The organism is Rheinheimera tilapiae (assembly GCF_042432165.1).
GTDB lineage: Bacteria > Pseudomonadota > Gammaproteobacteria > Enterobacterales > Alteromonadaceae > Pararheinheimera > Pararheinheimera tilapiae.
The window spans coordinates 1,195,557-1,253,227 of sequence record NZ_JBHLXP010000001.1; the positions used below are offsets into that span (position 1 = coordinate 1,195,557).

The 57,671-nt window shown below is 52.6% G+C and carries 45 protein-coding genes, 3 tRNA genes, 1 other RNA gene and 1 pseudogene (2 of these 50 cut by a window edge); 31 read left to right on the forward strand and 19 right to left on the reverse strand.

The annotated features are described in order from the left end of the window. Positions 1–87, reverse strand: partial view of a DUF3299 domain-containing protein gene (locus ACFFJP_RS04970; RefSeq protein ID WP_377241079.1) — the start only. Its footprint begins 525 nt before the window's first position; 87 of the gene's 612 nt are visible here — the first part of the coding sequence; its start codon is at positions 85–87; its stop codon lies off the left edge, out of view. 72 nt (positions 88–159) lie between these two features. Between ACFFJP_RS04970 and ACFFJP_RS04975 the strand changes: the two genes are divergently transcribed. The 3 genes from ACFFJP_RS04975 to ACFFJP_RS04985 all read left to right on the forward strand — a co-directional run bounded on the left by ACFFJP_RS04975 (position 160) and on the right by ACFFJP_RS04985 (position 3,852). Beyond that, complete coding sequence (locus tag ACFFJP_RS04975; protein WP_377241081.1) at positions 160–867, forward strand: ABC transporter ATP-binding protein; 708 nt, start codon at positions 160–162, stop codon at positions 865–867. Beyond that, positions 858–2,117, forward strand: coding sequence for an ABC transporter permease (locus ACFFJP_RS04980; protein ID WP_377241083.1), 1,260 nt, complete (start codon positions 858–860; stop codon positions 2,115–2,117). Before ACFFJP_RS04975 ends, ACFFJP_RS04980 begins: the two co-directional genes overlap by 10 nt. A gap of 70 nt (positions 2,118–2,187) precedes the next feature. After that, on the forward strand, positions 2,188–3,852 hold the full coding sequence (locus ACFFJP_RS04985) for a GGDEF domain-containing response regulator (protein ID WP_377241085.1): 1,665 nt from the start codon (positions 2,188–2,190) through the stop codon (positions 3,850–3,852). Between the two features lie 48 nt (positions 3,853–3,900). Here the strand turns inward: ACFFJP_RS04985 and ACFFJP_RS04990 are convergent, their stop codons facing one another. From ACFFJP_RS04990 to ACFFJP_RS05010, 5 genes are all read right to left on the reverse strand, one after another. Continuing rightward, positions 3,901–6,708, reverse strand: a complete 2,808-nt coding sequence (locus tag ACFFJP_RS04990) for a PAS domain S-box protein (RefSeq protein WP_377241087.1) — start codon at positions 6,706–6,708, stop codon at positions 3,901–3,903. Between the two features lie 89 nt (positions 6,709–6,797). Beyond that, on the reverse strand, positions 6,798–7,268 hold the full coding sequence (locus ACFFJP_RS04995; protein ID WP_377241089.1) for a hypothetical protein: 471 nt from the start codon (positions 7,266–7,268) through the stop codon (positions 6,798–6,800). Positions 7,269–7,426: 158 nt separating this feature from the next. After that, positions 7,427–7,921, reverse strand: coding sequence for a Dps family protein (locus ACFFJP_RS05000; RefSeq protein WP_377241091.1), 495 nt, complete (start codon positions 7,919–7,921; stop codon positions 7,427–7,429). A gap of 226 nt (positions 7,922–8,147) precedes the next feature. After that, positions 8,148–9,590, reverse strand: a complete 1,443-nt coding sequence (locus tag ACFFJP_RS05005) for an APC family permease (RefSeq protein ID WP_377241093.1) — start codon at positions 9,588–9,590, stop codon at positions 8,148–8,150. Between the two features lie 170 nt (positions 9,591–9,760). Continuing rightward, on the reverse strand, positions 9,761–9,982 hold the full coding sequence (locus ACFFJP_RS05010) for a hypothetical protein (RefSeq protein ID WP_208930583.1): 222 nt from the start codon (positions 9,980–9,982) through the stop codon (positions 9,761–9,763). A 360-nt stretch (positions 9,983–10,342) separates the two neighbouring features. Here ACFFJP_RS05010 and ACFFJP_RS05015 point away from each other — a divergent pair, with 360 nt between their 5' ends. Next, the gene (locus tag ACFFJP_RS05015; protein WP_377241095.1) at positions 10,343–12,118 is read left to right on the forward strand and encodes an AIPR family protein; all 1,776 of its coding nucleotides are present in this window, start codon (positions 10,343–10,345) and stop codon (positions 12,116–12,118) included. Between the two features lie 174 nt (positions 12,119–12,292). Here ACFFJP_RS05015 and ACFFJP_RS05020 read toward each other — a convergent pair. From ACFFJP_RS05020 to smpB, 6 genes and pseudogenes are all read right to left on the reverse strand, one after another. Continuing rightward, positions 12,293–12,448 (reverse strand): annotated as a pseudogene (locus ACFFJP_RS05020) (transposase); the annotation flags it as partial. Positions 12,449–12,546: 98 nt separating this feature from the next. After that, positions 12,547–13,158: a DUF1294 domain-containing protein gene (locus ACFFJP_RS05025; RefSeq protein ID WP_377241097.1), complete on the reverse strand. Its 612-nt coding sequence runs from the start codon at positions 13,156–13,158 to the stop codon at positions 12,547–12,549. An 80-nt stretch (positions 13,159–13,238) separates the two neighbouring features. Continuing rightward, a complete protein-coding gene (gene hepT / locus ACFFJP_RS05030; protein ID WP_377241099.1) occupies positions 13,239–13,676 on the reverse strand; it encodes a type VII toxin-antitoxin system HepT family RNase toxin in 438 nt (145 codons plus the stop codon). Further along, complete coding sequence (mntA, locus tag ACFFJP_RS05035; RefSeq protein WP_377241101.1) at positions 13,666–14,073, reverse strand: type VII toxin-antitoxin system MntA family adenylyltransferase antitoxin; 408 nt, start codon at positions 14,071–14,073, stop codon at positions 13,666–13,668. The genes hepT and mntA overlap by 11 nt, the downstream gene beginning before the upstream one ends. 401 nt (positions 14,074–14,474) lie before the next feature. Beyond that, positions 14,475–14,832: a transfer-messenger RNA gene (ssrA, locus tag ACFFJP_RS05040) on the reverse strand. Positions 14,833–14,986: 154 nt separating this feature from the next. Beyond that, the gene (gene smpB / locus ACFFJP_RS05045; RefSeq protein WP_208930585.1) at positions 14,987–15,469 is read right to left on the reverse strand and encodes an SsrA-binding protein SmpB; all 483 of its coding nucleotides are present in this window, start codon (positions 15,467–15,469) and stop codon (positions 14,987–14,989) included. Positions 15,470–15,583: 114 nt separating this feature from the next. Here smpB and ACFFJP_RS05050 point away from each other — a divergent pair, with 114 nt between their 5' ends. Continuing rightward, positions 15,584–16,027: an SRPBCC family protein gene (locus tag ACFFJP_RS05050; protein WP_208930586.1), complete on the forward strand. Its 444-nt coding sequence runs from the start codon at positions 15,584–15,586 to the stop codon at positions 16,025–16,027. Further along, positions 16,020–16,388 (forward strand): RnfH family protein, encoded by a 369-nt coding sequence (locus tag ACFFJP_RS05055; protein WP_377241104.1) that lies wholly within the window; start codon positions 16,020–16,022, stop codon positions 16,386–16,388. Before ACFFJP_RS05050 ends, ACFFJP_RS05055 begins: the two co-directional genes overlap by 8 nt. 182 nt (positions 16,389–16,570) lie before the next feature. Here ACFFJP_RS05055 and ACFFJP_RS05060 read toward each other — a convergent pair whose 3' ends face one another. The 3 genes from ACFFJP_RS05060 to nadK form a co-directional block, all read right to left on the reverse strand. Next, on the reverse strand, positions 16,571–16,948 hold the full coding sequence (locus tag ACFFJP_RS05060; RefSeq protein ID WP_377241106.1) for an outer membrane protein assembly factor BamE: 378 nt from the start codon (positions 16,946–16,948) through the stop codon (positions 16,571–16,573). 74 nt (positions 16,949–17,022) lie between these two features. Beyond that, a complete protein-coding gene (recN, locus tag ACFFJP_RS05065) occupies positions 17,023–18,690 on the reverse strand; it encodes a DNA repair protein RecN (protein ID WP_377241108.1) in 1,668 nt (555 codons plus the stop codon). A gap of 103 nt (positions 18,691–18,793) precedes the next feature. After that, complete coding sequence (gene nadK / locus ACFFJP_RS05070) at positions 18,794–19,675, reverse strand: NAD(+) kinase (protein ID WP_208930590.1); 882 nt, start codon at positions 19,673–19,675, stop codon at positions 18,794–18,796. 244 nt (positions 19,676–19,919) lie between these two features. On the opposite strand from nadK, the gene hrcA reads away from it, so the two are divergent. The 5 genes from hrcA (at position 19,920) to ACFFJP_RS05095 (ending at position 27,273) form a co-directional block, all read left to right on the forward strand. Further along, positions 19,920–20,927 carry a heat-inducible transcriptional repressor HrcA gene (gene hrcA / locus ACFFJP_RS05075; RefSeq protein ID WP_377241110.1) on the forward strand — a complete coding sequence of 336 codons (1,008 nt, stop codon included), beginning with the start codon at positions 19,920–19,922 and terminating at the stop codon, positions 20,925–20,927. A gap of 42 nt (positions 20,928–20,969) precedes the next feature. Then, on the forward strand, positions 20,970–21,530 hold the full coding sequence (grpE, locus tag ACFFJP_RS05080) for a nucleotide exchange factor GrpE (protein WP_377241112.1): 561 nt from the start codon (positions 20,970–20,972) through the stop codon (positions 21,528–21,530). 480 nt (positions 21,531–22,010) lie between these two features. Then, entirely contained in the window at positions 22,011–23,498 is a 1,488-nt protein-coding gene (locus ACFFJP_RS05085) for an NAD-dependent succinate-semialdehyde dehydrogenase (RefSeq protein ID WP_377241114.1), read from the forward strand. A gap of 40 nt (positions 23,499–23,538) precedes the next feature. Next, positions 23,539–26,490 carry a diguanylate cyclase gene (locus tag ACFFJP_RS05090; protein WP_377241116.1) on the forward strand — a complete coding sequence of 984 codons (2,952 nt, stop codon included), beginning with the start codon at positions 23,539–23,541 and terminating at the stop codon, positions 26,488–26,490. Positions 26,491–26,544: 54 nt separating this feature from the next. Continuing rightward, positions 26,545–27,273, forward strand: coding sequence for a substrate-binding periplasmic protein (locus ACFFJP_RS05095; RefSeq protein WP_377241118.1), 729 nt, complete (start codon positions 26,545–26,547; stop codon positions 27,271–27,273). Positions 27,274–27,305: 32 nt separating this feature from the next. Here ACFFJP_RS05095 and ACFFJP_RS05100 read toward each other — a convergent pair whose 3' ends face one another. Both ACFFJP_RS05100 and ACFFJP_RS05105 read right to left on the reverse strand, forming a co-directional pair. Then, positions 27,306–30,896 (reverse strand): hybrid sensor histidine kinase/response regulator, encoded by a 3,591-nt coding sequence (locus ACFFJP_RS05100; RefSeq protein ID WP_377241120.1) that lies wholly within the window; start codon positions 30,894–30,896, stop codon positions 27,306–27,308. Between the two features lie 79 nt (positions 30,897–30,975). After that, positions 30,976–31,470 (reverse strand): TIGR00645 family protein, encoded by a 495-nt coding sequence (locus ACFFJP_RS05105; protein WP_377241122.1) that lies wholly within the window; start codon positions 31,468–31,470, stop codon positions 30,976–30,978. Positions 31,471–31,677: 207 nt separating this feature from the next. Between ACFFJP_RS05105 and ACFFJP_RS05110 the strand changes: the two genes are divergently transcribed. From ACFFJP_RS05110 to ACFFJP_RS05155, 10 genes are all read left to right on the forward strand, one after another. Next, the gene (locus ACFFJP_RS05110) at positions 31,678–33,849 is read left to right on the forward strand and encodes a S46 family peptidase (RefSeq protein WP_377241124.1); all 2,172 of its coding nucleotides are present in this window, start codon (positions 31,678–31,680) and stop codon (positions 33,847–33,849) included. A 159-nt stretch (positions 33,850–34,008) separates the two neighbouring features. Further along, on the forward strand, positions 34,009–34,509 hold the full coding sequence (locus tag ACFFJP_RS05115; RefSeq protein ID WP_377241126.1) for a WbuC family cupin fold metalloprotein: 501 nt from the start codon (positions 34,009–34,011) through the stop codon (positions 34,507–34,509). Beyond that, positions 34,506–35,216 carry a hypothetical protein gene (locus ACFFJP_RS05120; RefSeq protein ID WP_377241128.1) on the forward strand — a complete coding sequence of 237 codons (711 nt, stop codon included), beginning with the start codon at positions 34,506–34,508 and terminating at the stop codon, positions 35,214–35,216. Before ACFFJP_RS05115 ends, ACFFJP_RS05120 begins: the two co-directional genes overlap by 4 nt. Further along, positions 35,206–35,673 (forward strand): regulatory protein RecX, encoded by a 468-nt coding sequence (locus ACFFJP_RS05125; protein ID WP_377241130.1) that lies wholly within the window; start codon positions 35,206–35,208, stop codon positions 35,671–35,673. The genes ACFFJP_RS05120 and ACFFJP_RS05125 overlap by 11 nt, the downstream gene beginning before the upstream one ends. Before the next feature lie 14 nt (positions 35,674–35,687). Further along, positions 35,688–38,306, forward strand: a complete 2,619-nt coding sequence (gene alaS / locus ACFFJP_RS05130; RefSeq protein WP_377243370.1) for an alanine--tRNA ligase — start codon at positions 35,688–35,690, stop codon at positions 38,304–38,306. Positions 38,307–38,309: 3 nt separating this feature from the next. After that, entirely contained in the window at positions 38,310–39,521 is a 1,212-nt protein-coding gene (locus tag ACFFJP_RS05135; protein WP_377241132.1) for an aspartate kinase, read from the forward strand. Positions 39,522–39,632: 111 nt separating this feature from the next. Then, positions 39,633–39,836, forward strand: coding sequence for a carbon storage regulator CsrA (csrA, locus tag ACFFJP_RS05140; protein ID WP_377241134.1), 204 nt, complete (start codon positions 39,633–39,635; stop codon positions 39,834–39,836). 167 nt (positions 39,837–40,003) lie between these two features. Further along, positions 40,004–40,093 (forward strand) — tRNA-Ser (locus ACFFJP_RS05145). 18 nt (positions 40,094–40,111) lie between these two features. Continuing rightward, positions 40,112–40,188 (forward strand) — tRNA-Arg (locus ACFFJP_RS05150). Positions 40,189–40,252: 64 nt separating this feature from the next. Next, positions 40,253–40,329 (forward strand) — tRNA-Arg (locus tag ACFFJP_RS05155). Positions 40,330–40,621: 292 nt separating this feature from the next. Here the strand turns inward: ACFFJP_RS05155 and ACFFJP_RS05160 are convergent. After that, positions 40,622–40,876, reverse strand: coding sequence for a hypothetical protein (locus ACFFJP_RS05160; RefSeq protein WP_377241136.1), 255 nt, complete (start codon positions 40,874–40,876; stop codon positions 40,622–40,624). Between the two features lie 428 nt (positions 40,877–41,304). Between ACFFJP_RS05160 and ACFFJP_RS05165 the strand changes: the two genes are divergently transcribed. The 4 genes from ACFFJP_RS05165 to ACFFJP_RS05180 all read left to right on the forward strand — a co-directional run bounded on the left by ACFFJP_RS05165 (position 41,305) and on the right by ACFFJP_RS05180 (position 47,409). Next, positions 41,305–43,356, forward strand: a complete 2,052-nt coding sequence (locus ACFFJP_RS05165; RefSeq protein WP_377241138.1) for a methyl-accepting chemotaxis protein — start codon at positions 41,305–41,307, stop codon at positions 43,354–43,356. 263 nt (positions 43,357–43,619) lie between these two features. Next, entirely contained in the window at positions 43,620–44,762 is a 1,143-nt protein-coding gene (locus ACFFJP_RS05170) for a hypothetical protein (RefSeq protein WP_377241140.1), read from the forward strand. After that, positions 44,756–45,289, forward strand: a complete 534-nt coding sequence (locus ACFFJP_RS05175; RefSeq protein WP_377241142.1) for a polysaccharide biosynthesis/export family protein — start codon at positions 44,756–44,758, stop codon at positions 45,287–45,289. The genes ACFFJP_RS05170 and ACFFJP_RS05175 overlap by 7 nt, the downstream gene beginning before the upstream one ends. After that, positions 45,289–47,409, forward strand: a complete 2,121-nt coding sequence (locus tag ACFFJP_RS05180; protein ID WP_377241144.1) for a GumC family protein — start codon at positions 45,289–45,291, stop codon at positions 47,407–47,409. Before ACFFJP_RS05175 ends, ACFFJP_RS05180 begins: the two co-directional genes overlap by 1 nt. 6 nt (positions 47,410–47,415) lie before the next feature. Here the strand turns inward: ACFFJP_RS05180 and ACFFJP_RS05185 are convergent, their stop codons facing one another. After that, on the reverse strand, positions 47,416–48,648 hold the full coding sequence (locus ACFFJP_RS05185; RefSeq protein ID WP_377241146.1) for an ROK family transcriptional regulator: 1,233 nt from the start codon (positions 48,646–48,648) through the stop codon (positions 47,416–47,418). Between the two features lie 183 nt (positions 48,649–48,831). On the opposite strand from ACFFJP_RS05185, the gene ACFFJP_RS05190 reads away from it, so the two are divergent. The 6 genes from ACFFJP_RS05190 to ACFFJP_RS05215 all read left to right on the forward strand — a co-directional run. Next, positions 48,832–49,911: a substrate-binding domain-containing protein gene (locus tag ACFFJP_RS05190; RefSeq protein ID WP_377241148.1), complete on the forward strand. Its 1,080-nt coding sequence runs from the start codon at positions 48,832–48,834 to the stop codon at positions 49,909–49,911. After that, positions 49,908–50,873 carry an ABC transporter permease gene (locus ACFFJP_RS05195; protein ID WP_377241150.1) on the forward strand — a complete coding sequence of 322 codons (966 nt, stop codon included), beginning with the start codon at positions 49,908–49,910 and terminating at the stop codon, positions 50,871–50,873. Before ACFFJP_RS05190 ends, ACFFJP_RS05195 begins: the two co-directional genes overlap by 4 nt. Continuing rightward, positions 50,866–51,639 (forward strand): ATP-binding cassette domain-containing protein, encoded by a 774-nt coding sequence (locus ACFFJP_RS05200; RefSeq protein ID WP_377241152.1) that lies wholly within the window; start codon positions 50,866–50,868, stop codon positions 51,637–51,639. Before ACFFJP_RS05195 ends, ACFFJP_RS05200 begins: the two co-directional genes overlap by 8 nt. Positions 51,640–51,648: 9 nt before the next feature. Next, complete coding sequence (locus ACFFJP_RS05205) at positions 51,649–53,280, forward strand: glycoside hydrolase family 3 protein (RefSeq protein ID WP_377241154.1); 1,632 nt, start codon at positions 51,649–51,651, stop codon at positions 53,278–53,280. A gap of 207 nt (positions 53,281–53,487) precedes the next feature. Next, positions 53,488–56,007: a TonB-dependent receptor gene (locus ACFFJP_RS05210; protein WP_377241156.1), complete on the forward strand. Its 2,520-nt coding sequence runs from the start codon at positions 53,488–53,490 to the stop codon at positions 56,005–56,007. A gap of 139 nt (positions 56,008–56,146) precedes the next feature. Next, positions 56,147–57,671, forward strand: the 5' portion of a protein-coding gene (locus tag ACFFJP_RS05215; RefSeq protein ID WP_377241158.1) for a carbohydrate-binding protein. Its footprint extends 677 nt past the window's final position; the window shows 1,525 of its 2,202 coding nt (coding positions 1–1,525); it begins with the start codon at positions 56,147–56,149; the stop codon falls past the right edge of the window.

Genomic DNA, 57,671 nt, shown 5'->3' on the forward strand with positions numbered 1-57,671 from the left:
TTCTGCAGCTTTTGCTGTTTCAGCGGCCTGTAATGGCGCCGATGCGACCAATACCAGCCAGGATCCCACTAACAACGGTTTGAACATAAGCGCTTTTTCCCGACAATATGTTATAAAATCACGATTCTTAGCATCATATCATTTTTCACAGGACAGCTTGTGGCCGCGGATCTGAATATTCCAGCAGTTGAACTCAAAAATCTGCGACATCAATGGCCGGGGCAGGCCTTCACGCTGGAGATCCCGGCGTTGCAATTAGCCACCGGACAACATTTGTTTGTGCGGGGGGCTTCCGGCTCCGGTAAAACCACGTTACTAAATCTTTTGTGCGGAGTGCTGACGCTGCAGCAAGGCGAGATCTGGTTACAGCAACAACGCTTGCAGCCCAACAAAGCTGCGGTGCGTGACCGTATCCGCGCCCGCGAGATCGGCGTGGTGTTTCAACAACTGAATCTGATCCCTTATTTATCCGTGCTGGATAACGTAGTGCTGGGGCAGGCCTTTTCCGGCAAAGCCGCTGATGAGGCGCGAGCCCGAGATTTATTAACCGCCTTGCAGTTGCCGGCCAGCCTCTGGCAGGCGCCGGCGGCACAGCTCAGCGTCGGACAGCAACAACGGGTAGCGATTGCGCGGGCCTTGCTCGGTAAACCGACCTTGTTGATCGCCGACGAACCGACATCCGCACTTGACGCTGACAACCGCGATGCCTTTATGCGGGTGCTGCTGAAAGAAGCCAATGATGCCGGCAGTACGGTGATTTTTGTCAGTCATGATCAGGCGCTGGCGCGGTATTTTGGCTTCCAGCTTGATATGAATCGTTTGCAGGATGGCGTAACGCCAGTGATCGCGGAGGCGTTATGCTGCTAAAACTGGCCCGACAGAGTTTATGGAGCCGGCGCGGCACGGCCTGGCTGACGTTGCTTTCACTGATTATATCGCTGAGTTTATTGCTCGGGATTGACCATCTGCGCCTCGAAGCCAAACGCAGTTTTACCAGCACGGTGGCCGGCACAGATCTGATTGTCGGTGCGCGCTCTGGTCAGCTCAATCTGTTGCTGTACACCGTGTTTCGTATTGGTAACGCGACGAACAACATCAGTTACGCCCACTATGAACAAATCAGCCGCCATCCGCAGGTGCGCTGGGCGATCCCGCTGGCGCTTGGCGATTCACACCGTGGCTTTCGGGTCTTGGGCACCAACACCGACTATTTCCGCTATTTCCGTTATGGCGAGCAGCAGCCGTTGCGCCTCAGTAGCGGCCGTGAGTTTGCGTCTGTTTATGAAACCGTACTCGGCGCTGATGTGGCGAAGAAACTTGGTTATCAGCTGGGTCAGGACATCGTGTTGTCACACGGCGTTGGCAAGGTGAGTTTCAGTCAGCATAAGGACCAGCCTTTTACCGTCGTTGGCATTCTGGCACCAACAGGTACGCCGGTTGATCAATCCGTGCATGTCAGTCTGACCGGCATTGAAGCCATTCATCAAGGTTGGCAAAACGGTGCACCTGCGATGCGTAAAGCCAAACAAACTCTGAGCGAGGCAGAGCTGGCGGCGCTGCAACCCAGCGTGCTGACCGGCGCTTTGCTCGGCTTAAAATCAAAAGTGGCCACTTTTGCTGTGCAGCGTCAAATCAACGAATTTAAAGCCGAACCGCTGACCGCGATCCTGCCTGGCGCTGCGCTGGCGGAGCTGTGGCAGATGCTGGTGGTGGTCGAAAATCTGCTGCTGGTGATCACCGCGCTGGTATTGCTGGCGGCGCTGATCGGCCTGACGACCACTTTGTTAGCAGCCCAGCGCGAGCGGGCGCGGGAACTGGCGATCTTGCGGGCGATTGGCGCAAGGCCCTGGCAATTGTTTCTGCTGATTGAACTGGAAGTGTTGATCCTGACTTTGTGTAGCATCGTCGGAGCCTTCTTGCTGCTGACAGGTAGTCTGGCTGCGCTGCAACCCTGGCTCAGCAGTGAATATGGTCTGGTGATCAGTCTGTTCGCCTGGCACCCGCATACTGCGGCAGGCCTCGGAATTGTCGTTGGTCTGGCGTTGCTGCTCGGTGCAGTGCCTGCGATACAGGCGTACCGGCAAAGTCTGAATCAGGGTTTACAAGTGCGATTGTGACGGTGCTGGAGTCGCGCAGCGGCCCTTGCTATAGTAGGCAGTAATTGCTTGATACTGATGTGGGAAGTGCATGCACGGAACTCCGGCAAACCTGGAACAACAACTGGCTGAACTAAACCAGCAATATCTGCGGCGTCTGCAACAGGAGATCCCGCAGCTGCAGTGGTTGCTGTTACAGTTTATTCAGGCAGGACCGCTCGAATGGCGTGAGCAGGCTGCTGTGCTGGTGTTACGTTTTCATACCTTAGCCGGTTCCGCCGGTACTTTTGGTCTGGCGGGCGTTGGCACCGTGGCCAAAAGTATCGAAAAACACGTCAAGGCATTGCTCAGTCAGCAACAAGTGCCGGCTCGGGAAGAACATGCGCTGTTGCAGCAGTATTTTGTCGAAATGCAGCAAGCCGCCGGTCAGCCAACCGCACAGAGTTTCAGCAAAGCCAAGCCGCAACGTCAGGATAAAACCGACGCCCGCATCCTGTTGTTATGCCACGATCCGCTAATTTCACAACCGATGGGCCAGACGTTAAAAACCTTTGGCCATCAGGTGGAACGTTTTGTCGATTTAACTCAGTTAGTCGCTTCTGCCAGGCTCGATCCGCCCGACGTGATCATTGTTGATTTGGATGCACTGGATGATTCCACTGCGGCCTTTGCGTTGCTGAGTAATCTGCAATGTCCGCAAGCCCAGCCTATCCCGTTGTTTGTGCTGTCGTCACAGGATGAATTCAGTCATTACCTGCAGGCCGTGCGGGCCGGAGTAATTGGTTATTTTGTCAAACCGCTGAATCCGGCCACGCTAGAAGCACGGTTACAACGCTTGTTGTCGGTTCGCGAGCGCGATGCCTTTCGGGTGTTAATCGTCGATGATGACATGCTGTTAGCGCAGCATTATGCGCTGGTGCTGCAAAATGCCGGGCTGCGGGCTGAGATCCTGACCGATCCGGCTGAAATTTTTCAAGGGCTGCGGCGCTTTCATCCGGATGTGATCCTACTGGACGTCAATATGCCGGAATGTTCCGGGCCGGAACTGGCGCAGACGGTGCGGTTGCAGGATGAATGGCTGGGCGTGCCGATCATTTATTTATCCTCCGAAACTGACAGTGAACGCCAGATGGCGTCCCTGATTAAAGCCGGGGATGATTTCCTGACCAAGCCAATCAGCGACAATGCGCTGGTGGTAGCGATCTTTGCCCGCGCCCAGCGTGCCCGCCAGTTGGCCGAGGTCATGACCAAAGACAGCCTGACTGGCCTGCTACAGCATGCGCATATCAAAGAGCGGCTCGGCGCTGAACTGGAACGCGCCGCGCGGCTGCAACAAAATGTCAGTGTGGCGATGCTGGATATCGACCATTTTAAAAAGGTTAATGATGTCTATGGCCATTTGACCGGTGATCAGGTGATCAGCAGTCTGGCCAACCTGTTGCGCCAGCAACTGCGCAAAACGGATTTGATTGGCCGTTATGGCGGCGAAGAATTTTTACTGGTATTGCCGGAGTGTCAGCTGGATAAAGCCTGTCAGGTGGTCAATCAGCTGCGTGAAGCTTTTGCCCGCATTCCGTTTGTCAGTAATGGCCAGACGTTCCACTGTACACTCAGTGCCGGTGTCACCAGCGGCAGCGACAGCCAGCAGGTTGATGTCGTGGTGGAGCATGCCGATCAGGCGTTATATCAGGCCAAAGGCGCTGGCCGTAATCAGGTGATTTTGTACCAGCCGCCGGTTCCGGTGCTAAACGAGTAAAATCCACAGGCTGGCCCGAACTAAGGGCCGGCAACTCCTTTTGAAGTTTTAATGTAAAGCGCCGGCATTGTTCTCTTCACCTGGCTGATCCAGGGCAAATTCCAGATAAAAACAACTGCCATGGCCGGTGACACTATCAAACCCAATTTCACCGCCAAGCCGGTTGGTCAGTTCTTTTACAATCGCGAGGCCAAGGCCGGTACCGCCGCGCTGGCGAGCGTCCACGGCATCGGCCTGGGAGAATTTTTCAAAGATGCGCGCGCGGAAATTGTCGGGAATGCCGGGCCCTTGATCCTGCACGCTGATCCGCAGCATTTGCGCGATTTTTTCAGTCCGCACCGCCACGACTGAGCCCGGCGGCGAAAACTTCGCCGCGTTGGACAATAAATTCGCCATGATCTGGTGGAAGCGCATCGGGTCGAGCAACAACATGGCATCGGGACCAGGTTCCAGCACAATCCGGGTATGAAATTTGTCGGCGTACGGCTGGTTGTGCCGCACACTTTGCGTCAGTAGATCACGCACCGAACAATCCTGCAGTTCAAACTGCATTTTGCCGGCCACCAGTTTGTCGATATCGAGTAAATCGTTAATCAGCTGCGTCAGTTTTTCGCTGTTATCGCAGGCGATTTGCAGCATCGGCTGCATCGCGTCCGGCAATGGACCGAGTGCACCGCCACTGATGAGGCCGAGTGCGCCGGAAATGGCGGTCAGCGGCGTGCGTAATTCGTGGCTGACCATTGAGACAAACTGGTTTTTCATTTGCTCAACACGACGCCGCTCGGTGATGTCCTGAATAATGGACCAGACCTGCGCGGTACCGCTGGCGTTTTGGATCAGCACTTCACTGAGCAGCACCGGAATTTGCTGCCCTTCAACATGACTCAGTTCCAGTTCGATCGGGCCGAAGCTGGCATTGCTGGCCAGCGCTTGCTGGCGCGCTTCCAGTTGGATCTGGTTAAACGACAATAACGTCGGCAGCGGCAGGGCCGGGATCTCGTCACTAAGACCGGATAACTCGTACCACTGTGGGTTCACGTTGAGGATCTCGCCGCTGTCGAACTGACTGAGTAAGATCGCCAGCGGAGCCAGCTGATACAACGAAGCCAGTTTTTGTTCACCGGCGCGCAGTGCCAGCTGCACTTCTTTTTGCGCGGTGACGTCCCAGATAAAACCGTCGATATACAACAATTCGCCATTGGGATCATAAATGCCCCGGCCGAGTTCCTGCACCCAGCGCACAGCGCCACTGGCATGGCGGATACGATATTCGACGCTAAAGCGCGCATGGTTAGTCAGATCGCGGTCGACTATTTCGCGCAGCAATGGCTGATCTTCAGCCAGTTGTAATTCGGCAAAGTTAATCTTCTTATTGCGGATAAAACTGCGGGCCGGGTGGCCGGTGAGTTTCTCCACTTCATCGCTGATAAACAACATGGTCCAATTCGCGTCGTTGATGCAGCGATAAACCACACCCGGCAGGTTTTCCAGCATTGAACGATGGCGTTGTTCGCTGAGCAGCAAGGCGTGATGCAGTTGTTCCAGTTGGGTGATATCAATCGCAACACCAAGGTAACCGCTGATCTCACCCTGATCGGTGCAGATGGCTGATACGCTGAGGCGAACCTGCTTGCGTTCGCCATTCTTGCCAATATAGGTCCATTGCCGGGTTTCGCTGGTGCCGTGGCGCGCTTTGTAGACAAACACATCAAAGCCGTCGATCGGTAGCTGATATTCGGCGCTCAGCTGTGCGGCGCGGGCGCGCACTTCGTCCGGATCATGCAGGATTGCCGGCGTGCTGATGCCAACCAGTTCGATGGCCCGATAACCCAGCATCCGCTCGGCGCCCGGGTTAAACAACCGGATCACACCGTGAATGTCGGTGGAGATCATCGCAGCTTCGGTGGAGGAATCGATAATCGCCTGCAGGTGCGAGCGGGTGCGCTGCATTTCCTGTTGTTGTAAACGTTCCTGAGTAATGTCGCGGTGCGTGCCAAACATCAGCAATGGCCGGTGATCGTCGGTCCAGGCCATCACACGGCCAACCGCGTGGATCCACACCCAATGCCCTTGATGGTGTTGCATGCGAAAACGCGCATCAAAAAATGGTGAAACACCGGCAAAATGTTGATCAAGCGCTGTGGATGCGATCGGTAAATCTTCCGGATGTACCCGGCTGCGCCAGATCTCCACGTCCGATTGCACCTGCGGATCCAGCCCCAGAATGCCGTACCAATATTGGTTGTAAACAGTGTGGCCGGTTTGCACGTTCCATTCCCACGTGCCCATGTTGGTGCCATTGATGATGGCGTCGATGCGGTTTTTTTCCTGCTGCAAATGCAGGTTTTGCTCGGCGCTTTGCTGTTGCAATAAGCGGTTGTTCATCAGCAAAACCGCCTGATCCGCCAGCTGCATCAAGGATTTTTGCTGGGCGGCGGTTAAGTTCAAAGGTTTGGTGTCAAACACACACAAAGTGCCCAGAGCCAGATTATCCCGCAGCATCAACGGTGCGCCGGCATAAAAGCGAATGCCGTCCGGACCGGTCACCAGCGGATTGTCTGCAACCCGGGGATCATGGCGGGCATCGGGAATATAAGTCAGTTGGCTGGGCGTTAAAATGGCGTGGGAACAAAAGGAATCGTCGCGGCTATTTTGCTGAGTACAGAAATTAAAGGTGCTTTTAAACCACTGCCGCTCCTGATCGATCAGCGTTAGTGCGGCAAAGCCGGCACCGCTGATTTGTGCGGCGATTTCCGTCAGTGCGTCAAAGGCTGTTTCAGCGGGCGTATCTAATATGTGCAGCTGGCGCAGCGCCTGCAGGCGTTCAGTTTCATTGTGTGGAATTAAAGCCTTCATAGCTGCCGTTGCTGAGGAGATGCTGTTCCTAGTTTACGCAGAAAAGGCCAGAGCGCGACCTTTTCTTCACAGATATTTCTGTGAAAGGGCTAGGGACTGACGGCAGCTTTCGGCGCTGCAGCAGCTTGTAACCGCGCGTCAAGCAGCTTGTGCGCTTGCAGTTTTTCCTGTTGCTGTTTGATGCGCAATAAAGCGGCATACAACTGGGCGGCGTTAAAAGGCCGGGACGGATCCACTAAATCACTGATATCAACCTGAGTACTTTGCTGCAATTGCTGCACTAGCGTCAGATGGCGGCTTTTGATCAACGCTTCACGCATATCCGCATCTTCGGTGCCTGGGGTCACGGCATAAGTGCGCATCAGTAAATCAATGGTTTCGATATTGTCGGCGGCAGTCGGTACTTGTTTTGCTGGCGTCAGCAGCGCTTTTTGTTCACTGAGCCAGTGTTGCTGCAGCTGATACACCGTTTCGGTGTGCCAGAAATAAAACAATAACGCAGCAGCGCCGATGCCAAGACCAAGGCCTTGCAGAAATGTTTGTTGGGGAGATGCAGACACAAGACAACCTTAATAAAGCGCTGGAGCAACGCGGGCGCGGATTCAGGCTGTTATCTTCATTGCTATGGCTGGTGCTGTCAACCTTGCACCGGCAGCGCTGCGACAGTTTGCTGAAAATGTCAGCAGCATGGCGGCCATGCTGCTGGCATCGGCTGAGATTATTCCGCTAACAGGCTTCTGAGCATCCAGGCGGTTTTCTCGTGTACGTTCAGTCGTTGTGTCAGGACATCGGCAGTCGGCTGGTCATTGGCGTCACCGACCAGTTCAAACAAACTGCGTGCAGTGCGGGCCGTGGTTTCCTGTGCCGTGACCAGATGTTGCACCATCTCGTTGGCGCTTGGCACGCCTTCGACTTCTTTAATCGAGGTCAGTTTAACAAATTCTTTGTAAGTGCCCGGCGCCGGAAAACCCAGTGCGCGAATGCGCTCGGCGATGATATCCAGTGCATTCCACTGTTCGGTGTACTGCGCCATGAACATATTGTGCAGGCTGTTAAATTGCGGCCCGGTCACGTTCCAGTGGAAATTGTGGGTCATCAGATACAGCGTGTAGCTGTCGGCCAGCAGGGCGGATAAGCCTTTGACGATTTTCTCCCGGTGTTCCAGTGAAATGCCAATATCCAGTTGTGCTGATTTCGGTTGTTTCTTCGCCATGTTAAATCCTCGGATGCCAGAGCCTAAGCCCTTGATTGATGTCGCTGTATTTAAAGTGGAGCCAGCAGCGGCAAAATTAAAGCCCGCTGCCACCAATTTTCCTGCTGGCCATACCAACGGCGGTAAACACCAGCATAGCCGGTTCTGCATCAGCTGACGGTGCTATAGGCGACATATGGCAGAAAAATGCCGACCACTTGCGATTCATTTGATCGGCATAAGTTTTTTAGCGTTTTGACGCGCCTTTCGCCAGCAGTGACAGCACAAGCCCTAATGCGATCAGTGCTGCAGTTAACCAGACTGAAGTGCTGCTGACTTGTGATGCCAGCCACAGACAGACGATGCACGCCAACCATGGCAGTATTGTGGCCAGCGGCAGTTGCAGCGGGGATTGCTGCTGACGGCGCAGCACCGGCAAGGCCGCACAACACAGACCATACAGCAGGGCGCGGATTAACACTGTGGCAGCTGCCAAGTATAAAAAGCTACCGAGGCTTGCCAGCAACAACGCCAGCAGGCCAAAAAACCAGATGGCATGCGCCGGCGTCAGAAAACGCGGATGCACCGCGGCAAACCAGGCCGGCAGCTGGCCTTGTTCTGCTAAGGCATGACTTAACCGCGGCGTGGAAAACATCGCACCAAGCAGATTGGCGGCAACAGACGCAATAATGCCCAGCATCAGCAACGATGTCGCGATACTGACCAATGCTGCTGCGGCCTCCGTGGATATGTGTGGGGTCAAATGTGTCGCAAGCTGCGCTGTGGCGTCCAGCAGTGGCGTTTTGCTGTGCGCCAGATCGGGTAATAAGACCAGGCAGGCCGCCTGCACCGCCATGTACAGCAGCGTGACCAGCAACAGCGCCGAGATCAGCGCCCGTGGCAAATCGCGTTGCGGGTTTTTGGCTTCACCGGCCGGGATCAGCGCTGATTCAAAACCGACAAAGGCATACACCAATAACAACAGCGCTGCCGGTCCGTCAACAATATCCGGGTAGCTCAGCAGCGGTTGCCATTGCACCGCTGAATTTAACGTAGTGTTTAACGTTGGTATCACAGTGTTGGTTACTGGCAACATCAACAAGCTGGGCCACAACAACACACTGCAGCCAGCCAGCGCAAAACCCGCCAATACGGCGAGCTTGGCGACAGTTAAAGCGCCGAGCCAGCGCATTGTTTGGCGCACGCCCCAGACGTTCAGTAGCGTCATCGCCCCCAGCACCACCACCAGCAATAACAGTCGCAATGGGCCGGTCTGCAGCGCCGGCAGAAAATAACTGACCGAATCGACCAGCAACACGGTATTGGCCGCCACAGAAACCAGCCGGGCCAGATAATACAACCAGCCGGCCTGAAAACCGGCCGCCGGGCCAAAGGCCGCACTGACATACACCGCCGGGCCGCCACTGCCAGCAAAACGGCTCGACAGCTCAGCAAAACACAACAGCACCGGCAGGATGAGCAGGGCACACAGCGGATACAACCACAGACTGAAATCACCGGCTAGCCGCGCTGCACCGGCCGGCAGGCCAAAAATACCGGCACCGATCAGCCCGTTAATCACCAGTAACCACAAGCTCCAGAAACCGAGCTGGCGCGGCAACGCTGCTGCGGCAAACCCAGGAGATGCAGGTGATGATGATAAAGGATGTGGCTGGTCAGGGATCGGCATCGGCAGCTGGTCGCTTCAGTGGGCAGGGAATAAATCCAACATACCCAGAATTGCGCCACCGCGGCAAGGTATTGTCGCCACAACAGAAAAAGAAACAGACAAATAAAAAGCCGGCAGTTAAAAGGACAACAAGACCAGACTGCCAGCAGGGGAATTAGATAGTAGAGGGATCAGAATGGCGTCTGTACTGACGCCTGACATTGTTGCTGCAACAGCGGGCTGCTGATATCACCACAGCGGCGCACATCCAACTGCGCTTTCGCCAGGCACATCGCCTTTAAATCCGTATCCGGCAAACCCAGACAACGCGCCGGCGCCGACGACCAGGCCGAAATCGAAAACGTCACAACACCGGTCAGAATTAACAAAGTGCGTAAAACTGGCTTTTCCATTTCAGACTCCGGGACATGTGCAGCAAGGGATAACTGAAGCCTACCGGGTGTGGATGAATTTTAAATGAATGGGGTGGGGGTTAAAAACGCAAAGGCCCGGAATGGTGGTTGGGTAGTTAGTTGGGGTATTTGAACACATCAGAAATGTGAATAAAATCATTCATTTGTTAGCGTCAAGGTCTTTTCAGGTACAGTATGGCTTTGGTAGAGTGTATATCGAAAAATAAAAATACGAAATGGTTGAACATGTCTAACGGCATGACCTAAGTAATTTTAGGTGTTGTCTAAGTTATACAAGTACTTTATTTCTTGAATAGTTAAAATTTATTGGATTAATCTTAAATTGAATGCGGTGAGTTTATGAAATATGGAAAATTGAATGACAGTCCGTTTTGGGTGTCTCTGCAACAACGGACTGACTTAGCAATTCACGGTAATTTAAATGCAGCTTTGTATGCGTTAGAGTTGCATAATAACATTGCTGATATTGTTAGTCTCGCGCCAGAGATAATAACAGAAGGAGGTGATGATGAAAATATTGATTTGCTTTACGTGGATTTAGATTCTGCTTCTGTTTACGTAATCCAATCTTTTCAGTCTCCGCTATTTAGGGAGCAGGGTGCTCGGCCAAATAAAGCTCGTGATAGTAGCTATGCAGTTATGGCGTTATCTACTATGACGATAGAGGACATACCTAATAGAATTCGTGAGCAAGTTGTTATTGCTCGTGAAGCAATACAAAGTGATTTAATTAAGAATTTATACATATGGTTTGTTCACAACTGCCCTGAAACAGATGAATGTAAAAGAATAATGGATGGAATTGGCACTCAGGCCGCAACTATGCTTCGAGGTCTTGGTAAGTCATCTATTATTGTTGATGCATCTGAAGTTGGGCTGGAAACTTTGGATCAGCTATACAAATCACAACAGAACGCAATATTAATATCTGATGTCATTGAGACGCCAAAGAATGCAGGATTTGTAGAGTATAGTGACACTGGGTGGACAGCATTTAGTACAAGCGTGACTGCGTCTTTTTTAAAAAACCTCTATAGTAGATATGGGGAAGATAAACTGTTTAGTGCTAACGTCCGTTCTTATATGGGTAGTAACAACAAAGACCAAGCAATAAATGGACAAATAAAAAAGAGCGCGTTAGAAACTCCTTCAGACTTTTATGTTTGCAATAACGGAATCACAGCGTTAGTTCATGATTTTGAAGTGAAATTTCCAAGTGAAGACGACAAAAACTTAGGAAGGTTGTTGAATATTACAGGTATTTCTATTGTTAATGGAGCGCAAACTACAGGTTGTCTATCAACCAATGAGCAGGTAATAGACCCAAGAATTAAAGTTGCAATTAGATTCATCAAAGTTAATGATGATGAGAAGGTAAGAAAAATAACTCTTGCAAATAATTCTCAGAATAAAGTATTGGCATCCGATTTTCGTTCTGGGGATGAAGTCCAAAGTAGACTTCGAAGCGAATTTGAGAGAGTTGGAGATGCATTCTATACTGGTGGACTTCGGAAAATACTTACACCTGCTCAAAAGAGAATACTTATTGATCCTGAAACTCTTGCTCAGGTGCTTACGGCATTTCATGGGCACCCAACCAGTAGTTACCACCAAAAAACAGAAATTTGGGAAAAAGACGAGCTATACAACATAGCATTTAACGCAACGATAACTTCTAGGCATATATTATTTATATATAGTCTTTACGAGGCTATTGTAAGTTATAAAAACGATATAGCGATATCAAATCGTCATGGTAATCTATTAGAGCAAGATAAACCTAAACACGAGTTTCTAAGCAAACCAGGTGTTAGTTTTATAGTTATTCATGCTGTAGCATCTATCATTGAAATGATTGTTGGTAAGGTAATACCTAACAAATATTCTTTGTCGTTTAGAGATGACATTAATAGAGAGCAGTCAATACAACTTTGGGAGAATGTTATTAAGCAAGTTGTAAAGCGTACAGTGCGATTGCTGCCTGCAACAGATAATAGATTATCACAAAGAGCCAAAATTACAGAAATTATGGACAACTTCCGTGAAGATATGGATATGTTCAGAGATAATTTCAACGAATGGTTTCCAGATCTCATCAAGGCTATTAAGCTCTGAAGGTTTTATCTATTTTATACAATCTGATAAGCTATAGTTACTTTGGGCCACTCATGATTTTCAATGGAGTGAAAGCATGAGTGGTAATTAATGAGAGTCAATAAGTATACTAATTACATACATAGGCGGTACAACTAGTTTTTGTTTTCTGATTAGGTATTATTCCATATCAATCGCTGCTTCCAAACCCGCGTACTTCTTCTTCTTCCACGCATAAAATGTTCCCTTAGCGATACCAAGTTTGCGGGCAATTTCAGCTATTGGTAGGCCAGCTTCGTGCTGTTTAAGTGCAGAAAAAATTTGTTCGACTGAAAAGCTTTTTGATTTCATGATCGACCCCTCGTTGGTATTCATCATGCCCAAATTCACCGTCGTTGTGGTCCTTTATATTGGGGGACCGTCATAACGTGCTGGGGTTAGTGAAATATCTAGGTAGGCAAGCCAATAAATCCTTGGTCGTACCATAGCAATAACAGGCAGACATTCAGGCCGACTGTCAGCCAGAACCAGTTGCGAAAGGCGGTTTTGACTGATTTATGCCGCAGGATTTGTTGTGCCAATACGGCACCGGGCCAGCCACCGAGTAGTCCAAACTGTAATAAAGTCGATTCCCGCACGCGCCAGCTGCCGCGTCGGGCGGCGGCTTTGTCATGCCAGTACAGGAAGAAGGTCAGCACCGATAATGCCAGGTAGCAGTAGGCGAGTGGCAGGGGTACTTTTTGCAGCCAGACGGCGATGGCGAATAAGATCACAAAGCCAAGGCAGAGCAGACTGCTGAGTTTACGCTTGCCGGTTGTTGGTTCGGCGGAGGCTTTATCCAGTGTGCTGAAGATGACATTGGCTGCGCGGTGTTTGCCGTCGGGGCCCTGTGTCGCCTGATATACCACCATATCGCCGACCACCGGGCGCCGTGGTTTGCGGCTGAAATCACTGATGTGAACAAAAAGTCGGGGGCCTTTAAGGCAAGGTTCGATAAAACCGTAGCCCTTGTCGTCATCCCACTGACTGATTTTACCTTTTTGTTTGCTGCCTGCTAACATCGCATTCCTTGGTGATGGCAGCACAGTGTCCGTTTTGTGCTGTGTTCAATGAAACTAAAGTACCTGATGAGAGGACTGGATTAGAGTGCTGGATTGCACAGCAGCAGCTGACAATAGCTCTGAAAATCGACCAAGCGATGTTGAATAATGTGCTCGGTAATGGGCAGCTGCAGACGCTGATATTCGTGCACAGCAATATTGCGAAATCCGACCATTTTTTTCAACTGTTCAGCCAGATCTGCCGGAATAAAACTGGCGCCGGCGAGTAGGGTAAACACATCGCGTGAGCTTTGTGGCACGCCTAATTTGTGCTTGCGGATCAGGTGTTGGCCGATATCCAGCGCAGCTTCACAAGCGCGCTGAATATTCAGCACCGCTGCGTCTTGCCGGGTAAAATCTGTGGCAAAACTGGCCGGATCTTTATGAAATTCTTCTGCTGCCCGTTTTACCGCGCGTTCGATGCTGGCGGCTTTATTCAGCACCACATCGTCTGGCGCCTTTGTCTGTTCATTTGCCATAGACTGTGCCTTGTTGCTGAATGTCATCAATTAAACCCTGCCGGGCTTCATTTAAATCCGTCATATCGGACAATAAACCAGATTCGTAGCTGTTGATGTGTGGGTCGGTTGCTAATAAGCGCATGCCGGTGCTGAGAATTTGATGCTGCATCACCGTTGAAGCGGCGCGAAAGTCGAGTAAATCAACCTCCAGCTGCAGCACTTCGGCTAAATCGCCACTGATATCCCAAAGTTCAATTGGGTCCAGATAACCTGGCATTAAAACCGCCAAATCGACATCACTGGACGGAGTCGCCTGGCCACTGGCCTGGCTGCCAAATAAATAGACAGCAAGCAGGTTTGGCAAACGCTGTTGCAGCAGCTGCAGCATTAATTCAGTGTTGAATGAGGTTGTCACAATATTGTTCCAGGGATCTGAGCCCGCAATAAAAACCATAGTAACCATTTACATACTGAACACTAAATAGCCGGCGGCACAATTCGGCGGATTTATTGTGTAAATGTGGTTTGGTAATTGTTGTTTGAGGCAAAGGCCAGTCGAAGATGGCGAGGGGATATACTGCCCTGCGGGCGTTACGCAAGCTCCGGATGAGCCCCGAACCTGGCTTCGCGTCCGCCACAACACTACCACTTAAAGCAAAAGGCCACCCGGAGGTGGCCTGGGGGGATTTACCGCCCTGCGGGCGTTGTCTCCGCTTGCTGCGCAAGCTCCGGCTGAACCCCGAACGTGGCTTCGCGTCCGCCACAACACTACCACTTAAAGCAAAAGGCCACCCGAAGGTGGCCTTTTACTTTAAGTGGTGGAGCTGGGGGGATTTGAACCCCCGTCCGAAAAACCTACGTCTTCAGTACTACATGCTTATCCATTCGTTTGGTTAACCCTAAGAGCGCCGAATGGCAGGCTATCGTTGGGCGAGTCCGATTGGTTTTAGCATCTTGGCTCCGGACAAAGCCGCCATGCGATCCTATTAGGGGTGATCTTCCAGAGTCTCAGCTTATAGGCATGCGTGAGGGGAAGAGCATCTACCGCTTATTAGGCGGCGATTGCGTATGTTTCGTCGTTTGCGACTACTTTTTTGCGGCTTTTTACGAGGCCAACCGCCCCTCGGCATGCACTTAGGAGTTCGTGAATCCCGTCGAATCCAGTATCAGCCCCGAATTCTTCGTGAAGCGAACGCTTCAGTAACGTGGGCATTCTATGCCCTGCAGCACGTCGCGGCAAGCAATGCTTTTGTGCTTTGTCGCCTTTCTGTGCTGCTTTAGTTCTAAGTGGTGATCAATTCGCCAGTTTCAAGCCCTGGCAAATAAAATCAGCGTTTGGAATGCTTCATCATCCGTTCTTTTTCGCGTGACCAGTCGCGGTCTTTGATGTCGTCGCGTTTATCGAATTCGCGTTTACCTTTGGCCAGATAGAATTCGAGTTTGACCCATGGGCCTTTCCAGTACATCGCGGTTGCGACCATGGTGTAGCCATCACGCTCTTTGGCGCCAATCAGTTTGTTGATCTCGCGTTTGTTCAGCAGCAATTTGCGTGAACGTTCGGGATCACAGACGACATGGCTGGAGGCGCTGTTCAGTGGCTGGATAATGGCGCCGAACAAATAAGCCTCGCCATCTTTAATAATGACGTAGGAATCAGCGATATTGGCTTTGCCCTGGCGGATACTTTTAATTTCCCAGCCTTGCAATGCCATGCCGCCTTCGAATCTGTCTTCAAGAGAGTATTCGTGGCGGGCTTTTCTGTTGAGGGCGATGGTACCGCCCTGATCTTTTTGGTTTTGTTTCTTAGTCATGCTAACTCAGAGAAGACTTGCGGGCCTTTGCAACACAGCCTGTGTCGCTGCCGTGAAAACTTGTGACAGGGGCAGGATCTGTTACAATCGCCGACCTGATCCAGGGGAGTGAGTATGCCACAAATTGAGCGCAGCGCGCTGGTTTTTTACAGCTGCCAACAGATGTATCAACTGGTTAACGACGTACCTTCATATCCGCAGTTTCTGCCGGGTTGCAGTCATGCGGTGGTGCTGTCCAGTACCGATACTGAACAGACCGCGCGTTTAGATATCAGTAAAGCCGGTATCACCCAGAGTTTTACTACCCGTAATCGCTTAGAACCGCATCAGCGCATTGGCATGGAACTGGTCGACGGCCCGTTTAAATTTCTGCGCGGTGGCTGGCGTTTTGTGCCGCTGAATGACCAGGCCTGTAAAGTGGTGCTGGAACTGGAATTTGAATTCTCCAGTAAATTAATCGAATTTGCCTTTGGCAAAGTGTTTAATGAACTGACCGGCGCTATGGTGCAGGCGTTTACCAACAGAGCCAAACAAGTCTACGGAGTGTCACATGGCTGATGTCATTCTGATTGAAGTGGCGTTTGCGTTACCGCAGCGTCAGTCGTTACTCAGTGTCAGTGTACCGGTAGATGCTACCGTCAAATCAGCGATTGAAAGCTCGGGCATTTTGCGGATGTATCCGGAAATTGACCTGACACAGCACAAAGTGGGGATCTGGAGCCGGACGGTGCGGTTGGAAGACACTTTAAGTGCCGGTGACCGGATTGAGATTTACCGGCCGTTGATCGCAGATCCAAAAGACATGCGCAAAAAGCGGGCGGATAAAGCGAAAGAAGAAGGCAGAGCGGATAAAACTACCGGTGGTCGCCCACAGCAGCATAAAAATCACGAGCAGGATGGTACGGACTCAGCGCACTGACGCTTTTTCTGCGGTGTGGGAATGTTGTGCAGTAAAGCTGTGTGGCAGCTGCCAGTCGAGCCAGCGCAGTCTTTAGGCATTTAAAGCCAAAGAAAAACCCGCAATAAAGCGGGTTTTTTAATTTCTGTTGGTCGCAGTGCTATTTGTCGAGGCCCTCAACAAAGACTGGACCGGCTGCTGGTTTATTGATCCAGCGGAACGTTAAATTCTTTTGGTGTATCAAAATCACCTGTCATTTTGACCAGCTTGCCATTTTGAAAATTCAGCACCAGCTGCTTTTCAAAATTATCACCGCGGCCACCTTTTAACGCATAAAAATAATGCCAGGTGTTGTCTTCAAAACTATTTTCAGCGACCGGATTACCGAGGACATACTGGACTTGCTCTTTGCTCATCTGGATGCGCAATTTATCGATATCTTTTTGCTCCAGGAAGTTGCCTTGCGGCACATCAATCCGGTAAATCCAGCTGCTGCAAGCTGTCACGGACAGCATCAGGCCAGAGGCAAACAGCCAGGCTCCGGCTTTTTTTAACGTCAACTCGCGCATAATTCTCTTCATTATCAGCTTTAGTTAGCAAAGTGACCGGCATCATACCGCAAGCGCCGGCCAAGATTAAAGTGCCAAGTTCTGACTTATGGTGTGCATAAAAGTTCGCGGGCATTGGCAATTGCATGTGCGCTGACGTTTTCACCGGCCAATAAGCGGGCAATTTCCTGCACCCGTTCATCGTCGGTCAGTGTGCGCATACGGGTTTCGGTGTGAATGCCGTCGGTATATTTTTCCACATACAGCTGCTGATGGCCCTGGCTCGCGACTTGCGGCAAATGCGTGACACAAATCAGCTGAGTACTGCTGCCAAGCTGTCGCAGCATCCGGCCGACACCGGCGGCGACCGGACCGCTGATGCCAACATCGACTTCATCAAAAATCAGCGTAGGGGTGGTGACCTTATCTGCCAGGATCACCTGTACCGCCAGACTGATGCGCGACAACTCGCCGCCAGAAGCCACTTTGTGCAACGGTTGCAGCGGTTGGCCCGGGTTGGTGCTGACCAAAAATTCAATCTGATCCCAGCCGTGACCATTGGCGCGCTCTGGTGCCTGCGGCTGGATATCAATAAAAAAGCGGGCGTTGTGCATGCTGAGCTCGGCCATACTGCTGGCGATCCGGGCGGACAGTTCCAGCGCGGCCTGTTGCCGGCTGACACTCAATTGTTCCGCCGTGCTACTGAATTCGCGCAGAGCCTGCTGGATATGCAGTTCCAGTTCGACTAAGCGTTCGTCATCGCCGGCCAAGGCCTGTAATTGTTGGCTGAGCAGCTGATGATGCAGCGCCAGCGTGTCTGGTGCGATCTGGTGTTTCCGGCTCAGATTGAGCCACTGACTGAGGCGCTGATCGATTTCAAGTAAGCGTTCCGGATCGATTTCGACCCGTTCGGCATACCGGCGCAGTTCACGGCTGGCTTCTTCAATTTGGACCAGCGCTTCTTGCAGCATCTGCTCGATGGGACTGAGCTGCGGATCGACTGCGGCGCTGTCGGTCACGGCAAAACAAGCCTGACGCAACATGGCAAAAGCATTGGATTCATCGTTGTCATACAGCAGCTGCAACGCGAGTTCACTACTTTGGATCAGACCCGAGCTGTGGCTCAGCCGCTGATGTTCGGCTTCAAGCGCTGCGAATTCATCTTCTTGCGGCGCAAACTGGTCGAGCTCTGCCACCTGATATTCCAGTAACTGACGCTGTGCTTCGCGTTGCTGCTGATTTTGTTGCAGGGCCTGATATTCGCTTTTCAGCTGCTGCGCTTGTTTCCAGCGTTGTTTACATTGACTGAGTAATTCAGGGTGCGCGGCAAAAGCATCCAGCAGCTGGCGTTGGTAGTCGTTTTTTAGCAGTTGCTGATGGGCATGCTGACCATGGATGCTGAGCAGATATTGGCCCAGCGCTTTTAATTGTTGCGCCGGTACCTGCACGCCATTGATATAACCGCGGGAGCGGCCTTCATGCCCAATCACCCGCCGGACTATACATTCGTGGCCCATCGCCAGATCTTGCTCTGCCAGCCACTGTTGAGCAGCCGGTAACGCACTGATATCAAAAGTAGCGACCAGATCGGCTTTGTCTGCGCCCGGTCGGACCGCCAGACCGTCGGCCCGTTCACCGAGACACAGTGCTAAGGCATCGAGGGAAATAGATTTGCCGGCGCCGGTTTCGCCGGTGATGGTGGTCATCCCGGCTTGCCATTCGATTTCAAGGGCTCGGACTATCGCGAAGTTACTGATGTGGAGATGGGTCAGCATGTCAGTTCCAGTCATGGCGGATAATGACTGTTAATTTATACAGTGTTTTTCTGGCTGACAAGCTGCATTGCGAAAAAATTTATAAAGTGATGATTCAAAACGATTAATAGAGTTTTGAACCCCAGCCGAGCTTATTGCGCAGTACGTGGAAATAACTGTATCCCGGCGGATGCACCAGAAACAGTGGCTTCGGATGCTTGCGGATCACAATTTCATCGCCCGGCATCACCGCCAGGATCACATGGCTGTCGCAGCTGATCTGCAGATGTGCGTCATTACTCGGCGCCACTTTTAAACGGATCTCACTGGTGCCGGCTACAACCAGCGGTCGGCTGCTCAGCGTATGCGGGAACATCGGCACCAGGCTCATCGCGTCCAGTTCAGGCGTCAGGATCGGGCCGCCGCCAGACAATGAATATGCGGTAGAACCGGTCGGCGTGCTGACAATCAGGCCGTCGCTGCGTTGGCTGAACACAAATTCATTATTGATATAGGCTTCAAATTCAATCATATGCGCGACTTTGTCGGCATGTAGTACTGCTTCGTTAACGGCGCTGTTGCTGCTTTTAATCGCATCATTGCGATGCACTTCGATCTCCAGCAAATTGCGTTTTTCCGTGACAAACTGGCCGGCCAATACTTCTGATAGCGGTAATTGAAAACTCTCTGGTGATAAGTCGGTCAGGAAACCAAGATTACCGCGGTTCACGCCAAGCACGGCCACGCCAAAGCGTGCCAGTACCCGCGCTGCGCCAAGCATGTTGCCATCGCCACCGACGACAATCGCCAGGTCACATTGTTTACCTAAATCGACCAGATCGGCCGCTTCAACGGCCGGCAGCCCAAGTGTTGCGGCTACGCGCTCTTCCACCAGAATGCGGACATCATATTTGCACAGGAAGTGATACAGACTGACCAGCGTATGGTTGGCGCCTTGATGATTGGGTTTGCCGATAAGGCCAATAGTGCGAAAACTCGGAGTCATGCAGGACATTCCGCTTGCTGCTTATCGGCCGAGTATACAAAGCCGGGGCGGTGGCTGCCAGACTTTCCTGCGCTGCAGTGACAGCCTTAGGGGCCGGCTCAGTGTCCGGCCAGTTGAGCTGTCCAGTTCGCTGAGCCGAAAGTCTGTGTTTGCAGGCTTGGCCTGCTGCAAATCAGGTCATTGATTTTTTCGGTTATATCCCCACTATAGACAAGTGTTTTATTCCTAACGAGCAACAAACCTGATGCTGAGCCGGCCCGAGCTGATCCTGAAACTGATCGTTGAGCAGTACCTGAGTGATGGAACGCCGGTATCGTCGAAGTTTATTTCCGAGCAGGGCGGCTTACAGGTTAGCTCCGCCACAGTGCGCAATACCATGGTTCAGCTCGAACAAATGGGCCTGATCCGTTCGCCGCATACCTCGGCCGGCCGTGTGCCGACCACGCAGGGGATCCGGCTGTTTATCGATAAAATGTTGCAGCTCGAAGCAGTGCCACAACGTTGGCTCAATGAAATTCAGCAGACTTTACTGCCGCAATTGCCGCCGTCAGTGCTGATCCAGCGCGCCGGCCAGTTGCTGGCTAACTTAACCGGTCTGGTCAGTCTGCTGAGTCCACCAAAAGCCGGTGGCCGGGTGATCCGTCAGGCGGAGCTGGTGCGGCTGGCGATGGACAAGTTGCTGTTGGTAGTGATAGATGCCGAAGGCGACGTGCTGCATCGTGTGCTGGCGCAAAATGCCGATATCCCGCAACAAACTTTAAGCCGCAGCCTCTGTGTGCTGAATGCTGCGCTGTGCGGGCAATGCTGGCCAGATGCGATTGGCCGGCTGGCGCTGATGGCGCGGACCGAAGGTGGCGATACCGAACGCTTGCTGCTGGACGTCATGGCGCAGCTTAGTTTGGACGAGATGCAGCAGAATCAGCCGTTGGTTTATGGTCAGCATCATTTGTTGCAGGAAGCTGAGCATCAGCCTGATGCCGCGCTGCAGCAGGTCGTGCAATTGCTGGAGCAGCCGGCCTGTTTGCTGCAAATCTTAGCGCCGGTGTTGCAGGATCAGTGCACCAAATTAATTCTCGGCCGTGAGTCGGGCATCACAGAACTGCATAATGTCAGCATCATTGCACTGCGCTATCAGGCCGAGCCTCACCGCGTGCTGGCTCTACTGGGGCCGAGCCGGATGCATTACGCGCATTTAATCCCATTAGTCGAAGCGGTTGGCTTGCAGTTATCAAAGCACTTGAATCAGCCGTGACAATCCCCATAATAGCCGCATTCATTTCGGAGTAAGTAAGCAATGAACGAACAAGACAAGGTACAAAGCGCGGAACAAGCAACGCAAACAGAGCAGGAACAAGTGCAACTGTCTGATGAGCAACAGATTATCGCTAAACTCGAGGCTGAGCTGGAAAAGGCAAAAACCACAGCCGCCGAACAGACCGATTTAGCACTGCGGGTGCGGGCCGAAGCTGAGAACATGAAACGTCGTGCGGCGCAGGACGTGGAAAAAGCGCATAAATTCGCGCTGGAAAAATTTGCCGGCGATTTATTACCGGCACTGGACAATCTGGAACGGTCTTTAGGCTTTATCGATCCGGCCAATGAAGCGGTTAAAGCGCTGGCAGAGGGCGTAGAGCTGACTTTAAAAGGCTTGATTGATACTGTTGCCAAATACGGCGTCCAGCAAATTGACCCACAGGGTCAGCCGTTTAACCCGGATTTCCATCAGGCGATGTCAATTCAGCCAAACGCTGATCTGGCACCGAATACGGTGATTTTCGTCATGCAAAAAGGCTATGAGCTGAACGGCCGTTTATTGCGCCCGGCGATGGTCGGCGTGTCGAAAAAGCCGGATTAACCTGTCGCTTATTTTGTAGGCCAACGCCATGCGTTGAGAAAAAACCAGCTTCGGCTGGTTTTTTTGTTTCTACTTCCATGGCGCTTACCCTTTGGGCCAACGCTTTGCGTTGTTAAAAACCGCTCCTGGCGGTTTTTTATATCCAGGGACGGATTGTATGCAGAAAATGCAGGAGCAATTTTCTGCGATGCGCAGCCATCCATGGCGCTCACCTTTCAGGCCAACGCTTTGCGTTGTTAAAAACCGCTCCTGGCGGTTTTTTATGCGCTGCCATCCATGGCGCTTACCCTTTGGGCCAACGCAGGCGTTGTTAAAAACCGCTCCAGGCGGTTTTTTATGCGCTGCCATCCTTGGCGCTTACCTTTTGGGCCAACGCTGTGCGTTGTAAAAAACCGCTCCTGGCGGTTTTTTATCTTTATCGTTGCAGAAAATTCGATAAATGCGGGTATTATCGGCAGAATCGAATACAAGGAATTTCTGATGGAATTGATGCCCGACGCCACGCTAACGTCACTGCAGTTGCCACCTTGTGCTTTGTTAATCAATGGCCAGTGGCGGCAAAGCGCTCATAGTTTTCCGGTTGTAGACCCGGCCAATGGCCAGGTGCTGGCTCAGGTTGCTTCGGCGTCGCTGGACGATGCCGCAGAGGCGCTCAGTGCGGCGACCAACGCCTTTACCCATTGGCGGCGCAGTACTGCTACCGAACGGTCGCAATTGTTACAGCGCTGGCATCAGCTGATGCTGCAACAACGTGAACGGCTGGCGCAACTGCTCTGTGCCGAGCAGGGCAAACCAATTAGCGAAGCGCGGGCGGAAATCGATTACGCGGCGTCTTATCTGAACTGGTTTGCCGGCGAAGCATTGCGGCTGGAAGGTGACTGGCAACATCCGAGCGTGGCGGGCCGGCAGCTGTTGAATATTCCTGAGCCGGTCGGTGTGGTGCTGGCACTGACGCCGTGGAATTTTCCCGCCGCGATGGTGACGCGTAAACTAGGCGCGGCACTGGCCGCCGGCTGTACGGTGTTGTTAAAACCGGCGGAGTCCACGCCATTAACTGCGCTGGCGCTGGCCGAACTGGCGATGGAGGCAGGCATTGCACCCGGCGTGATACAGGTGTTGCCTTGCGCCACACCGGATCCACTGGCGGCATTTCTGATCGCATCGCCACAAGTGGCCAAAGTTAGTTTCACCGGTTCTACGGGTGTGGGTCGGCTCCTAATGCAACAAAGCGCCACTACATTAAAACGACTGTCGCTGGAACTGGGTGGCAATGCCCCGGTGCTGGTGTTTGCCGACGCGGATCTGGATGCCGCGGTGACCGGTATTATGGCGGCCAAATTCCGCAATGCCGGTCAGACTTGTATTTGCATTAACCGGGTGCTGGCTGATGCCAAGATCGCGCCAGAACTGGAACAGCGGCTCGCCGCTGCAGTGATGGCGTTGCAGGTTGGCGCAGGTCAGGTCGACACTGTGCAGATCGGGCCACTCATTTCGGCCAAAGCAGTGCAAAAAGTGCAACAACTTGTCGAGGGCGCCATACTGCAGGGCGCGCGGCTAGTCTGCCAGCAACGATTGCCCGCAGCGCTGCAACCTGGTCCGGCAGGCGGTTATTTTTTTCCGCCGACTATGCTGGCCGATGTGACGATGCAGATGGGGATATGTCAGCAAGAGATCTTCGGTCCGGTGCTGACACTGCAGACTTTCACTGATGAAGCGCAGGCGCTGCAGCTGGCCAATCAGACCGATGGCGGTCTGGCGGCCTATCTGTACGGCGGGGATGAAAAACGCAATTATCGGCTGGCGCGTCAACTGACGGCCGGGATGGTCGGGATTAATGCCACGGCTATTTCGGATGCCCGCATTCCGTTTGGTGGCGTTGGCAGCGCCGGGTTTGGCCGGGAAGGCTCAAAATATGGCGTGGCAGATTATCTGCAACTGAAGCACTTGTGCTGGGAATTGGCTGAATAAGGTCAGCCGGATAAATCGGCTGTCGTGACCGGAGAAGCAAATGCAATGGATTTTCCTTACGTTATTGCTTGGCATCAGCGCGCTGCTTGCTAGTTCGGCACAGGCGGTCACGCCGCTGCATGACTATTTCCGTGAAAGTTGGACGACGCGCGACGGACTACCGCATAACACCATCAACAACATTCATCAAAGTGGTGACGGCTATCTGTGGCTGGCCACCTGGGAAGGCGCAGCCCGTTATGATGGCCGCAGTTTTACCATTTTTGGCCGTGACAGTGTGACCGGATTGCCGGATGTCGGGGTTCGTACTTTTTTCCGTGAACAAGATGGCAGCATGCTGGTCGCCGGTGCGCGCGGTGGCTTTAGCCGGGTTAGCAAAGGGAATTGGCAACGTTTTCCACCACTTGGCTATCTGATTAATGACCTGCTGCGCGACAGTAGTGGACAACTTTGGTTTGCTACTGAAGGCGGCGGCGTGGTCCGTCAGCTGGCCGACGGGCAGTATCAGCGGTTTGGCGTGCAGGATGGCCTGATGGTGCGGGTCATATACAAGCTGCTGCAGGACCGGGCCGGCATGTTATGGTTTGCGACTTTGCAGGGGATATATCGCCTTGACCCTAAGGCGGCTGAACCGAAGTTTGAAAAGGTGTCATTGCTGGCCGGTGCTCCGGATATCAAAGCTTTTATGCTGGCATTGGACGCGCAGGGCCAGTTGCTGGTCGGTTCAGAACAAGGGTTATTCCGCCTCAACGGCCAGCAATTTGCGCTGGTACATCCGGCACTGGCGAATGTTGCCGTCACAGCGCTGCATGTACTGCCTGACGGACAGATCTGGATTGGCACTATTAATCAGGGAGTGCAACGGGTCAGTACTCTGGGCTATGAGCAGCTGGGCGTGCAGGATGGCCTGCCAAATAACCGGGTGCTGAGCATTTTTCAGGACACTGAACAGAGTATCTGGGTCGGCACCAATGCCGGCTTGTACCGGCTGCGCGAAACGCCGTTTACCAATCTGACGCAACAACAAGGCCTGGTGGATAACTATGTCCGTACTGTGCTGGAACATTCTGACGGTAGCGTCTGGATCGGCAGTGCCGGCGGTCTGGATCGTTGGGTGGCAGGTAAGCTGGAGTCGGTCGCGCTGGATGCAGGCGTCTCAGTGTTAAGCCTGGCTGAGGGTGAAAATGGCGAGATTTGGGTAGGCACTTACGGTGATGGCGTGTACCGGATACGCCAAGGCAAGGTGATTGAGCGCTATGATCGCAGCAACGGCCTCGCCAGTAATGAAGTGCGCGCTATTGCGCTGGCCGGCGACCGGGTGTTCTTTGGTACTTCGGGCGGGCTGAATATGTTGTCGCAGCAGCAAATCAGCACGCTGACGACGGCCGATGGTTTACCCGGATTGTTTGTGTCCGCATTGTATTATCAGCCGCCGGCGCAGGAACGGGCCGGTCAGCTGTGGATTGGTACCGGTACCGGTGCGGCAGTCTGGTCGGACGGTGCGATCCGGCCAGTGGATCTGCACAGCCAAGAGCAGGCCGAGTATGTGTTTGATTTTTATCATTCACCCGGCACCGATTGGTTGTGGCTGGCGACTGACCGTGGTCTGGTGCGTTATGACCAGCAGAAAAATCAGTTGCGGCTGGTTGGTCGGGCCGCCGGCTTACCGGTAGATAAAATTTTTAGCGTATTGGCCGACAGTGCCGGTGCATTTTGGCTCAGCAGTAATCGCGGCATTGTCCGCATTAGCCAAAGTGAAGCCAATGCCGTTGCCGATGGCGAACAAGCCACACTTGGCAATACCGATATGTTTGGCGAAGCCGACGGTATGCTCAGTTCGCAGTGTAATGGTGGATCTGTGCCGGCTGCCACATTGCGCCACGATGGCACTTTGTGGTTTGCCACCTCGCAAGGCGTCGCGACGGTTGATCCGTCCCGCCTGGCCCAATTCAGCCTGAAACCACCGCCTGTTGTAGTGCAGCAACTCAGTGCGGATGGTCGTGAAGTACCCCTGCAGCGAGCCACATTGCCGGCCGGAACTTTGCGCGTTGTATTCCAGTTTGCCGGGCTCAGTTATGTGATGCCATCGCGTATTTTGTACCGGACGCAATTGCAGGGTTTTGAACAGGATTGGGTCGAACGCGGCACCGCCAATCATGCGGAATATACCAATTTGCCACCCGGCGATTATCGTTTGCTGGTCAGTGCGGCTTATCCGGAAAGCGACTGGAATACGGAAGTGGCCCGGGTGGAATTTACTGTGTTGCCACTATTCTGGCAAAAAGGCTGGGTGCAGACGCTGGCCGTCCTGTTGATATTGTGTACGGTGTTTGGTTTTGTCCGTTGGCGGCTGTACCGGCTCAGCCAGTCGGAATTGCGGCTGAAACTGCAGGTCGCCGGCAAAACCACCGAGTTACTGGCGCAGGCTCAGTCGTTGCGTCAGGCCGTGACGGAAAAGACCCAGCTAGCGGAGCAATTACAACTGCAGGCGCAGGCATTTGCTGCACAGGCCCGGGAAGACGGCTTGACCGGTCTTGCCAACCGGCGGGCCTTTGATGAACAACTGGCATTTGAATTCAGCCGGGCACTGCGCTCGGGTCAGCCACTCTGTCTGGTGATGCTGGATATTGACCATTTTAAAACCATTAACGATCGCTGGTCACATCAGGCTGGCGATTTGGTGTTACAGCAACTGGCGCAGTTGTTACGACAGCAAGTGCGGGATATTGACCGTATCGCGCGCTGGGGTGGGGAAGAGTTTGCGTTATTGTTGCCGCAAACAGATCTGACGCATGCCGTCGAGATCTGTCAGCGCATCCGGCTCGCGATCGCGGCGCTGGATTTTAGTGCCGATGTCCCGGGCTTGCAGGTGACCGCCAGTTTTGGCGTGGCACAACACGACGATGTCGGTAGCTACGACAAGCTGCTGAGTCGGGCAGATCAACTGCTGTATCAGGCCAAAGCGCAGGGCCGCAACCGGGTTTGCAGTTAGTCTGCAGTTAGGACTATGCTCAGTGTCTGTTCAGGGGACACTGGAGCCGCCGGATTGAATGTAAAAACCTGCTGCTGGCTGAGTTTCGCGTATCTGGTGCTGTCACCAGCCGCGTTGGCAGCTAACGCGCCACTGCGGGTGCCGCACATCGCCGACGCGCCGCCTTTTATGCTGACCGATCAGCAGCAAACTCCGGTTGGCGGCATCCTGTTTGATATTTATCAGCAACTGGCCCGCACGTTAAATCGTCCGATGCAAATCGAAGCGATCCCACGCAAGCGGGTCACGGATTTATTGCTGCTGGGGCAGCTGGATTTTTACTGTAACGGCACACCGGAGTGGTTCACCGAGCCGCAATTGCGCTGGAGCCCACCATTATTTGTCCACCGTGACCTGTATATCTCGGCAGAAGCTTTTACCGATTTTGCTGATTTCAGCCGGCGCAGTAAAGGCAAGGTCGGCACCACTTTTGGTTATGTCTATCCGACGCTGAGTGCTATGTTCGCCCGCGGCCAATTGCAAAGAGTGGATAGTTATTCACCGGCTGAAAGTCTGCGCCATCTGCAGAAAAAGCATCTGACTGCTGTGGTTGTGTCTGAATTTGAATATGGTTATTTGCTGAAAAATAAGCATGGACTGCACGTGGTTGAAATCGAACGAAACCAGATCCAGTGCATGTATTCACCGATGCTGGCGGAATCAACGGTCCAGCAACTTGACCAAGCGATCGAGACGTTGCGCCAGCAAGGGCAGCTCGAACAGATCCTGACGAAATACCGCTGATCCGACAGTGTTTAACTTGCGATCTGAGACCACTAGGCCCATTCCTGCACTTTGCTGAGTAGAGTGCGGGCATCAAATGGCTTGGCGATAAAATCGTTCATCCCGGCGTCGAGGCATTCGCGGCGGAATTCTTCGGTGGCGTGTGCCGTTAAAGCAATCACCGGTAAGCGGGCATGCGCCGCTTGCTGGCGTAAGATCCGCGTAGCGGTGTAACCATCCATGGTCGGCATATGCACGTCCATCAGTACCAGCGCATATTGGTGCTGACTGAGTTGCTGTAATGCCTGTTCGCCATGATCTGCCACATCCACTGCAAAGCCAGCATGCTGCAGGATGATCCGTGCCAGAGTTTGGTTATAGCTGTTATCTTCCACCAGCAAAATACGGCCCTTGGACGTTGCATCGCTGTCCGGTTTGACGGTATTTAGCGGCAGCGGCGACTCAGCAACTAATTTGGCCGGTCCGCCTGCCTCGGCGCGATAGCTCCGGATACTAAAGCTAAAAGTACTGCCGATACCGGCCAGACTTTGTACCTCGATCCGTCCGCCCATTAACTGCACCAGACGCTGGGCGATACTGAGGCCGAGCCCGGTGCCACCATATTTGCGACTTGTGGAAGTGTCAGCCTGGCTGAACGCCTGGAACAGATTCTGACATTGCTCCGGACTCAGGCCAATGCCGGTGTCCTGCACGGCAAAATGCAACCAGACTTCAGCGGCGGTTTCCGGCGGATTGACTTGCAACGCCAGATCGACGCGCAGCACGACCTTGCCCTGACCGGTGAATTTCACCGCATTGCTGAGCAAGTTAATCAGCACCTGACTTAATCGTAGCGGATCACCAATCAGCCAGGCAGGCACCTGCGGATCGACGCTAAATTGCAATTCCAGTCGTTTTTGCCGGGCCTGTTCAATAAACAAATCGCGAATTTGCTGCAGCATATCCTGCAGCCGGAAGCGGACCTGTTCCAGCTCGAGCTTACCTGCTTCGACTTTAGAGAAATCAAGAATGTCGTTGATAATGCTTAAGAGAATTTTACTGGAAGCAGTGATTTTACTTAAATACAGTTGCTGGTCGGCAAAAGACTCACTGTTTTGCGCCAATTGCGCAAAGCCAATAATGGCATTCATCGGCGTGCGGATCTCGTGACTCATATTGGCCAGAAACTCACTTTTGGCCACCGCCGCGGTTTCCGCTTTTTGTTTGGCACCCTCGAGCATCTGCATCGTATCTTCCAGATGTTGGGTCCGTTGTCTGACCAAATCTTCCAGTTTGCTGTTTTCCTGTAACACCGGCCGCACGCGCCAGCCTACCAGCACTTTGAGCAGGCCCAGTGCCGCCAGCACGTAGACCATATAGGCCCACCAGCTCTGATACCAAGGTGCGGCGATTTGCAGATGTAATGGGGTCGCTTCGCTGATCTCACCAAAAGCGTTTTTGTAGCGCAATTTAAATTGATAATTGCCCGGTGCTAAGTTGGTGTAATCACGGTAGGTTTCATTATGCCAATCCGACCAGGCCGGGTCATTCCCCACCAGCTGCACCTGAAACAGGTTGGTATCGAGGTGGCCGTAACGGGGCACCGTATATTCAAGCCGCAATGAATTCTGATCAGATGCCAGTTGCAGTTTGGCCAGTTGACCGCCGGCAAAGTGCGTCTGATTGTCACGACTGACCACCCGGCGGATCAGCGGCGGGTGCGCCACAATGCTGCGGCTGATCCGGCTGGCATCAAAACGAAAAATACCTTCAGCGCCACCAAACCAGGTAATGGCGGCATCTTCGGCCAAGATCACATCCAGTGGCGTATCGGCCAATGGGAATAATGGCGCGGTAGACCAGTGATAGGGCTGGTCCGGTCCGATCTTTTCGGCTGCTCCGGCCTGACGTTCACCAGTCTGATTGTCCCAGTTAATCATCCAGATGCGGCCACTGCTATCCTGAGTCGGCGAGCGCACCCAGGGTTGCTGCGCAAACAGGCCACTGAACACCGGATGGATGCCAAAAGTCTGAGTGCTTTGATTAAACTGATACAAACCAGCCACAGTGGCAAACAATAAGCCACCAGACCAGCGATGCACCGAATTGCGGTTCAGGCTGGGTAAGCCGGCCGCTTCAGTAAAGTTATCCAGTAAAGGCGTTTGTTCTGTGTCGCCACTTAATTGCAGCCGGTAAACACCGTGTGCCAGCGTGCCGATCCACAGGCTGCCGTCCGTTTCTTCAATCAGACTGTTCAGATTGCCGACCACGCCGCTGATGACACCAAGATTGCGCCACTGACCGTCGCTGTATTGCAGGCGCAGCAAACCATTTTGCAGGCCAACCCAGACGGTATCCGGCTGCTGACGCGACACCAGTAAGACTTTGGCCGGTATCGGCGCATCGAAAATCAATTCAGACTTGCCATCGCGATACTGATAGACGCCTTTATTGTTGGCGATCAGCATGCTGTCGGCAAAATCAGCAAAATCCCAGGTCTGGTTGCTGAAGTTATCAATGGCGCTGAAATGCGCCGCTTTTACGCCATCCGCCTGTAAACGAAATAAGCCCTGACTGGTACCGGCAAATAACTGATTTTGATAGCGATGTAACGACAACACGTTGCCTTTGAGGCCCATCACATGATTAAACATCGAAATGGCGGACGAGGCTTCTACCCGCGCTAAACCATGGTCCATCGCCACCCATAAGCCTTGCTGACGGTCTTCCATCAGCGCGCGGACATTGTCATCGAGCATGCCGGAAAACTTATTGATATGGCTGTGGATGTTGCCTTGTTGGTCCAGCAGATAGATGCCGTCCCGCACTGTGCCAATCGCCAGCAGGCCGTTACGCAGGCGCTGACTGGTATAAATCATCGCCTGGTCTAGTTCTTTGCTGGCGGGCATCTGAAATGGTTGCATACCGCTTGGACCCAGCAGAAAAAATCCGGCGTCGCGTGTGCCAATCAGTACCTGATTTTCATTCCATTGTTCGGCGACAAACACCGCTTTATCCGCCAGTGGCTGCGTGCTGTTGACTGGCTCCAGCCGCCCGTCTTTCAGTTCGAGCAGGCCGGTATCCTGTTCTTTAATCAGGATGCGGTCATTGATCTGAAAGGCCTTCATAAAGGCGGACTCGCTGGTCCAGCTGCGCACTTCCTGATCGTTGATTAAAAACAGATAGGAGCGGGCGACAAACAATATCCCTTGTTCGGTGACAAAAGTCTGGCGAATATCCTGAAAATTGCGGTAAGCGGCTGGGATGCGATCGCGCCAAGAAATAAACTGGGCGCCTTGCGGACGGGCTTTATTGATATAACCGAGGTCACCTTTGGCACCGACATAAATCCTGCCGTCATGGCCAAGCGCCAGAGAACGCACGACCGACTGATTCGTCGTCGCGATGACGCGCCAGTGCACGCCATCAAATTCGAGTACACCCACGTTGTTGCCGGCGTAAATCAAGCCATCACTATCTTGCAGCATGGCCCAATTCTGCGTGCCGGCATTGTAATCTTTTGGCTTAAAGTTTTTTAACAGCGGCAGGCCAGCTTCCATCGAGAACAGGGGATAACTGCACAACAACAGTGTGACGACTGCGGCCTGAATGAAGCGGTAAAAAACTTGCGCGGATCCCTGCACAGCAAAACCTCTTGACGTATGACTGGCCGCGCATAGCGCGGATCTCCTAAACTAACTCAGCCATCGGTCCGGGTCAATTTCAGACTCTCTCTTTCGTCAGCTTGTCTAGGTAACCCATGACAAAGGCTGACAAGACAAAAGTGATATGGATCAACAGGTACCACATGATTTTGTCGTTATCGATGTTCGGCGTGTCCATAAAAATTTTTAGCAGGTGAATCGACGATATCGCCACAATAGACGCTGCGACTTTGTTTTTCAGTGAACCCGAGTCGACTTTGCCAAGCCAATTCAGTTTTTCTGACGAATCATCAATATCCAGTCGAGACACAAAGTTCTCGTAACCGGAAAACATCACCATCACAATCAGGCCACCAACCAGCGCAATATCAATTAACGACAACACCACCAGGATCAGGTCAGCTTCTTTTGTAACGATGATGTTGGGCAGGAGATGGAAGATTTCCTGAAAAAATTTAATACCCAAGGCAATCAGCACCAGGCTCAGTCCCAGATACATTGGCGCCATCAACCAGCGGCTGGCGTACATTAGTTTTTCAATTTGCTTTTCCATCGTCTTTACTGCAGCGTCCGGTGATTAAAACTGCACTGGATCTGGGGGATCCTGCCGGCTTTTTCAAGTTCTGTATTTTTTCTGCGATTGGGACTGTTATTTGCCGACTGATTTATCGCACAATGCGGCAAAATCCAGATAAATCATCCATGTCGTGGAACCCGTTAGCTAATGTGCTGACACGGTTGGATCTCAAGGAATCGTTGAATGAAAAATTCTGTGCTGGCGTTGTCGGTATGCTCAATATTGACCGCCGCTTTAGCAAACGCCGATGAAGGCATGTGGCAACCCCATCAGTTACCGGAACTGGAAGCCGTTCTCAAAGCGAAAGGCTTGCAAATCGATGCAAAATCTATCGCCGAACTAACCGCCTTCCCAATGAATGCAGTGATTAGCCTCGGTGGCTGTACTGCATCTTTTGTGTCTAAACAAGGCCTGGCGCTGACCAATCACCACTGTGCGTACAGCAGTATTCAGCACAATAGCACTGCACAGAACAACCTGATTGAGCGGGGTTTTCTGGCAAAAACGCCGGCAGAAGAATTGCCGGCAGCACCGGGCAGTAAAATCTTAGTGACCGAAGCGGTCAGTAATGTGACCCAACAAATTAAGCAGGAGCTGACGCCGCAACTGCAGGGGAAAGACCGTTTTGACAAAATAGACCAGCTGCGTAAAGAGCTGGTGGCTGAATGCGAGGCGACTGCTGGTTATCGTTGCGACGTCTACAGCTTTCACGGTGGTCTGGAATATTACCTGATCAAGCAATTGGAGATCCGTGACGTGCGGCTGGTGCATGCGCCGCCGGGCGGCGTCGGCGTGTTTGGTGGCGACATTGATAACTGGATGTGGCCACGTCATACCGGTGATTATGCGTTTTACCGCGCTTATGTCGGCAAAGATGGCAAACCGGCAGATTACAGTGCTGACAACGTCGCTTTTGTGCCGCCGAGTGCTTTAAAAGTTTCCGCGAAAGGCGTTCAGCAAGGCGATTTTGTCATGGTGCTTGGCTATCCGGGTCGCACTAACCGCTACAACACCGCCTTTGAAGTACGAAATCAGTTCACCACTGTGCTACCGGCTGCGCGCCAGTACCGTCAGGAAGCCATAGCGCTGATTAAACAGCATGCCGCAGAAGGCAGTGAAGCCCGCATCAAATATGAGTCCATTCTGGCCGGCCTTGCCAACTACGCCAAAAACTATGACGGCATGATCCAGACCTATCAAAAAGGTACAACGCAACAGCGTAAAGACGAATTTGAAGCGATCCTGCATCGTTGGATTGAGGCTGAACCTTCACGCAAAGCCAAGTACAAACCGGCACTGTTGAGCCTGCAGCAATTGCTTGATGCTGACACGGCGACCCAACAACGCGACCTGATCCTGAATTATTTTGGTTATGCCCAGCTGTTCAGTACCAGCCGTAAATTGTACCGGTTGGCGCTGGAGCAACAAAAGCCGGATGAAGAACGCGAAACCGGCTTTCAGCAGCGCGATCAGGAGCGGTTCAAAGCTGGCTTGAAGCGGATGTCACGTAGTTTTGACGGCGCGGTTGATTTAGAAATCGCGTTACATTTCCTGAAGCATTATGCCGCGCTGCCAAAACCGCAGCGTCTGGCGGCATTTGATCAATATTTCGGTATTGCCGAAGGGTTTGATGAAGCCGCAGTGCGCGCCAAACTAGTACAGATTTATCAGACGAGCCTGCTCAGTGACGAAGTCGAGCGACTAGCCTGGATTGGTAAGTCGGTTGAGGAGTTCAAGACCAGCCAGGATCCGGCTATCCAGTTCGCTGTTGCACTGGCAGATATCGACCTGCAATTGGAAAATGACAGCAAAAACTACGCCGGCAAACTGGCCGTCGCGCGTCCGAAAGTGATGGAAGCTGTGATTGCGTTTAACAAAGCCAGTCAGAAGCCTGTGTATGCCGATGCAAATGGCACGCTGCGCGTGACCTTCGGTGAAGTGAAAGGTTATCAGCCGCGTGATGGTGTGGCCTATCAGCCGTTTACCACGCTCAAAGGCATTAGTGAAAAACATACAGGCCAAAGCCCGTTTAACGCACCGGCGGCACAGTTGGCGGCCATTGCTGGTGGCGACTTTAGTGCGTACGCGCATCCAGAGCTGAAAACGGTGCCGGTGAATTTCCTAAGCACGGTCGACACGACTGGCGGTAACTCAGGCTCACCGACGTTAAACGGCAAAGCTGAACTGGTTGGGTTGCTGTTTGATGGTGTGATTGAAGGCATTATCGGTAATTATGACTACGATCCAGCGCTGAACCGCTCTATCCATGTCGACAGCCGCTATCTGTTGTGGCAGATGGAAAAAGTCGATGGCGCGACCAATCTGACCGCGGAGATGGAGATTGTCCGTGAGTAAACACAGCTGACGCAGCGATTAGTAGAAAAAAGGTGCCAACGGCACCTTTTTTGTCAGTCTGGCTGCGGTTTTGCCCTGATTTAGCACTATGGGAAGCGCAGACATTTGCAGTATGATAGGCCGCTTTATTCAGCGCAATTAAACCGAATTTTTGCTGGTATGTTATTAGATCAAGCCTTATTTACTGAATTACTTGCGACAGCGGCGCAACAGCCGCGGCGGCGGACATTTTTGAATTTACATCAGAATTTCGCAGAGCCGGTGCAGCGGGTGGTCATTGCGATGCATGCAGACAGTTATGTTCCGCCACATCGACATACCGAACCACAACAATGGGAATTGTTTGTGATGCTGGCTGGCGCGGTGGATTTTTTGCAATTTGACGATGCCGGCACTGTCACTGCACGCAGGCAACTCAGTGCCGGTTCGGCTTTAACCGGTCTGGAGTTGGCTCCGCGACAGTGGCATACCGTGGTGGCGAGAGCGCCGGGCGCCGTATTTCTTGAAGTCAAACAAGGGCCATTTGACCCGGCGCAGCCGCGGCATTTTGCTCCTTTTGCACCAACTGAGCAGGACGCGCAGGCGTCGTTCTTTCAACAGTGGCTTTGTGCTGCAACCGTGGGCGACGTCAGCCCGACTTGGCAGGAGATAGCCGGATGAAATTACAATTAGTGATCCGCCGGGCGCCGGCGAAAGCCGGTCTGGACTGGCTCAAACAAGGCTGGTTGCTGCTGCGCCAGCATATGCTGTTACTCGCGATGTTCTGGTTGATGCTGGTTGTGTCGCTGTTGGGGCTGGTCCATCCTTTACTGGCGGTGGTTGCGGCGTTGCTGGGGCCATTTTTACTGGCTGGTTTTTATGACGGCATTGTACGGGCCCAACAACAGAAACCTCTGTCGCTGGACCTTTTGTGGCAACCATTAAAAGAAAGTAGCCATCGGGCAGCTTTTATCCGGCTGGCCGGTCTGAATATTTTGTTATCGATCCCCAGTCAGTTGTTGTTGGCGCAACAAGTGCCACTGTGGCAAACCGGCGAGGCTGATTTACTGGCATTGTTCGCGTTGGTGGCAATGGCATCGGTCAATGCGATGTTATTTGCCTATGCAGTGCCGGTGATTTATTTTCTGCGTGAGCAGCGGCTTTGGCCGGTGCTACAAGCCAGTTTCATGGCGTGCTGGCGCAATGTCCCGGCACTGACGGTGTTTGGTATTATCTCTGTACTGCTGGCGCTGACTGGCCCGTTCACGATGCTGATTTCGTGGATATTGATATTGCCATGGCTTGCCATCAGCTTTTTCCTGTCATTTCGGGAATTCTTTGTGCTGACGCCGGCACGGCCGGATGAGGCGGCAGTGTTTGAAGTCTGAACCTGAAGTTTTGACGGCGCAGCAAGCCTGGCAATTAGCCATCGGTTTGCTGAGCCGGCGCGAGCATAGCAGCCATGAACTGCTGGATAAACTGCGCCAGCGTGGCGCAGATGACGATTTGGCTCAGGTGACATTGGAACGTTGTCAGCAGGATCAATATCAGTCAGATCAGCGCTTTGCTGAGATGTTATTGCGTCATTGCGTCAGTAAAGGACAGGGTCTTGCGGTGCTGCGGCAATTAAGCCGGCAACACCGGCTGGACCAGGAGTTGTTACAACAAGCGCTCGACAGCGCTGAACCCGATTGGTTTGAACTGGCCCGCAGCTGCGTGCAGAAGAAATTCGGCGAGCTGGCGGCCGGTTCAGACAAAGAACGATTAAAACGGATGGCGTTTTTACAACGCCGTGGCTTCAATTCGGAGCAGATCCGCTACGCATTACAACATTCAGATAGTTAGGACAGCCTATGTACATGACCTCTGCGCAACTGCGCCGCGCCTTTCTGGACTTTTTCGCCAGTAAAGGCCACCAAATTGTTTCCAGCAGCTCGTTAATTCCGGGCAACGACCCGACGCTGTTGTTTACCAACGCCGGCATGGTGCAATTTAAAGATGTGTTTCTTGGCCAGGACAAACGTAACTACAACCGTGCCGTGACATCGCAGCGTTGTGTGCGTGCCGGTGGTAAACATAACGACCTGGAAAACGTCGGTTATACCGCCCGTCACCACACCTTTTTTGAAATGCTGGGCAATTTCAGCTTTGGTGATTATTTCAAAGAAGACGCCATTAAATACGCCTGGGAATTCCTGACTGAAGTTTTGCAGTTACCGAAAGAAAAGCTGTGGATCACGGTATACGCCACTGATGACGAAGCTTTTGACATCTGGACCCAGAAGATTGGCGTGCCTGTCGAACGTGCGATCCGTATCGGCGACAACAAAGGCGCACCTTTTGCTTCAGACAACTTCTGGGCCATGGGTGACACCGGTCCTTGCGGTCCTTGTACCGAGATTTTCTATGATCACGGTGACCATATCTATGGCGGTCCACCGGGTTCACCAGAGGAAGACGGCGACCGTTTCATCGAGATCTGGAACAACGTTTTTATGCAGTTCAACCGCCACGCCGATGGTCGGATGGAACCGCTGCCAAAACCAAGCGTGGATACCGGCATGGGGATGGAACGTATTGCTGCCATTATGCAGCACGTGCACAGCAACTATGAAATCGATATCTTCCAAGGGCTCATCAAAGCGGCTGCAGCCGTGACCGGCACTGCTGATTTGGACAACAAATCGCTGCGCGTGATCGCCGACCATATCCGTTCCTGTTCTTTCCTGGTCGCCGACGGTGTGATGCCATCGAATGAAGGCCGTGGTTATGTGCTGCGCCGCATCATCCGCCGCGCTGTGCGCCATGGCAATCAGCTGGGCGCCAAAGGCGTATTCTTCAGTAAGTTAGTGGCTGAGCTCGCAGTGCAAATGGGCGAAGCCTATCCGGAGCTGATTGAAAAACAAGCTGTTATTGAAAAAGTACTGAGGATGGAAGAAGAGCAGTTTGGTAAGACGCTGGAACGCGGTCTGTTGCTGCTCAAAGATGCTTTGGCTGCGCTTGGCGATAGCAAAGAAATTCCGGGCGAAGTGGTATTTAAGCTGTATGACACTTATGGCTTCCCGGTCGATTTGACCAGCGATGTCGCACGCGAACAAGGCTTGACCGTTGATCAGGCAGGATTTGAAGCCGCCATGGAAGCCCAGCGCAAACGTGCACAGGCCGCTTCCAGCTTTGGCCAGGACTACAACCAAACGGTTACTTCTGAGCAAGTGACTGATTTCACTGGCTACACCGAACAACACGGCAATGCTGTTGTGGTGGAAATCGTCCGTGACGGTGACAAAGTTGAATCTGTGATCGACGGCCAGCAAGCGCTGGTGATCCTCGACCAGACACCATTTTATGCCGAGTCCGGCGGTCAGATGGGAGACACTGGTACTTTAACGCTGGCATCCGGCGCAGTGTTCACAGTGGTTGACACACTCAAAATCGGCAAAGCTTTTGCGCATCGCGGCACCATCAGCGGCACTTTATCTGTTGGTGAGCGCGTCGATGCACAAATTGATAACGAACGCCGCGGTGCTATTCGCAAAAATCACTCTGCAACCCACCTGTTACACGCCGCGTTACAGCAGGTTTTAGGCGCACACGTGGTACAAAAAGGCTCACAAGTGGGTCCTGACCGTCTGCGTTTTGACTTTGCTCATTTTGAAGCAGTGAAAGCCGACGAAGTTCGTCAGATTGAACAGCTGGTCAATGCGCAAATTCAGGCCAACCATGAAGTGTTGACGCGACTGATGCAACTGGATGCTGCTAAAGCCGCCGGCGCTATGGCGCTGTTTGGCGAAAAATATGATGACGACGTCCGTGTGTTGTCGATGGGTGAGTTTTCAATTGAACTCTGCGGTGGTACCCACGTGGCGCGCACCGGTGATATCGGTTTGTTTAAAATCTTGGTGGAAAGCGGCATCGCTGCCGGTGTACGCCGGATTGAAGCGGTGACAGGCGCTGGTGCTCTGGCTTATTTACATAAGCTGGAACAGCAAGCGCAGCAAGTTGCCGGATTACTCAAGGGCGATGTGCTGTCGATTGCCGATCGCGTTGTACAGACCTTAGACCGCAGCAAGCTGCTGGAAAAAGAACTGGAACAACTGAAAGCGAAAATGGCCAGCGCCGCCGGTGCTTCATTGCTGGAAAAAGCAGTCGTGCTGAACGGCACGAAAGTGCTGATTGCAGAGCTGTCCGGTGTGGATCCAAAAGGTTTCCGCACTATGGTCGACGAGCTGAAAAACAACATCGGCTCCGGCGTCATTCTGCTTGGCACAGCCAGTGACGGCAAAGTCAGCCTGATCGCGGGCGTCACCAAAGACCTTACCGATAAAGTCAATGCTGGCCAGCTGGTTGGCTGGGCGGCCGAACAACTGGGTGGTAAAGGCGGCGGCAAACCGGATCTGGCGCAAGCCGGAGGCACCGACGTTGCTGGTCTTGGCAAGGTACTCGCGGCGGCCACAGACTATCTGGCAGCGAAGCTGTAACAGGTGGCATTACTGGTGCAAAAGTTCGGTGGTACCTCAGTCGGCACCACCGAACGGATAGAAGCGGTGGCGGATTTGATTATTCGCACTGTGCAGGCCGGCCATAAAGTGATTGCTGTGGTGTCAGCGATGGCCGGGGAAACCAACCGGTTACTCGGGCTGGCTCAGCGGATAGACGTAAAGGCCAGTGCGCGCGAGTTGGACGTGCTGGCGGCAGCCGGGGAACAGGTCAGTGTGGCATTGCTGGCTATCGCGCTGGTGAAGCGCGGATACCCCGCTGTGTCACTACTGGCTGATCAGGTGTGTATCCGCACAGACAATAAATTTGGCAAAGCGCGGATTGAACACGTCGATACCGAACGCCTGGCACAGGAACTGGAGCAAGGCCATATTGTGGTAGTCGCAGGTTTCCAGGGCCGGGATATCGAAGGCAATCTGACGACGCTGGGACGCGGCGGCTCTGATACGTCGGCTGTTGCACTGGCTGCGGCTGTGCAAGCAGACGAGTGTCAGATCTATACCGATGTCGATGGCGTATACACCATCGATCCACGGATCTGCCCTGGTGCACGACGTCTGTCGCAGATCCCGTTTGGTGACATGCTGGAGCTGGCCAGTGTTGGTGCGAAGGTGCTGCACTCACGATCCGTCGAATATGCCGGTCGTCATCGGGTGCTGTTGCGTGTCTTATCGACTTTCAGGCCGGATGCCGGCACGCTGATGACTTACGAGGAAGATCCAATGCTACTGCCGTTAATATCCGGTATTGCCTGCCAGCATGGCCTGACGTTTCTGCAGTTACAGGCGTTGAGTCATACTGATTTTTGCCGGTTACTGAACCTTTTAGCTGCGCACAACGTTGAAACGGATATGGTACAACAATATGGCGTTTGGCCCGATCAGCTGACTGTGCAATTGGTGCTGACTAACAGCGATTGGCTGCAAGTCGCTGACGATGTACAGAATTTGCTGAAAAATTGTCGGGACGCTCAGCACCGCATTCAAGCAAATCTTGCTAAACTGTCGGTGGTCGGTATCGGCATCAGGTCACAACCCGATGTGGTCGCGCGGATCCATCAGCTGCTAAATCAGCTGAATATCCAGATTTGGGCGATGACGCAAACTGAAAGTCGTTTTTCTGTATTAATGGCACCGGAACTGGTTGAAGGCGCCGCAGCAAAATTACATCAGGTTTTGTTCAACAGCGATAATTAATCGCTGGATTTTCATAAATTTGAATGCTGAGTTATGATTGGCAACATGGACGCGTTGGTGAAAGGCTAAGCGTCGTTTAAATAGCTGGGACTAAAGGATAGGAGCAAACGAATGCTTATTTTGACCCGTCGCGTTGGTGAGACATTAATGATCGGTGATGAAGTGACTGTCACTGTGTTAGGCGTAAAAGGTAATCAGGTACGGATCGGTGTGAATGCACCAAAAGAAGTATCAGTGCACCGTGAAGAAATCTACATGCGGATACAAGCGGAAAAGGGCACCCCAGGCGGTTACAGCCAGGATGATGACCAATAAGTCTGTTTTCGTAAATCATTGTTTTTATTGTTTTGTTGTGTAAAAAGTAGTCGTTTACGTTATTAATTGCGCAGATTGTCTAAAAGGTCGGCAATCGCACAGTCAGGTTCAAAATTTTGTTTGACATATTTTCCTGAGACATTAATATACGCACCGCAACGTAGCGCGGAGAGATGGCCGAGTGGCTGAAGGCGCACCCCTGCTAAGGGTGTATAGGGGAAACTCTATCGAGGGTTCGAATCCCTCTCCCTCCGCCAGTTGTTTTTAGATTAGATGGACGCATAGCTCAGCTGGATAGAGTACTCGGCTACGAACCGAGCGGTCGGAGGTTCGAATCCTCCTGCGTCCGCCATCTGAAACACTGGCAATACCTGCAAGATAGAAAATTGTAAGACCTGTCGCAAGACATACTCCCAGGACGCATAGCTCAGCTGGATAGAGTACTCGGCTACGAACCGAGCGGTCGGAGGTTCGAATCCTCCTGCGTCCGCCATTAAACCTGCTTAGTGCAGGTTTTTTTGTTTAAAGCTAGTCCCCGAATTAAGAACTGATGACGCAGGCGGTGAGAACCCCCGTTTGGTTCGACGCGTCGGCTTTGCCGACCGAGCGCGCGCAGCGCGACCCGAAGGGCAGTTGGCGCAGCCAGCTGTAATCCTCCTGCGTCCGCCATTAAACCTGCTTAGTGCAGGTTTTTTTGTTTTTGCGTCCCCCGGCTCCTCGCAGAGCTCGTCGCGTGAAAACGGAGCAAGCCAAATGGTTGGCTTGCTCAGATCCGTTTTCACCCATTAAACCTGCTTAGTGCAGGTTTTTTTGTTTTTGCCATCCTGGCAAAAATCCCTGCGGGACCAGCTAAAGCTGTCCACAAAACGGCAGGATAGCCGTTTTGCACAGCTCAGCTGCCGGTAGGCGAGCGACATGGATGTAGCGAGTGTAAAACGCTCGAGGCGTTTTTGTGTTTTTGCGTCCCCCGGCTCCTCGCAGAGCTCGTCGCGTGAAAACGGCGCAAGCCAAATGGTTGGCTTGCTCAGATCCGTTTTCACCCATTAAACCTGCTTAATGCAGGTTTTTTTGTTTTTGCCATTCTGGCAAAAATCCCTGCGGGACCAGCTAAAGCTTTCCACAAAACGGCAGGACAGCCGTTTTGCACAGCTCAGCTGCCGGTGGGCGAGCTCCAAGGATGTCGCGAGTCTGAAACGCTCCAGCGTTATCCAGGCAATACTCCGCACTTGCACTGCTTGAAAAGTCGGCAATCAATTCAGGGCAAACAAATCCGCTGCGCCAAAATAGCGCGGCGGACATAGTTTTATGCGCTATTTTTGCGCTTGCCGTCAGTCTATTCAGTTGAGATGCGTCAAAGTGGTGCGAATTTTGAGTTTCTAATTCAATAAATTCTTATAGATCAATTATTTAATTGTCTGTTTTGAACTGCTGGATTTAATTCATCCGTTGTGATTTGATGGAGCGGCACATGTTTGGGGGTCCTATGTTGTATCAAAAAATAACATCAATAAAAAAGAAAATTTTGTTTGCAGTCGGTGGCTCCACAGCCATTTTATTAGCAGTTGCCGCATTTCTGGTGATCCAGCATATCGCGGCGCAAACCAGAGCACAGGTGGAAGCAGAGGCAAATAGCCTGATGCAGAAAGAGTCTGTCGCTGTGGGTCAGTTCTTTGCAGAATATGCGCAGGTGGCGAAGACTTTTTTACATAGTCCGCAATTTCAGCAATGGTTTTTGCAATATCCGGGGCGTGGCACCGATTTGGCAACGGCTGAGGGTTATCAGCAGATTAATCAGACGTTTAAAACTATCAGCAGCGGCGACGCCAATATTCTGTCGGCGTTTTTTGCTTTGACCCGCTCTGACGAGTATTTCCGCGAAGATTCCAGAACCGGCGTTGATGTGGATGGGCCAGACAAAGGTGTGGTGGACAAAGGCTATTTTGCCAGCCAACGTCCATGGTATATCGAGACGATGAAGCACAATAAGTTTTTCGTCGGTTCGCCGTCGGCCGATTTTACTACCGGCATCGTCTCAGCCGTCGTGGAAGGTCCGGTGTACCTGCCAGATGGGACTTTACTTGGTGTTGGTGGTCTCGATCTGCATATCAATAAAGTCGGGGATAAAGTTGAGACCATTCGCTATCAAGGTGAGGGCTTGCCGTTTTTACTCGATGGTAAAGGCCAGATTGTGCATTTCTCCGAGCGGGCCGGCATTACCACCAAAGCCAATGACCCAATCCAGGGGCTGGATGATAAAGATAAGAACAACAGCGGTTTTGCCGCACTGGCGAAAGCGGCACAGCAAAGCCAGTCTGGTTTTGCCGAGATCCGACTCAACGGTGCGGATTATTACGTCGCTTATCAGCCGGTCAGCCGTGATTTTCCGCAAATGAACTGGTTGGTGGGTATCCTGATCCCGGCCGCGTTAATCGATGCGCCAATTGAGTCGACGGTGCAGTGGTCAATCTTTGGCGCACTGCTGATCCTGGCACTAATCACGGCAAGTATCATGATTACGACTGGGGTTATCACCAAACCACTGCAACAATTGACTCATGCTATGCAAGACATTGCCAGCGGTGACGGCGATCTGACACGACGCATCGATATTGCACAGCAAGACGAGGTGGGCGCGCTGGCACGACATTTTAATACCTTTGTCAGTAAATTACGTCAGTCACTGGCGCAGACCCAACAGCAGGCTGAACAGGTCAAATTGTCCAGTGAGCATCTGAATCAGGTCGTTGGGCTGACCAATCAGGAGATCCAACATGAGAAGGCTCAGATAGATTCTGTTTCTGCTGCGGTGACGGAAATGGCTGCGACTGTGCAGGAGATCAGCCGTAATGCGCAATCGACCAGCCAGGCTGCGGCAGATGCAGATGCCCGTGGCCAGCAAGGAGCGAAATTGTCTGAGTTGGCGGTTAACGATATGGAATCGCTGAATCAAAGCATGGTGTCTGCCGTTGATGTCGTGGTAGGGCTTGCAAAAGAATCAGAAAATATCGGTACTGTAGTCGACGTGATTAAGGGCATCGCCGAACAGACCAATCTGCTGGCATTAAATGCCGCCATCGAAGCGGCCCGTGCCGGTGAACAAGGCCGAGGTTTTGCCGTCGTTGCTGATGAAGTCAGATCTTTGGCAGGACGCACGCGTGAAAGTACTGATGACATCCGCCGGATGGTGGAAAAACTGCAGTATATTGCCAAGCAGGCAGAAGAAGTGATGCAACAAGGCCGCAGTCAGACGGAGGTGAGTGCCGACCGTGCTCGGGCGATGCAGCAATCATTAACTGCGATTAGTGCGGCTATCATGGTTGTACAACAACAAAGCACCCAGATTGCGGTGGCAACTGAGCAGCAAACTATTGTCGCTGATGACATTAACCGCAGCCTGACGGCGATCACAGCATTGGTTGACAATACCGCCGAGCATGCGCTGGAACTGACAGGGGAAGCGCGCCAGCTGGATAATTCCGCTTCTGCGTTAAATCAGGTGGTAGCGCAGTTCCGCATCTGAATCATGCCCATGTGATCATTACAAAAACGGCCGGAGTGGTAACACCCCGGCCGTTTTGTTATGAATGGTGCAGGGATGCAAAAGCCAGATTACGTCATATTGACAGCTGATCTAGGGCGACTTGAGCCGATCAATATTTTTACACGATTTTAATGCGCCGGACGCTGGATAAAGGCTTTGTTTTTTTTTCGTTCTCCATTACCATGCGGTAAGGGAAAAATAAAAGGAAAATATGGATATTTTATTTTTCAAGAGCATTTTGCATGAACAGGTCGTATTTCGTCGGATTTGTACCGCTTTTCTTAATCACCTCAGCGCAAAGCGTCGCAGCTGACTGGGATCAGGCTCACAACGAGCTCAGTGCCTTCCTTGGTGTGCACAGTAATAACAATCTATTCAATACCGCAATTCAGCGTCAGTCAGACCAAAGTGGTATCGCTGGCATCCGTTGGGATTGGCTTGGTTTGTTTGAAGGTTATGGTCTGCAACTGCCGATGCAAATCAGCCGCCAACAATACAGGGACACCAGCGATTTAGCGCAAACGCTGTATCAGTTGCAGCCAGAATTACGTTTGTTCCTGACGCCTCAAACCGATCTGTCGTTACAAGCGACTCTGCGCAAAGACCAGCATCTGGCCGGTGATCTCGCAGCAGAATTTTTGTCTGCTGCCGAGCGGGCTTTAATTGCAAAACAAACCGGCGCACAAGCCGCGCTAAGTTTTGGTCGGGCACCAGACATCCAGAATCTGCGGGTCACACTCGGCACAGATCGACGTCAGCAAGATGTCCATGATCAACGATATTCCACATTAGACAGTGATTTTGCCGAAGCCCACTACAGCCATAAACTGAATGAAAATGTCGCACTGGTGGTGGATGTCGCCAGACGGCAGGAACAACAAAACCAACTGAGTACTGACCTTGATCAGTACGGTGGCGGTCTCGCGGTGCAATGGACCGGCCAGCAGTTTTTTCGCCTGACCGGTGGGCGGTTTTCGCGCAGCTATGAGGCCCATCAACTGGCAAAAATGACGGGCAGTTACTGGCAGCTGGAAAACGTCTGGCAGTTTGACGAGCGCTGGCAGCTCCAACTGCAAAGCGGTCGGAATTCTGTGTTGTCTTATGCCACTGGCAGTGTCAGCCAGCTTGATACCCGCCATGCCGCCAGTATGCGCTGGCAATATGACCAGTCACATCAATTCAGTGCTGAACTCAGTCGGCTCACATCCCGGCTTGATCAGGGCGATTACCACAGAACTCGCGATGCGCTCAGTGCCGGTTGGCGCTGGCAGTGGGCACAGCAGTGGCAAAGCCTGGTGCAACTGAGTCAGGTCCGTCAGAGCCAACCGCAGCAATCAAATCGCGACCGTCTCGAATTGATGGCCGAGGTCAGCTGGTCATGGTGAAATGGTGGTGTGCTTTAATCAGCCTGTTGTTGCTTAGCACTGTGCAAGCACAGCCCCAGGCTACGCAGGGCTTGCAAGGCTATAAGTTTGGCCCTGGCGACTCGATTAAAATCAGTGTCTATCTGGAACCAGATTTGTCAGTGACTGCTGAAATCAGTCAGCAGGGGTTTATTGATATGCCTTTATTGGGCAGTATTCGACTGACTGGCCACACTCAACAAAGCGCTAAGGAATATCTGGAACAACGGCTTAAAGATGGATACCTGGTTGCGCCAAGTGTTTCTATCACCGTTGACAGCTACCGGCCGTTTTTTATCTATGGCGAAGTGCGTAATCCTGGCAGCTATGCGTATCAGCCGGATATCACACTGGAGCAGGCGATTGCGCTGTCAGGAGGCTTGCTGGACCGGGCGTCGCGCAGCGCCTGGCAGATCCAGCGAGGCGCAGACAAAGCAACGTTTAAAGCCAGTTCGGACACGATCATCCTGCCCGGTGATGTGATCAAAATCGATAAGAGCTTTTTTTGATGCAATCACAACAGCAACAACAGGTGCAACAGTCCAATGATGCGATTGAATTAAGCGTCATTCTGGCTATCTTGTCTGCCCGGCGTTGGCTGATTGTGTTGATCACCAGTGTGATTTTTGCCTTGGTCACTGCTTTTGTATCGCAATTGCCATCTGTGTTTCGTGCCGACACCACGCTGATGGTCAAAGGTGGTTTAGCTGCCAATCCGTTACAATCGCTGATCCCTGGCATGGGCGGTGGTAACGATGAACTTGATACGCAAATTAAGCTATTAACCTCCACTCAATTTGCCCAGGATGTGGTGAAAAATCTGCCAGCCGATCTTGAACTCGGCTTACCAAACGATATGCGTCGTGATGACGTCCAGGCCTTGCTGGCAGATCTGTCCGTAGCAGCAGTGCCAAAAACCACGCTGTTGCAAATTTCTTATAGGCACCACAATCCCTTTATTGCTGCCGAGGTGGTCAATCAGCTGGCGGCTCATTTCATGAATTACCAGACCGGCCTGATGCAGCAGCACAACCATGAGGCCAATGACTGGATCAAACAGCGGGTGGATGAAGTCCGCAACAAGCTGGTTGAGTCGGAGCAAAAGCTGCAGCAGTTCCGGCAGGAACGCAATATCATCGATATCAGCAGCGATATTGAACTGAGTAAACACGAGATCACTCAGTTGTTCGGTGAACGTCGCCTGCTGCAAAAACAAGCTGATGAGTTGGCAGTGTTGCTGGGTAAAATTCAACAGGCGGGCCAGAACTATGAAGTGCTGATTAATATCGCCGAAGTGGCTGCAGTGCCGGTGATTGCCTCGCTACAACAGCAACTAGCGATGCAACAAGCTGAATTTGCGCAACTGCGGCTGAGTTATCTGGAAAAGCACCCACGTTATATTGCCGCCAATCGCAAGATTGAAGTAACCAGTCAGCAGCTCAACAGCGAAGTAAACAAACTGTCGGGGAATTTCCAGATCCGTCAACGCGATTTACAACGCAATTTACAGGAAATCGTTGTAAAGGCTGATGCCGCAACTACCCGACTGGAGAAACTGGTTAGTGTCGGTCAGGTACATAAAAAACTCGAAGCGGAAATTCAGGCCAATCTGCATTTGCTGACCACGTTGTCGGACAAAATGAAAGAAACCGAACTGATGAAAGACATCAATAAAACGTCGAGTATTTTTGTGGTGGACCCGGCGATAGTCCCGGTCAAGCCAATAGGGCCGAAACGTTTGTTGTTGTCAGTTGCCGCTTTTGTTCTGGGCATTATCAGCGCAGTATTTTTGGTTCTTTGTCTGCACTTTTTTGCCGATGTCACTTCGAAATACCGGCATATTGCGACGCGTTATGGTTATAAGTTATTGGGAGTGGTGCCACAAATTCGCATCAAAGGCATCAACCGCAATCTGCCGGTGATCCAGCAATCTGGCAAACAATATACCTTGTATCAGGAATACATCCGTTCGTTACGTACCAACATTCTGCTGGATAAACAACTCAGTACACAGCGTTTGCTGGCCCTGACTTCCATTTCGCCCAATGAAGGTAAATCGAGTATTTGTCTGCAGCTGGCTAAATCGTTTTCTGAGTTGGAACGCGTGATCATCATTGACGCCGATTTGCGTTTTCCGGCACTGGCGGAAGCGCTGGGTGAAAATCCGCACCGGCCCGGGTTGACCAACTTACTGGCGAAAACTCATACCTTTGAGCAATGTGTGTTTTACAGCAAAGAACTGAACGCAGATGTCTTGCCATCCGGCATCCGGCCGATGAATCCGCTGTTATTTTTGTCGATGCCACGTTTTGACGCTGTGCTCAAAGTGCTGGCGAAAAAGTATGACCGGGTCATTATCGAATGCCCGCCGATTTTATCGGTGTCGGATGCGATGGTGGTGGCCAAATGTGTCGGCAAGCTTGAATTGGTGGTGGACGTGAAAAAAACGCCGTTGGTAGACTTCGCCGCCAAAATGGATTTGTTATCACAATCTGGCGTCAATATTGGTGGCGTGATCCTGAATCGGGTGAAAAACGACACCTCCAACTATTACGCCACGTCGGCCACCCGCGCCAAACAGCCTTCTGCACTGCGCCAACTGCTGCACGATAATTTGCGTCGTGCCTGATTGGGTTTACTGTTCGTCCTCAGCTGCGTCCACACTATCCAGGCAAAATAACAATTGTTGGCGTGCGTCCAGCTGCGACTGCGGTGGCAACTGCACTTGCCGGGCTTGATCCGGTCGTAGTGCAGCATGCAGCGGCAGCGCTGTCAGACCCTGCATCGCCACTTGTTCAACCTGCGGCGTTTTAATCAGCCTTGGTACGTCACGCGCCCCATATTGCGCGATCGATGGAATGAAAGGTCGCAATTTGCTGATCAGTTTATCGAGAAACCATGTGCTGACTTCACCACCAATAATTATGGTCTGGCAGTTAAACAAGGTTTCCAAGGTATGGATCGCCACCCGCATCGGCTCGGTCGCACGGTCAAACCAAAGGTTCAGTTTGTCCGCCTGTGCGGCGAGACGATCAAAGCCGTCCGCGGAGTCAAGCTGCAGTCCCGGCAATTTTTTATCGACAAATTGCTGCAATGATCGCACTGACGCAAAATCATTCAGCCGGCCAAAATCACCATTGCTGTGATCTTGATCCGGCGTGACAAAAATCTCACCCAAAGCACCTGTTAAGCCATGTTGTCCCTGCAATAACCGCCGCTCAAATACAATCGCCGTATCAATTTGCTGGCCCAGATGGATATAACAAAAGCTATGCAGCTGGCGCGCCTCACCATGCAACAGTTGCCAGGCTGCACAGGCCGCCGCCGTATGAGCGGCACAGACCGGCAGTTGCAAAGCCGTTGCCAGCTGTTGTTGCAGCAGCAGTAGTTCCTGATGGCGTTGTTCCGGCTCACTAATTGAGGCTGACACTATGGTCAGACCGGCACCCAGCAGCTGGCTGTGGTTATGCGCCGATTGTTGCAAAAACAGCGTTGTGAACTGACTGATTTGACTGATCAGGCTGACATCGTTTTGCCTGGGCTGCGTCTGATGCTGTAATAACTGACCGGTTAAATCGCTTAAAGCCAATTCAACCCGCGTCGGCCAGATCCGAATGCCAAGACTGAACAAACCCGGGCCGTTCAGCATCAGCATTGTTGACGGTTTACCAACGCCAACTTTCAACTGACCTGTCTCAATGATCAACTGATGCGCGATGAGCTCATCAACCAGATTGGTAATGGTCTGTTTGGTTAATGCGGTGGCCCGCGCGAGGTCTGCACGTGACAACGGGCCTTGGGTGGCTACTTGTGACAGCACCAGCCGAAGATTTAACGATTTGTTTTGTTTAGAGTTAGAGCCTTTCATGCAAGGGCCTTGTCTGGCGTTTGTGCACGAACTACGTGCCAGGAGATCGACCGTCATTCTTGACCTGAAGCGTTGTCAAACGCAAACAATTTGTCAGCTTAAAGTTATTAGTAAAAATGATTGACTTATAAGTGCTGGTTGGAATATAACCAATCTATCAAAGTTGTGAATAAAAGGTGTCAAGTGAAACCAAAAAAACTGCAGTGGCGACAAGTAGCACTGTTGTGCCTGTTGCCAGTCCTCAGCACGCCGGTCAGTGCAGCGACGCCTGCGCTGGATTTAACCACGGCGGCCCGCGCCGAGCAGGTGATCCTGACGCCGGCTCAGCAGCAACAACTTAAAACGACGAAGCGACGGGCTGCACTGGTCTGGCACGGCTCCAGCGCCTGGATCAATGCGGTTACTGCTGGTGCCCGCACAGAATTTGCGGCCGCCGGCGTCGACGTAGTCGCAGTGACGGATGCCAATTTTGATCCGGCCCGACAAGTGGCAGACATTGAAAATGTCACGACGATGCGCCCTGATTTTATTCTGACGTTGGCGATTGATCCATCCAGCGTCAAAAACAGCCTGCAACGGGCGGTGAAGCAAGGCGCAAAACTGGTGCTGCTCAGTAATCCTATTGCCGGTTTCCAGCATCCGGCTGACTACACAGGCATTGTGACGGATGACATGCTGGGCATGGGCCGTCGCGCAGCATCCGTGCTGGCGGAATACAGCAACAAGCCGGTTAAGGTCGGGATGATTTTTCATGATGCCGACTATTTCATTACCAATACGCGTGACCGTGCTTTCACCGACGCACTAAAAGCCCATCCACAGTTACAGCTGGTCGCCCGGAAAGGGTTTGTTCGCGAGCAGGAAACCAGTGACGTGGCGGCAGCATTGCTGCTGCAACATCCGGAACTCGAGCTGATTTATGTGTCATGGGACAGCGCCGCCGAAGGCGTATTGGAAGCACTGCGAGCGGCCGGTCGCAAGGATATCCGTGTGGTCACGCATGACTTAGGGGTCAACAATCTGTTGGATTTGGCACGAGGCGGCAACATGCTGGCAACGATCGCTGACCAACCTTACCTGATTGGCCAGACCATGGCCAAAGTGGCGTTATTGGCCGAGCTGCAACAGCCAACACCGGCCCTGACGCTGGTGCCATTTGACACCGTGCATCGTCACAACATCAGTGAAGGCTGGTTACGGGCCTTTCACAGCCCGCTGCCAGCGGTAATACAACCTTTCATCGCAACGGAGAATAGCCGATGACCACTCAGACCCAGGCGACGATGCTGAAGCAGCTGCTACTGCGCCGCGACGCATACATCTATTACATCTTTCTGATTGTACTGAGTTTTTTTGCTGTGCTGCTACACGACACTGCATTTTTAAGCCTCGACAATTTACTCAATATTGTCCGTCAAACCACACCGGTAACCGTAATGGCGGTGGCGTTGTGCTTTGCCCTGGCGGTAGGGCACATCGATTTGTCGATCGGCGCCGTGGTGGCGGTCAGCGCATTGGTCGCTGCTTTACTATTGCCACAATATGGTGTCTTGGTGGCGACTGCTGCGGCACTGGGGCTTGGCGCAGCGGTTGGTTTTATCAACGGCCTGCTGACCGAAAAATTGCAGGTGTCGAGCTTGCTGATCACGCTCGGTACCATGAGTGTGCTGGCCGGCGTAGCGCGGCAGCTGACTGGCATGGAATCGGTGCCGGTGTTGCATGATGGCTTTATTTTCTGGTTTGGCGGCGGCGAGTTGTTGGGTATTCCGACCTTATTGTTGTGGACCGTGGCGATGGCATTGCTGGGCTATTTGTTGCTGAACAAACTGCGTTTTGGCCGGCATTTACTGGCGGTGGGTGGGCAGCCGCAGGCAGCCCGCGCTATGGGCATTGCACTGCAACGGCTGCGGGTGCAGGCGCTGATGATTTCTGCCACAGGTGCGGCGCTCGCCGGGTTGTTGTACGCGGGCCGGCTGCAGGGGGCGCGTTATACGCTGGGTGAGGCTGATTTACTGACGGTGATCGCAGCGGTAGCGATTGGTGGCACCAGTCTGTTTGGCGGCCGGGTTTGTATTCTAGGCGCCGTGCTCGGCTCCTGGTTGATGGGGATGATCAATAACGGCCTGATCCTGTCTGGCTTTTCCACCAACGAACAAATGGTGGCGCGTGGCGTGATCCTGATTGTGGCGGTGGCCATTGGCGTGCGGGAGGTGAAACATGGTTAGGAATGCATTGGGGCAGGTCGCCTTAGAGATCCGGCATCTCGGTAAATCTTTTGGCGCGGTCCAGGCGTTAAAAGACGTCAGCTTTTCGATTCAAAAAGGCGAAGTGGTGGCGCTGCTTGGCGACAATGGTGCCGGCAAAACCACACTGGTACGTTGTCTGGCCGGTATTCATCAGCCAGATCGTGGCGACATGCTGTTTAACGGTCAGCCGGTACAACTGGATAATCCACAGCAGGCGCGCGCCCTTGGCATTGAAACGGTGTTTCAGGATCTGGCGATGGTGCCGGAGTTTGATATCGCTGCCAACCTGTATTTAAACCGGGAGATTTTAAGCAAAAACCCGTTGCTGCGGGCTATCGGCTGGCTGGACAAAGCGGCGATGGCGCGGCAGGCACGAAAATCGTTGCACCGGTTGAATAGCCGAATGCCGGATTTTAGCGCGCGGGTGCAAAGCCTGTCCGGTGGTCAGCGTCAGGCAATAGCCATCGCCCGCGCTGTCAACTGGGGCGCTGATCTGGTGATCATGGATGAGCCAACCGCCGCACTGGGGGTTGAGCAAAGTGCACAAGTGAACGAGTTGATCCGGTTGATTAGCTCGCAGGGCGTGGCGGTGCTGTTAATCAGCCACAACATGCAGCATGTGCTGGAAACCTGCGACCGGGCCGTGGTGTTGTATCAGGGCTGTTCGGTGGCTGATGTTGCGCTCGGTGACGTGACCAAAGAGCACTTAGTTGCACTCATTACCGGCGCGGCTAAGGCCGCTTGAGGAGTAAGCATGAAGCATCGGATCCGGCAGCTGATTGACAGTTTGCCTCTTGAACATAAAGTCGGTCAGCTGTTTATGCTGGCGTTTGCCGGGCCAGATTTGGCTTATGCCCGCCAGTTGGTCGAGCAGTATCAGATCGGTGGGTTTTATCTGACCGACGACAATGCCGCCGACCCACAGCAGGCGGCAGCGCTTAATCTGGAGCTGCAAAAGCTGGCGGCGCTGCGCAGTGTCGATGCGCCGCTGATTTTGGGCGTTGATCAGGAGGGCGCCTGGAGTGTGCTGACAAAATATACCGACACCGGCCCCGGTAATCTGGCGCTTGGCGTGGTTGATGATATCAAGCTGACCGCGCGACAATACCAAAGTATGGCGCTACAGATGCAGGCACTTGGTTACAACACCGTGCTGGCGCCTTGTGTTGATGTGAACAGCAACCCGGATAATCCCATCATCGGCCAGCGTTCGTTTGGCGCCGAGCCGGCGTTGGTATCACGCCATAGCAGTGCAGCGGTGACGGCAATTTTGCAAACCGGCATGCTGGCTTGTGCAAAACATTTCCCGGGGCATGGCGATACGGCCACTGACAGCCACAATGGCCTGCCGGTGGTGGATTTGGCGCTGACCGAATTGCTCGATACGCATTTGCAGCCTTTTGTGGCGGCGATTGAGGCTGGTGTGCCGTTACTGATGACCAGCCATATCTGTTATCCACAGCTGGACGCTGAGTTTCCCGCCACCTTATCACCGTTGATTTTGACCCAGCTGCTACGGCAGCAACTGGGGTTTGATGGCGTGATCCTGACCGACAGCATGAACATGGGCGCGATGCGCCGCCATTATGGCCCGGTGGAGGCCGCGGTACAGGCGCTGCGCGCTGGTGCTGACATGATTATGTTAAGCGAAGAACACTATGAAAACGCCGTCACGGACTATCAGGCGCTGCAACGTCAGACCATCGAGGGCGTGATTGCGGCAGTACGAAGTGGCGAGCTGGCGCCTAGCGTGATTGATGCCGCATTGCAGCGGGTGCTGTTGCTGCGTTATCAGCTGGCGGAGCCCAAAATCCGGCCATTGCCGGATGGTGCGGTGGTTGCAGCAGAAGCGGCCCGCCGCGCCTGTCTGGTGCTGCGTGATCAGGCTGGGATGCTGCCGCTGCAGCAGCCATTTTATCTGGCCTGCATGGCCGATCCGGCCGAATATGCGCAGATCTGCAATAGCCGCGGAATTGGTCCGAACGACGCGGTACCCGCCAGCAGCGTGGTGCAGGAAGCGTTACTACAGGCAGGTGCTCAAGTCGAAGTGCTGAGCTGGCCAGTGCTGGCCGGTTGGCTGGAACGTGGTCTGCGTCCGGAACTGCCATTACTGCTGCTGAGTGAAGACTATCCGTTACCGGGTAGCCGGCTCAATCTGCCGCGTCAGCGCGAGCGAGTACAGCAATGTCTGCAAGCCTGGGGTGGGCAAGTGCTGCTGCTGGCGCTGCGATCTGACACTGAACTGAGCGCTTATCCACAGCTGCAAACTTATCTGTGCAGCTATTCCAGCCGGCGTTGCAGTGCGTTGGCAGCCACCGCTATGTTATTGGGCCAGTCTGTTGAAGCAAAGGCAGACCCACAGTTAGAACCAGTGACAAACTTGTAAATAAAACGCAATTTATTTTAATGAAATAAATAGTCAAAACAATTGACAAATAATTAGTAAAGCAAATAGACTAAAATTTGAGCAGCAAAGGTAAGGCAATAATGTTGCAGTTCTGATGTCGGGAAGCATTCGGGCTGCGTAGTAACTTGTTGATATTGCTAGCGCTGTAACTGTCCAAAATCAAAAATAATACACGGGGAACTACAGATGAACGGCAAAATGACTTACCTGGGCTGTTGCGTGGCCGCTGCGTTGTTCAGCAGTACCGTTGCAGCGCAAAGTAACGAAAATGTAAAAGTAGAAGATGGCAAAATTGAGCGGATCTCGGTCACCGCCAGTAAACGCAAAACCTATCTGATGGAAACGCCGGGCGCGATCACGGCAATTAGCCAGGATCAGCTGACCCGCGGCGGCATCAAAGAATTACGTGAACTGACCACCAGCATTCCAAATACTCAGTTTGTCGTCTCCGGCACCGATTCCGGTATTCAGGCATCGATTCGCGGAGTGCGCTCCGGCAACAATACTGAAATTGGCGACCCTGCAGTCGGCGTGCATATCGATGGTATTTATTCACCACGGCCACAAGGCGCGTTGGCGCTGTTGTATGACGTGTCACAGGTTGAAGTATTGCGCGGTCCGCAAGGTACCTTATTTGGCCGCAACTCTACCGGCGGCTCGATTAACGTGATCCCGAATAAAGCGGACACCGCAGATTCTTACAGCAGTGTGGTGCTTGGTTACGGCAATTATGCGCATAAACAACTGCGCGGCCTGACCAACATCGCGGTGAATGATCGCTTTGCGCTGCGTTTTGCATTGATGGCGGACCGCCGTGACGGGTACATCCAACAGGATTATGACGTACGGGATATCAACAGACCGGACATCAAAGATCCGTTTACCGGTAAACCTATGGTGGCCGATGGCCGGCCGGACACCGACCAGCGCGAAAACCGCCGAGTTGGCAAAGAAGACTATTACAGCAATGCCGACAAACAGGCGGTGCGGGCTTTGGCACGTTGGGTACCAACCGACAAACTGACCTGGGATCTGACGCTGGAACACTTTGCTGATAAAAGTGCCGGTGAGTTGTTTTTAAAAGACTGTAAGCAGGCCAAAGGCACCGTCGATCAATGTACGCAGCAACAGTTCTACGCCAACATTAACGTGCCTGGCGATATGGACATGACCATCGATACCACCCGTTCGCATTTGAACTGGTTAATCAATGATCTGTGGAGCGCCGACTACCGTTTCAGCGTGGCCGATCAGGAACGTTATCAGTTGTTCGACGAAGACGCCGGTTTTGCCGCTGCACCAAGTCGTGCCAAGCTCGACAGCTTCAGTCATCCGTTGTTGTTTGACCGTTATGCCCGCACTGATGCGCAGTTTAAGTCGACTATCCACGAACTGCAGTTCACCTATTCCAGCAACGATCTGAAGTTTGTCACCGGTGTGTTCTCGATGCGCGAGAAAAACAAAATCAAATTTGATGTCGAGCTGGTGCACGGCCTGCGCCATTCCGCGCTTGGCTATCACCCGGCAGCATTTTCTTATCCGCAGGACGATCGGCGTGCCAACGCAGATGCCGTTTTTGGCCAGTTTGATTATCAGCTGACCGACAAACAGCAGGTGACTTTTGGTTATCGCCAGACCCGTGACGAGAAAATCGATAACGGCGGCGTCGGTTATGAGCTGGTGTTCAGCGACAAATACTACAACGGCAAATATGACCCTAAGAAAAACGGCAGTATTCAGGGCGACAGTCTGACCAAAGAAATGGGCACATACCCGCCACTTGGCCAGGTGCTAACCGCCGGCCGGCGCACTTACGCCAGTGAAGACTGGAAAAAAGGCACGTGGAAACTGGGCACCGATTATCGCCTTGATAACAACGACTTGTTATACGCCTTTGCTGCGACCGGGTTTAAAGCCGGTGGTTTCTTTGAAGACTTCGACATCTGTGACTGTGGCCAGTACTCCAACCTGCCATATGGGCCGGAAGAAGTGCTGAACTACGAGGCCGGTTACAAAGGCAGTTTGCTGGACGGCAAGATGAACCTGTCGGCGGCACTGTTCTACAGCGACTACACCGACATGCAGGTTACCAACAATCAGAAGGTCGGCACCCGGCCGGATGGCAGTGAAAAGACTCACAACGTCACCACCAATATTGGCGAAGCCTCGCTCAAAGGTTTGGAACTGGAGCTGGATTACATTCCTTGGGTCGGCGGTCGCCTGACCGGTTATGTCGCTTGGTTGAATGCCCGGGTCGAAGACATCCCGTTTGAAGATGCCTATTACTGCAGCGAGCGCTTGGAATATGGCCAGAAGCCTTGTGCCGGCAAAGTCGACATCAGCGGCAATAGCCTGCCGTATTCACCGGATTGGTCCACCAGTCTGACACTGAAACATACGCTGGAACTGACGCAGGGTTATGCGCTTGAACCACAGGTCACCGCGCACTGGCAAAGCAAAATGTACACCTCGCTGAATAACTACGACGGCGCGCATTTATCGGATGCTCAGGACGCCTACTGGAAAGTAGACGCCAGCGTGCGGTTATTGCCGGCGCAGGGTAACTGGTGGCTGGAAGCCTACGGCAGCAATCTGACCGATGAAGTGGTGCGCAATGCCAACTACTTCCAGTTCCGCGACGGTTTTATCCGTTCTACTTACAACCCGCCACGGATGTACGGCGTGCGGTTTGGTTACGACTTCTGACAAGGATAGTTGACGGGCTGATACCGGAAGTTTTGTGCTGCCGGTATCCCTTCACAGCTTTGCGTCCTGAGCCGGGCCCGGGCTCAGGGTATTACGCGATGGCTTTCGCCAACCTTCTTATTAAACGCAGGAGTTTTCGATGCCTATTTCATTTAAAAAGCGGCCGTTAAACCGGTTGTTCGCCCTCTGTTGTTTGGGTTTAAGTTCGCAGGCGCTGGCCGCGCAGGGTAGTTTCCAGCAATTTCTCGATACGATGCGCGCTTTTGAATCGGGTATTGACCCAGCCAAAGCAGCGTTTTACCGGCAGAATCTGGACCAGCCGGTATACAACTATGCCAAAGTGACAGCGCCGGGACAGATCATCCGTGACCCGGTCACAGGCTCGATGATTTCTGAAGCCACCACTATCCGTGAATTTTTCCAGAAACTGGGCGTCGCCTCTTTCTACAGCGAATTTCCGGCTAATGAAGCGGCGATGTTCCGCACCATGCAATACAACTCGCTAAATGCCTGGGGCTTTATTGGTTACCAGCTCGGTGAAGCTGTGCTGATATCTGCCGGTTATTACAGCCCAAAACAAGTCACCACCGGCAATGAGACTCTCGATAGCTTCTACATTTTTATGCCAGACAGCACTTGGGCCAATGGCGTAAAACAGGCGCGGTCTGAAATTCCTGGTTCTGGCGGTAACTTTATCCTGGCGACTGATACCAACCGCTGGCAGGGTAGTTTTGTCGGTAAAAACGGCGTGAGCAGCTTTGCCGACTTAAAAGTACCTGATAAGCAAGAAGTGGTGATCCGCGACGTGATGCGGTTTAACTATGGCGTGATGACGGAACTGCTGACCAAAGCCAATATGACCTGGGCGCAAGCTTTAGCGAAAAGTTGGCCGGGTAAAGATGAAGCCGGCAATAACATCACCATTCAGGCGACGATGTCGGGTCTGCTGGCGGCTGCACATTTGCGTGGCGCCTGGGGCACTGCTGATTTACTGATCAAAAACCAGCAAAGCTGTGACGAGCTGGGCACTTGTATCACCACTTATATTCATAAGTTTGGTGGTTTTGATACCATTTTTGATACGCCGGCCAATGACCAAATCAGCGGCAGCCCGTACAACGAAGTGCTGGCGGCTGGCTGGGGCAATGACGTGGTGCAGACTGGTGGTGGCAAAGACCTCATTCAACTGAATCAAAGTGCCAATGGCCGGACTTTAGTGAAAAGCTTTACCGTCGGTGATGACCGCGTGGTGCTGCGCGGCTGGTCGGTGGCCAATCCGCTGGGGAATCTGATTGTGACCCAAGGTGTACAAGGTGCTGAACTGAGTTTTGCCGGTCAGACGCTGGTACTGGAAAATGTTACAGTCGCGCAAGTGCAGGCGAATGTTGGGGCCGTGATCCAGGCCGGGCAGATTTATCCTTTGGCCTGGAGTGGCAAATCTGTCGTGAACAACTTTAATCCGCAAGCCGACCAGATCCGCGGCACCGCCGGTATCGACTTTAAACATCTCAAGGCATTCCAGGACAATGGCAGTCTGTTTGTCGGCACTCAGGCCGCAGACGGTGGTATTTATTCCTGGATTGAACTCAAAGGCGTCAATCGCAGTCAGGTCAGCCCAGAGATGTTTGTTGACGTGACTGGCAGCTACAACCGTTTAGGTTTTA

What these genes read in the sequence shown, in the direction of transcription:
- ACFFJP_RS04980 (WP_377241083.1), top strand. Translation starts at nt 858, where the DNA reads ATGCTGCTAAAACTGGCCCGACAGAGTTTATGGAGCCGGCGCGGCACG.
- ACFFJP_RS04985 (WP_377241085.1), top strand. Translation starts at nt 2,188, where the DNA reads ATGCACGGAACTCCGGCAAACCTGGAACAACAACTGGCTGAACTAAAC.
- ACFFJP_RS04990 (WP_377241087.1), bottom strand. Translation starts at nt 6,708, where the DNA reads ATGAAGGCTTTAATTCCACACAATGAAACTGAACGCCTGCAGGCGCTG.
- ACFFJP_RS05000 (WP_377241091.1), bottom strand. Translation starts at nt 7,921, where the DNA reads ATGGCGAAGAAACAACCGAAATCAGCACAACTGGATATTGGCATTTCA.
- ACFFJP_RS05005 (WP_377241093.1), bottom strand. Translation starts at nt 9,590, where the DNA reads ATGCCGATCCCTGACCAGCCACATCCTTTATCATCATCACCTGCATCT.
- ACFFJP_RS05010 (WP_208930583.1), bottom strand. Translation starts at nt 9,982, where the DNA reads ATGGAAAAGCCAGTTTTACGCACTTTGTTAATTCTGACCGGTGTTGTG.
- ACFFJP_RS05015 (WP_377241095.1), top strand. Translation starts at nt 10,343, where the DNA reads ATGAAATATGGAAAATTGAATGACAGTCCGTTTTGGGTGTCTCTGCAA.
- ACFFJP_RS05025 (WP_377241097.1), bottom strand. Translation starts at nt 13,158, where the DNA reads ATGTTAGCAGGCAGCAAACAAAAAGGTAAAATCAGTCAGTGGGATGAC.
- hepT (WP_377241099.1), bottom strand. Translation starts at nt 13,676, where the DNA reads ATGGCAAATGAACAGACAAAGGCGCCAGACGATGTGGTGCTGAATAAA.
- smpB (WP_208930585.1), bottom strand. Translation starts at nt 15,469, where the DNA reads ATGACTAAGAAACAAAACCAAAAAGATCAGGGCGGTACCATCGCCCTC.
- ACFFJP_RS05050 (WP_208930586.1), top strand. Translation starts at nt 15,584, where the DNA reads ATGCCACAAATTGAGCGCAGCGCGCTGGTTTTTTACAGCTGCCAACAG.
- ACFFJP_RS05055 (WP_377241104.1), top strand. Translation starts at nt 16,020, where the DNA reads ATGGCTGATGTCATTCTGATTGAAGTGGCGTTTGCGTTACCGCAGCGT.
- ACFFJP_RS05060 (WP_377241106.1), bottom strand. Translation starts at nt 16,948, where the DNA reads ATGAAGAGAATTATGCGCGAGTTGACGTTAAAAAAAGCCGGAGCCTGG.
- recN (WP_377241108.1), bottom strand. Translation starts at nt 18,690, where the DNA reads ATGCTGACCCATCTCCACATCAGTAACTTCGCGATAGTCCGAGCCCTT.
- nadK (WP_208930590.1), bottom strand. Translation starts at nt 19,675, where the DNA reads ATGACTCCGAGTTTTCGCACTATTGGCCTTATCGGCAAACCCAATCAT.
- hrcA (WP_377241110.1), top strand. Translation starts at nt 19,920, where the DNA reads ATGCTGAGCCGGCCCGAGCTGATCCTGAAACTGATCGTTGAGCAGTAC.
- grpE (WP_377241112.1), top strand. Translation starts at nt 20,970, where the DNA reads ATGAACGAACAAGACAAGGTACAAAGCGCGGAACAAGCAACGCAAACA.
- ACFFJP_RS05085 (WP_377241114.1), top strand. Translation starts at nt 22,011, where the DNA reads ATGGAATTGATGCCCGACGCCACGCTAACGTCACTGCAGTTGCCACCT.
- ACFFJP_RS05090 (WP_377241116.1), top strand. Translation starts at nt 23,539, where the DNA reads ATGCAATGGATTTTCCTTACGTTATTGCTTGGCATCAGCGCGCTGCTT.
- ACFFJP_RS05105 (WP_377241122.1), bottom strand. Translation starts at nt 31,470, where the DNA reads ATGGAAAAGCAAATTGAAAAACTAATGTACGCCAGCCGCTGGTTGATG.
- ACFFJP_RS05110 (WP_377241124.1), top strand. Translation starts at nt 31,678, where the DNA reads ATGAAAAATTCTGTGCTGGCGTTGTCGGTATGCTCAATATTGACCGCC.
- ACFFJP_RS05115 (WP_377241126.1), top strand. Translation starts at nt 34,009, where the DNA reads ATGTTATTAGATCAAGCCTTATTTACTGAATTACTTGCGACAGCGGCG.
- ACFFJP_RS05120 (WP_377241128.1), top strand. Translation starts at nt 34,506, where the DNA reads ATGAAATTACAATTAGTGATCCGCCGGGCGCCGGCGAAAGCCGGTCTG.
- alaS (WP_377243370.1), top strand. Translation starts at nt 35,688, where the DNA reads ATGACCTCTGCGCAACTGCGCCGCGCCTTTCTGGACTTTTTCGCCAGT.
- csrA (WP_377241134.1), top strand. Translation starts at nt 39,633, where the DNA reads ATGCTTATTTTGACCCGTCGCGTTGGTGAGACATTAATGATCGGTGAT.
- ACFFJP_RS05165 (WP_377241138.1), top strand. Translation starts at nt 41,305, where the DNA reads ATGTTTGGGGGTCCTATGTTGTATCAAAAAATAACATCAATAAAAAAG.
- ACFFJP_RS05170 (WP_377241140.1), top strand. Translation starts at nt 43,620, where the DNA reads ATGAACAGGTCGTATTTCGTCGGATTTGTACCGCTTTTCTTAATCACC.
- ACFFJP_RS05175 (WP_377241142.1), top strand. Translation starts at nt 44,756, where the DNA reads ATGGTGAAATGGTGGTGTGCTTTAATCAGCCTGTTGTTGCTTAGCACT.
- ACFFJP_RS05180 (WP_377241144.1), top strand. Translation starts at nt 45,289, where the DNA reads ATGCAATCACAACAGCAACAACAGGTGCAACAGTCCAATGATGCGATT.
- ACFFJP_RS05185 (WP_377241146.1), bottom strand. Translation starts at nt 48,648, where the DNA reads ATGAAAGGCTCTAACTCTAAACAAAACAAATCGTTAAATCTTCGGCTG.
- ACFFJP_RS05195 (WP_377241150.1), top strand. Translation starts at nt 49,908, where the DNA reads ATGACCACTCAGACCCAGGCGACGATGCTGAAGCAGCTGCTACTGCGC.
- ACFFJP_RS05200 (WP_377241152.1), top strand. Translation starts at nt 50,866, where the DNA reads ATGGTTAGGAATGCATTGGGGCAGGTCGCCTTAGAGATCCGGCATCTC.
- ACFFJP_RS05205 (WP_377241154.1), top strand. Translation starts at nt 51,649, where the DNA reads ATGAAGCATCGGATCCGGCAGCTGATTGACAGTTTGCCTCTTGAACAT.
- ACFFJP_RS05210 (WP_377241156.1), top strand. Translation starts at nt 53,488, where the DNA reads ATGAACGGCAAAATGACTTACCTGGGCTGTTGCGTGGCCGCTGCGTTG.